The sequence below is a fragment of the Klenkia sesuvii genome (assembly GCF_037083825.1).
In the GTDB taxonomy this organism is placed as follows: Bacteria; Actinomycetota; Actinomycetes; order Mycobacteriales; family Geodermatophilaceae; genus Klenkia; species Klenkia sesuvii.
Map to the genome: position 1 here is coordinate 281807 of NZ_JBAPLU010000001.1, position 57492 is coordinate 339298.

Annotated in this window: 54 protein-coding genes (1 of these 54 running past the window's edge); 30 read left to right on the forward strand and 24 right to left on the reverse strand. The window is 74.2% G+C overall.

What is annotated here, in order from left to right:
• Positions 1–43 precede the first annotated feature (43 nt).
• Positions 44–1564, forward strand: coding sequence for an AI-2E family transporter (locus TEK04_RS01425; protein ID WP_336402512.1), 1521 nt, complete (start codon positions 44–46; stop codon positions 1562–1564).
• Between the two features lie 18 nt (positions 1565–1582).
• On the opposite strand, the gene purD is transcribed toward TEK04_RS01425, so the two are convergent.
• Positions 1583–2848, reverse strand: coding sequence for a phosphoribosylamine--glycine ligase (gene purD / locus TEK04_RS01430; protein WP_336402513.1), 1266 nt, complete (start codon positions 2846–2848; stop codon positions 1583–1585).
• Between the two features lie 149 nt (positions 2849–2997).
• Here purD and TEK04_RS01435 point away from each other — a divergent pair, with 149 nt between their 5' ends.
• Positions 2998–4011 (forward strand): glycerophosphodiester phosphodiesterase family protein, encoded by a 1014-nt coding sequence (locus tag TEK04_RS01435; RefSeq protein WP_336402514.1) that lies wholly within the window; start codon positions 2998–3000, stop codon positions 4009–4011.
• Positions 4012–4113: 102 nt separating this feature from the next.
• Here the strand turns inward: TEK04_RS01435 and TEK04_RS01440 are convergent, their stop codons facing one another.
• Positions 4114–4392, reverse strand: coding sequence for an endonuclease domain-containing protein (locus TEK04_RS01440; protein WP_336402515.1), 279 nt, complete (start codon positions 4390–4392; stop codon positions 4114–4116).
• Positions 4393–4590: 198 nt separating this feature from the next.
• On the reverse strand, positions 4591–5880 hold the full coding sequence (locus TEK04_RS01445; protein ID WP_336402516.1) for an adenylosuccinate synthase: 1290 nt from the start codon (positions 5878–5880) through the stop codon (positions 4591–4593).
• Positions 5881–5945: 65 nt separating this feature from the next.
• Between TEK04_RS01445 and TEK04_RS01450 the strand changes: the two genes are divergently transcribed.
• Positions 5946–6563: a hypothetical protein gene (locus TEK04_RS01450; RefSeq protein ID WP_336402517.1), complete on the forward strand. Its 618-nt coding sequence runs from the start codon at positions 5946–5948 to the stop codon at positions 6561–6563.
• 91 nt (positions 6564–6654) lie between these two features.
• Positions 6655–8754, forward strand: a complete 2100-nt coding sequence (locus TEK04_RS01455) for an EAL domain-containing protein (RefSeq protein WP_336402518.1) — start codon at positions 6655–6657, stop codon at positions 8752–8754.
• On the opposite strand, the gene TEK04_RS01460 is transcribed toward TEK04_RS01455, so the two are convergent.
• Positions 8751–10016: an MFS transporter gene (locus TEK04_RS01460; RefSeq protein ID WP_336402519.1), complete on the reverse strand. Its 1266-nt coding sequence runs from the start codon at positions 10014–10016 to the stop codon at positions 8751–8753. The two genes, TEK04_RS01455 and TEK04_RS01460, sit on opposite strands and share 4 nt — an antisense overlap.
• 103 nt (positions 10017–10119) lie before the next feature.
• Between TEK04_RS01460 and TEK04_RS01465 the strand changes: the two genes are divergently transcribed.
• Complete coding sequence (locus TEK04_RS01465; protein WP_336402520.1) at positions 10120–11139, forward strand: ABC transporter permease; 1020 nt, start codon at positions 10120–10122, stop codon at positions 11137–11139.
• The gene (locus tag TEK04_RS01470) at positions 11136–11984 is read left to right on the forward strand and encodes an ATP-binding cassette domain-containing protein (protein WP_336402521.1); all 849 of its coding nucleotides are present in this window, start codon (positions 11136–11138) and stop codon (positions 11982–11984) included. The genes TEK04_RS01465 and TEK04_RS01470 overlap by 4 nt, the downstream gene beginning before the upstream one ends.
• Here the strand turns inward: TEK04_RS01470 and ppsA are convergent.
• The 7 genes from ppsA to TEK04_RS01505 form a co-directional block, all read right to left on the reverse strand.
• Complete coding sequence (gene ppsA / locus TEK04_RS01475) at positions 11981–14350, reverse strand: phosphoenolpyruvate synthase (protein WP_336402522.1); 2370 nt, start codon at positions 14348–14350, stop codon at positions 11981–11983. The genes TEK04_RS01470 and ppsA overlap by 4 nt on opposite strands.
• The gene (locus TEK04_RS01480) at positions 14347–15219 is read right to left on the reverse strand and encodes a pyruvate, water dikinase regulatory protein (protein WP_336402523.1); all 873 of its coding nucleotides are present in this window, start codon (positions 15217–15219) and stop codon (positions 14347–14349) included. Before TEK04_RS01480 ends, ppsA begins: the two co-directional genes overlap by 4 nt.
• A gap of 179 nt (positions 15220–15398) precedes the next feature.
• Entirely contained in the window at positions 15399–16412 is a 1014-nt protein-coding gene (locus tag TEK04_RS01485) for a type IV toxin-antitoxin system AbiEi family antitoxin domain-containing protein (RefSeq protein ID WP_336402524.1), read from the reverse strand.
• A 169-nt stretch (positions 16413–16581) separates the two neighbouring features.
• Positions 16582–16989, reverse strand: a complete 408-nt coding sequence (locus TEK04_RS01490; protein WP_336402525.1) for a DUF3151 domain-containing protein — start codon at positions 16987–16989, stop codon at positions 16582–16584.
• Positions 16986–18014 (reverse strand): class II fructose-bisphosphate aldolase, encoded by a 1029-nt coding sequence (gene fbaA, locus TEK04_RS01495; RefSeq protein WP_336402526.1) that lies wholly within the window; start codon positions 18012–18014, stop codon positions 16986–16988. The genes TEK04_RS01490 and fbaA overlap by 4 nt, the downstream gene beginning before the upstream one ends.
• A 63-nt stretch (positions 18015–18077) precedes the next feature.
• Positions 18078–19442 carry an FAD-dependent oxidoreductase gene (locus TEK04_RS01500; RefSeq protein WP_336402527.1) on the reverse strand — a complete coding sequence of 455 codons (1365 nt, stop codon included), beginning with the start codon at positions 19440–19442 and terminating at the stop codon, positions 18078–18080.
• Between the two features lie 19 nt (positions 19443–19461).
• Positions 19462–20883 (reverse strand): FAD-binding oxidoreductase, encoded by a 1422-nt coding sequence (locus TEK04_RS01505; protein WP_336402528.1) that lies wholly within the window; start codon positions 20881–20883, stop codon positions 19462–19464.
• 80 nt (positions 20884–20963) lie between these two features.
• On the opposite strand from TEK04_RS01505, the gene TEK04_RS01510 reads away from it, so the two are divergent.
• Positions 20964–21569, forward strand: coding sequence for a DedA family protein (locus tag TEK04_RS01510; protein WP_336402529.1), 606 nt, complete (start codon positions 20964–20966; stop codon positions 21567–21569).
• A gap of 1 nt (position 21570) precedes the next feature.
• On the opposite strand, the gene pyrE is transcribed toward TEK04_RS01510, so the two are convergent.
• Positions 21571–22134, reverse strand: coding sequence for an orotate phosphoribosyltransferase (pyrE, locus tag TEK04_RS01515; protein WP_336402530.1), 564 nt, complete (start codon positions 22132–22134; stop codon positions 21571–21573).
• Positions 22135–22164: 30 nt separating this feature from the next.
• Positions 22165–22827 (reverse strand): fasciclin domain-containing protein, encoded by a 663-nt coding sequence (locus TEK04_RS01520; RefSeq protein WP_336402531.1) that lies wholly within the window; start codon positions 22825–22827, stop codon positions 22165–22167.
• Between the two features lie 110 nt (positions 22828–22937).
• Between TEK04_RS01520 and TEK04_RS01525 the strand changes: the two genes are divergently transcribed.
• Entirely contained in the window at positions 22938–23417 is a 480-nt protein-coding gene (locus TEK04_RS01525) for a hypothetical protein (protein ID WP_336402532.1), read from the forward strand.
• A 30-nt stretch (positions 23418–23447) separates the two neighbouring features.
• Here TEK04_RS01525 and TEK04_RS01530 read toward each other — a convergent pair whose 3' ends face one another.
• Together TEK04_RS01530 and clpB are read right to left on the reverse strand one after the other, a co-directional pair.
• Positions 23448–24098 carry a hypothetical protein gene (locus tag TEK04_RS01530; RefSeq protein ID WP_336402533.1) on the reverse strand — a complete coding sequence of 217 codons (651 nt, stop codon included), beginning with the start codon at positions 24096–24098 and terminating at the stop codon, positions 23448–23450.
• Positions 24099–24207: 109 nt separating this feature from the next.
• Positions 24208–26835, reverse strand: a complete 2628-nt coding sequence (clpB, locus tag TEK04_RS01535; RefSeq protein ID WP_336402534.1) for an ATP-dependent chaperone ClpB — start codon at positions 26833–26835, stop codon at positions 24208–24210.
• 138 nt (positions 26836–26973) lie between these two features.
• Between clpB and TEK04_RS01540 the strand changes: the two genes are divergently transcribed.
• Both TEK04_RS01540 and TEK04_RS01545 read left to right on the forward strand, forming a co-directional pair.
• The gene (locus TEK04_RS01540) at positions 26974–27435 is read left to right on the forward strand and encodes a MarR family winged helix-turn-helix transcriptional regulator (RefSeq protein WP_336402535.1); all 462 of its coding nucleotides are present in this window, start codon (positions 26974–26976) and stop codon (positions 27433–27435) included.
• Between the two features lie 62 nt (positions 27436–27497).
• Entirely contained in the window at positions 27498–27941 is a 444-nt protein-coding gene (locus tag TEK04_RS01545; protein ID WP_336402536.1) for an OsmC family protein, read from the forward strand.
• Positions 27942–27984: 43 nt separating this feature from the next.
• Here TEK04_RS01545 and TEK04_RS01550 read toward each other — a convergent pair whose 3' ends face one another.
• The 8 genes from TEK04_RS01550 to TEK04_RS01585 form a co-directional block, all read right to left on the reverse strand.
• Positions 27985–29649, reverse strand: coding sequence for an MFS transporter (locus tag TEK04_RS01550; protein WP_336402537.1), 1665 nt, complete (start codon positions 29647–29649; stop codon positions 27985–27987).
• Positions 29650–29702: 53 nt separating this feature from the next.
• Positions 29703–30185, reverse strand: coding sequence for a MarR family winged helix-turn-helix transcriptional regulator (locus tag TEK04_RS01555; protein ID WP_336402538.1), 483 nt, complete (start codon positions 30183–30185; stop codon positions 29703–29705).
• A gap of 145 nt (positions 30186–30330) precedes the next feature.
• Positions 30331–30864, reverse strand: a complete 534-nt coding sequence (locus TEK04_RS01560) for a MarR family winged helix-turn-helix transcriptional regulator (RefSeq protein ID WP_336402539.1) — start codon at positions 30862–30864, stop codon at positions 30331–30333.
• A gap of 41 nt (positions 30865–30905) precedes the next feature.
• Positions 30906–31331, reverse strand: coding sequence for a heat shock protein transcriptional repressor HspR (locus tag TEK04_RS01565; protein ID WP_336402540.1), 426 nt, complete (start codon positions 31329–31331; stop codon positions 30906–30908).
• 1 nt (position 31332) lies between these two features.
• Entirely contained in the window at positions 31333–32571 is a 1239-nt protein-coding gene (gene dnaJ, locus TEK04_RS01570; RefSeq protein ID WP_336402541.1) for a molecular chaperone DnaJ, read from the reverse strand.
• 94 nt (positions 32572–32665) lie between these two features.
• Positions 32666–33394, reverse strand: a complete 729-nt coding sequence (gene grpE / locus TEK04_RS01575; RefSeq protein WP_336402542.1) for a nucleotide exchange factor GrpE — start codon at positions 33392–33394, stop codon at positions 32666–32668.
• A complete protein-coding gene (gene dnaK / locus TEK04_RS01580) occupies positions 33391–35271 on the reverse strand; it encodes a molecular chaperone DnaK (RefSeq protein WP_336402543.1) in 1881 nt (626 codons plus the stop codon). The genes grpE and dnaK overlap by 4 nt, the downstream gene beginning before the upstream one ends.
• Positions 35272–35429: 158 nt before the next feature.
• A complete protein-coding gene (locus tag TEK04_RS01585; protein WP_336402544.1) occupies positions 35430–36476 on the reverse strand; it encodes a GGDEF domain-containing protein in 1047 nt (348 codons plus the stop codon).
• A 217-nt stretch (positions 36477–36693) separates the two neighbouring features.
• On the opposite strand from TEK04_RS01585, the gene TEK04_RS01590 reads away from it, so the two are divergent.
• The 9 genes from TEK04_RS01590 (at position 36694) to TEK04_RS01630 (ending at position 47379) form a co-directional block, all read left to right on the forward strand.
• Positions 36694–39048 carry a (Fe-S)-binding protein gene (locus tag TEK04_RS01590; RefSeq protein ID WP_336402545.1) on the forward strand — a complete coding sequence of 785 codons (2355 nt, stop codon included), beginning with the start codon at positions 36694–36696 and terminating at the stop codon, positions 39046–39048.
• A 45-nt stretch (positions 39049–39093) separates the two neighbouring features.
• Complete coding sequence (locus TEK04_RS01595; protein WP_336402546.1) at positions 39094–39897, forward strand: peptidoglycan DD-metalloendopeptidase family protein; 804 nt, start codon at positions 39094–39096, stop codon at positions 39895–39897.
• Positions 39898–39921: 24 nt separating this feature from the next.
• Entirely contained in the window at positions 39922–40482 is a 561-nt protein-coding gene (locus TEK04_RS01600) for a hypothetical protein (RefSeq protein ID WP_336402547.1), read from the forward strand.
• Between the two features lie 100 nt (positions 40483–40582).
• Positions 40583–41542: a DUF389 domain-containing protein gene (locus tag TEK04_RS01605; protein ID WP_336402548.1), complete on the forward strand. Its 960-nt coding sequence runs from the start codon at positions 40583–40585 to the stop codon at positions 41540–41542.
• 55 nt (positions 41543–41597) lie between these two features.
• Positions 41598–42764, forward strand: a complete 1167-nt coding sequence (locus tag TEK04_RS01610) for an ROK family protein (protein WP_336402549.1) — start codon at positions 41598–41600, stop codon at positions 42762–42764.
• A gap of 123 nt (positions 42765–42887) precedes the next feature.
• Positions 42888–44420 (forward strand): sugar ABC transporter ATP-binding protein, encoded by a 1533-nt coding sequence (locus tag TEK04_RS01615; protein ID WP_336402550.1) that lies wholly within the window; start codon positions 42888–42890, stop codon positions 44418–44420.
• Positions 44417–45517 carry an ABC transporter permease gene (locus tag TEK04_RS01620; protein ID WP_336402551.1) on the forward strand — a complete coding sequence of 367 codons (1101 nt, stop codon included), beginning with the start codon at positions 44417–44419 and terminating at the stop codon, positions 45515–45517. Before TEK04_RS01615 ends, TEK04_RS01620 begins: the two co-directional genes overlap by 4 nt.
• A gap of 69 nt (positions 45518–45586) precedes the next feature.
• Positions 45587–46606: a substrate-binding domain-containing protein gene (locus TEK04_RS01625; protein ID WP_336402552.1), complete on the forward strand. Its 1020-nt coding sequence runs from the start codon at positions 45587–45589 to the stop codon at positions 46604–46606.
• A 107-nt stretch (positions 46607–46713) separates the two neighbouring features.
• The gene (locus TEK04_RS01630; protein WP_336402553.1) at positions 46714–47379 is read left to right on the forward strand and encodes a hypothetical protein; all 666 of its coding nucleotides are present in this window, start codon (positions 46714–46716) and stop codon (positions 47377–47379) included.
• 57 nt (positions 47380–47436) lie between these two features.
• Here TEK04_RS01630 and TEK04_RS01635 read toward each other — a convergent pair whose 3' ends face one another.
• Positions 47437–48435 carry a 2-oxoglutarate and iron-dependent oxygenase domain-containing protein gene (locus TEK04_RS01635; RefSeq protein ID WP_336402554.1) on the reverse strand — a complete coding sequence of 333 codons (999 nt, stop codon included), beginning with the start codon at positions 48433–48435 and terminating at the stop codon, positions 47437–47439.
• Positions 48436–48669: 234 nt separating this feature from the next.
• Here TEK04_RS01635 and TEK04_RS01640 point away from each other — a divergent pair, with 234 nt between their 5' ends.
• From TEK04_RS01640 to TEK04_RS01690, 11 genes are all read left to right on the forward strand, one after another.
• The gene (locus tag TEK04_RS01640) at positions 48670–49047 is read left to right on the forward strand and encodes an FKBP-type peptidyl-prolyl cis-trans isomerase (protein WP_092801693.1); all 378 of its coding nucleotides are present in this window, start codon (positions 48670–48672) and stop codon (positions 49045–49047) included.
• 47 nt (positions 49048–49094) lie between these two features.
• Positions 49095–49616 carry a hypothetical protein gene (locus TEK04_RS01645; RefSeq protein ID WP_336402555.1) on the forward strand — a complete coding sequence of 174 codons (522 nt, stop codon included), beginning with the start codon at positions 49095–49097 and terminating at the stop codon, positions 49614–49616.
• Positions 49617–49728: 112 nt separating this feature from the next.
• Positions 49729–50421 (forward strand): DsbA family oxidoreductase, encoded by a 693-nt coding sequence (locus TEK04_RS01650; RefSeq protein ID WP_336402556.1) that lies wholly within the window; start codon positions 49729–49731, stop codon positions 50419–50421.
• Positions 50422–50436: 15 nt separating this feature from the next.
• On the forward strand, positions 50437–51075 hold the full coding sequence (locus TEK04_RS01655) for a DUF1707 SHOCT-like domain-containing protein (RefSeq protein ID WP_336402557.1): 639 nt from the start codon (positions 50437–50439) through the stop codon (positions 51073–51075).
• A gap of 20 nt (positions 51076–51095) precedes the next feature.
• Entirely contained in the window at positions 51096–51860 is a 765-nt protein-coding gene (locus tag TEK04_RS01660) for an alpha/beta fold hydrolase (protein ID WP_336402558.1), read from the forward strand.
• 163 nt (positions 51861–52023) lie between these two features.
• Complete coding sequence (locus TEK04_RS01665) at positions 52024–53838, forward strand: phosphoenolpyruvate carboxykinase (GTP) (protein ID WP_336402559.1); 1815 nt, start codon at positions 52024–52026, stop codon at positions 53836–53838.
• Positions 53839–53923: 85 nt separating this feature from the next.
• Positions 53924–54463, forward strand: a complete 540-nt coding sequence (locus TEK04_RS01670) for a hypothetical protein (RefSeq protein WP_336402560.1) — start codon at positions 53924–53926, stop codon at positions 54461–54463.
• 77 nt (positions 54464–54540) lie between these two features.
• Positions 54541–55755, forward strand: coding sequence for an MFS transporter (locus tag TEK04_RS01675; protein WP_336402561.1), 1215 nt, complete (start codon positions 54541–54543; stop codon positions 55753–55755).
• A gap of 223 nt (positions 55756–55978) precedes the next feature.
• The gene (locus TEK04_RS01680) at positions 55979–56512 is read left to right on the forward strand and encodes a cysteine dioxygenase (RefSeq protein ID WP_336402562.1); all 534 of its coding nucleotides are present in this window, start codon (positions 55979–55981) and stop codon (positions 56510–56512) included.
• The gene (locus tag TEK04_RS01685; RefSeq protein ID WP_336402563.1) at positions 56509–56958 is read left to right on the forward strand and encodes a rhodanese-like domain-containing protein; all 450 of its coding nucleotides are present in this window, start codon (positions 56509–56511) and stop codon (positions 56956–56958) included. The genes TEK04_RS01680 and TEK04_RS01685 overlap by 4 nt, the downstream gene beginning before the upstream one ends.
• Positions 56959–57073: 115 nt before the next feature.
• Positions 57074–57492: the 5' portion of an EAL domain-containing protein gene (locus TEK04_RS01690; protein ID WP_336402564.1), read on the forward strand. It continues 403 nt past the right edge of the window; only the first 419 of its 822 coding nucleotides appear in the window; it begins with the start codon at positions 57074–57076; the stop codon falls past the right edge of the window.

A 57492-nucleotide genomic window follows, 5' to 3' on the forward strand; every position in this document is an offset into this window, starting at 1 on the left:
ATGCTGGGCGCGCACCCGCCGTCCCGGCCACCAGGAGGTCTCCGTGCTCGACCGCACCACCTCGCGGGCGACGTCCCTCGTCCGCCGGGCCCGGGCCCGCATCCGGGCCGCCGCCGAGCACGACCCGCACGCCTGGCCCGACGGGACGGTGCTGGTGCTGGAGGACGGCTCGCGCGCCGTCGTCGAGCGGGTGGAGGACGGGCACGACGAGGCCCGCACCGCCGAACGCAGCACCGACGGACCCCGCACCGAGGGACGCAGCACCGACGGGCCCGGGCCCGACGGTGACCGCCCGGCCGACTCGCACCCCGCCGGGTCCCCCGACCCGGCGGCCCCCGACAGCGACGTCGCCGAGGGCGTGAGCGGCCCGCCGCAGCACGGCGGCCCGCCGCCGCTGCCCGAGAAGCGCGACCGCAGCACCGGCAGCCTGCTGGCCAGCGAGCACCCCCGCTCGGCCACCGACGACGTGCCCAACGGGCTGCGCATCGCTGCGGCCTGGTCGTGGCGGGCGGTCGCGGTCGGTGCCGCGCTGTACCTGGTGCTGCTCGGGCTGGCCTACGTCGCGGTGGTGGTCGTCCCGGTCATCGTCGCGCTGCTGCTGGCCGCGCTGCTGCAGCCGGGCGCCGCCTTCCTGATCCGGCACCGCTGGCCCCGCTCGCTGGCCGCGCTGGTCATGCTGCTGGTCGGGCTCGGGGTGGTCGCCGGCATCATCACGCTGGTCGTCGAGCAGTTCGCCGCCGGCTACGACGAACTCGCCAGCCAGGTCGGCGAGGGGCTGACCCAGATCCAGGACTTCGTCGTCCGCACCTTCCCCGTCACCCAGGGCGACCTCAACGACCTGCTGCAGAACGCCAGCACCAGCGTCCAGCAGGCGCTGACGGACAACCGCGAGACCCTCACCGCCGGCGCGCTGACCACCGCCGCCACCCTCGGCGAGGTGCTCACCGGCATCGTGCTGGCGCTGTTCACCCTGTTCTTCTTCCTCATGGACGGCCGCGAGATCTGGCTGTGGTTGGTCGGCCTCACCCCGCCGAACTCGCAGGCCTACGTCGACGAGGCCGCGCGCCGGTCGTGGCGCACGCTGATCTCCTACGTGCGGGCCACCGCGGTCGTCGCGGCCTTCGACGCCGTGTTCATCGGCATCGGGCTGACCGTCCTGGGCACCCCGCTGGTGGTGCCGCTGGCCGCCCTGGTGTTCCTCGGCGCGTTCATCCCGATCATCGGGTCGTTCCTGGCCGGCTCGGTCGCCGTGCTCGTCACGCTGGTGGCGGTCGGCCCGGTCAAGGCGCTCATCGCGCTGGGCATCATCGTGCTGATCATGCAGCTCGAGGGCCACGTGCTGCAGCCGCTGCTGCTGGGCCGGGCCGTCTCGGTGCACCCGCTCGCGGTGGTGCTGGCGATCGCCGCCGGGCTGCTGGTCGCCGGCATCTTCGGGGCGCTCATCGCCGTCCCGGTCATCGCCTGCGCCAACGTGGCCGGCACCTACCTGTCGCGCCGCCACCAGGGTCCGCGGCCGCCCACGCCGGACACCCGCCGCGCCCGCGCCGCCGTCCGGGCGCAGTAGAAGGACCTCGGTGCAGCATCAGGGAACGGTGATGGTGCCTTCCAGGGCGGCCAGGCCGATGTCGGTGCGCCAGTGCGCGTCGGCCAGCCCGATGCCGGCGACCCGGTCGTAGACCACCCGGCGGGCGTCGGCCAGGTCGGCACCCACCGCGGTCACCGCCAGCACCCGGCCGCCGGCGCTCAGCACCCGGCCGTCCGCGGCCAGCCGGGTGCCGGCGTGCAGCACGCCCTCGCCGTCGGCGCCCGTGACCGGCGACCCGGTGCGCGGGGCCTCGGGGTAGCCGGGCGCGGCCACCACGACCGTCACCGCGGCGCCGTCGCGCCACTCCAGGGGAGGGTGGTCGGCCAGGGTGCCGGTCGCCGCGGCGTGCAGCAGCCCCGCCAACGGGGTGCGCAGCAGCGGCAGGACCACCTGGGTCTCCGGGTCGCCGAAGCGGGCGTTGAACTCCACCACCCGCACACCGCGCGAGGTCAGCGCCAGCCCGGCGTAGAGCAGCCCGCTGAACGGCTCGCCGCGGCGGGCCAGCTCGTCGACGGTCGGCTGCAGCACGGTGGCCAGCACCTCGTCCACCAGCCCGGCCGGCGCCCAGGGCAGCGGGGCGTAGGCGCCCATGCCGCCGGTGTTGGGCCCGCCGTCGCCGTCGTCGCGGCGCTTGTGGTCCTGGGCCGGCACGAGCGGGCGCACCGTCGTCCCGTCGGTGACCGCGAACAGCGAGACCTCGGGGCCGTCGAGGTGCTCCTCGACCAGCACCGCGTGCCCGTCGCCGAGCACGGCCAGCCCGTGCGCGAGGGCCGCGTCGCGGTCGGGTGTGACCACGACGCCCTTGCCGGCGGCCAGGCCGTCGTCCTTCACCACGAAGGGCACGCCGGGGACGGCGACCTCGTCGAGCGCGGTGTGCAGCTCGGCCTCGGTGCCCACCGGCCAGGACCGGGCAGTCGGGACGCCGGCGGCGGTCATCACGTGCTTGGCGAAGGCCTTGGAGCCCTCGATCTGCGCGGCCTGGGCACTGGGCCCGAAGCAGGCGACCCCGGCGTCGCGCACCGCGTCGGCCACCCCGGCCACCAGCGGCACCTCGGGCCCGACGACGACCAGGTCGGCCCCCCACCCGGTGGCGAGCGCGGCGACCGCGGCCGGGTCCGCGGCGTCGACCGGGTGGGCCTCGGCGAGGGCGACCGTGCCCGCGTTGCCGGGGGCGCAGGCCAGCGCCTGCACCGCGGGGTCGGCGTGGAGGGCGACGCACAGGGCGTGCTCCCGGGCTCCGGATCCGATGACCAGCACGCGCATGGCGCAGACGCTACCGGGGCGGCCGGGGGCGTGAGGCTCGCCACAGGAGGGTTGCGAAGGCACTGCTCAGGCCGATGTACCTGACCATGGCAGGAGATTGTCAGCCGGTGTTCGCCGTCGCGACACCCGGCGGGGGTGTGCTCGGTCCCATGCACGAGACCGGTCTGCAGACCGTCCCCGGCTCCGGCCGGCGGGTCCCCCGCCGCCACCCCGTCGTCATCGGGCACCGCGGCGCCGCCGCGCACCGCCCCGAGCACACCCGCGCCGGCTACGAGCTGGCCGCCGACCTGGGTGCCGACCGCATCGAGCCCGACGTCGTGGTCACGCGCGACGGCGCCCTCGTCGTGCGGCACGAGGTCGAGCTCTCCCTGTCCACCGACGTCGCCACCCGGCCCGAGTTCGCCGGTCGCCGGCGCACGCAGGAGGTGGCCGGCGACGTGTGCACCGGGTGGTTCGTCCAGGACTTCACCCTCGCCGAGGTCCGCACGCTGCGGGCGGTCGAGCGCTGGCCGCACCTGCGCCCGGGGAACACGCTGCACACCGGCGAGGTGCTCACCCTCGCCGAGGTCGTCGAGATCGCCCGCGCCCGCGGCATCGGGGTGCAGGCCGAGCTCAAGGACCCCAGCTGGTCGGCCTCCGTCGGGCTGCCGATGACCGAGCTGGTGGCCGCCGAGGTGGGCACCGCACCCGACGTCGTGCTGCAGAGCTTCGACGCGGCCGGCGTCCGCGAGCTGCGCGACCGGCTCGGGGCCGCGGCCACCCTCGTGCAGCTCATCGGCGACGAGGACGCCGTCGACCCGATGGTCACCCCGGCCGGACTGCGGGAGATCAGCACCTACGCCGGGGGCATCGGGCCCTCCAAGCACCGCATCCTGCTGCGCGACGCGACGGGCACGATGGTGGGCGTCTCCGACCTGGTGGCGCAGGCCCACCGCGCCGGGCTCACGGTCGCCCCGTTCACCGTGCGGGCCGAGAACGCGTTCCTGCCCGCCCACCTGCGCCGGGGCACCGACCCGGCCGGTCTGGGCGACGCCGGGACCGAGACCCGCCTGCTGCTGGCCCTGGGGGTCGACGGCGTCATCACCGACAACCCGGAGATCGCCGTCCGCGAGCGCGCCGCCCTGGCCGCCCCCGCCCTGGCCCCCGTCCGCCCCCGGGAATAGCACCCGGGCATCGATGCCCCGCACGCCGACATCGGGGTTCGCGGGGTCATCCCGGGGCTGTGAAGGCCGCCAACCCCGTTCTCGGCGTGCGGGATCGTGGACTCAGACGTGGAGAAGGGCCCGGACGCGGGCGACCAGGGCCTCCGGGCGGTGCAGGTCGGCCGCCGTCACGTGCAGCACTCGCCACCCGGCGGCCTGGAGTGCGTTGAGGCGCCGACGATCCCGGGCGAACTGGCCGGGCTCGCCGTGCCACGCCCCGTCGTACTCGACCGCCACGCGCTGCCTCGGGAAGGCGAGGTCGACCCGGGCCACGAAGCCACCCCGCCCGTCGACGACGACGTGCTGGCTCTCCGGTCGCAGCCCGGCCCGCCACAGCACCACCCTGAGCCGGGACTCCTGCGGCGACTCCGCCCGGCGGTCGGCCCAGGTGACGGCCGTACGGGCGTCACGGCTCCCCCGCCCGGACGAGCTCAGCTACGGGTTGTCCACAGGGCAGAGACCATCGAGAACGGGGTCCGCGGGGTGATGGTCCGACCCGAGAGCCCTCGAACCCCGTTCTCGACGCGCAGCGGCCCCGGCTCAGTCCAGCAGGTCGTGGATGAGGACGTTCTCGTCGCGGCCGGGGCCGACGCCGATGACACTGATCCGGGCGCCCGAGAGCTCCTCCAGCCGCTTGACGTAGGCCTGGGCGGCGGCGGGCAGCTCGTCGAAGGTGCGGCAGTGCGTGATGTCCTCGAACCAGCCCGGCATCTCCTCGTACACCGGGGTGGCGTGGTGGAAGTCGGTCTGGGTCATGGGCATCTCGTCGTGCCGCACGCCGTCGACCTCGTAGGCGACGCAGATCGGCACCGTCTCCAGGCCCGAGAGCACGTCGAGCTTGGTGAGGAAGTAGTCGGTGATGCCGTTGACCCGGGAGGCGTAGCGGGCGATGACGGCGTCGAACCAGCCGCAGCGCCGGTCGCGGCCGGTGGTCACGCCGACCTCGCCGCCCTGCTTGCGCAGGTACTCGCCGTTGCTGTCGAACAGCTCCGTCGGGAACGGGCCCGAGCCCACGCGGGTGGTGTAGGCCTTGAGGATGCCGACCACCCGCTCGATGCGGGTGGGCCCGATGCCCGAGCCGGCCGAGGCACCACCGGCGGTCGGGTTGCTCGAGGTCACGAACGGGTACGTGCCGTGGTCGACGTCCAGCAGCGTGCCCTGGGAGCCCTCGAGCAGCACCCACTCGTCGCGGTCGAGGGCGTTGCCCAGCAGCAGCCGGGTGTCGGCGATGCGGTGCTTGAGCACCTCGGCGTACCCCGCGTACTCCTCGACGACCTCGTCGACGTCGATGGCCTTGCGGTTGTAGACCTTGACCAGGATCTGGTTCTTCTCCCGCAGCACCGCCTCGAGCTTCTGCCGCAGGATGCCGAGGTCGAGGAGGTCCTGCGCGCGGATGCCGACGCGGGCCACCTTGTCCCCGTACGCCGGCCCGATGCCGCGCCCCGTCGTCCCGATCTTGCTCTTGCCGAGGAACCGCTCGGTGACCCGGTCCAGGGCCCGGTGGTGCGGCATGATCAGGTGCGCGTCGCCGGAGATGACCAGGCGCGAGGTGTCGACGCCGCGCTCCTCGAGACCGGCGAGCTCGCCGATGAGCACCTGCGGGTCGACCACGACGCCGTTGCCGATCACTGGCGTGCAGCCCGGGGTGAGGATTCCCGACGGGATCAGGTGGAGGGCGTACTTCTCGCCGTCCGGCGTGATCACCGTGTGCCCGGCGTTGTTGCCGCCCTGGTAGCGGACGACGTAGGGCACCCGCCCGCCCAGGATGTCGGTGGCCTTCCCCTTGCCCTCGTCGCCCCACTGGGCGCCGATCAGCACGACTGCCGGCATCGGGTGGATCTCCTTGCTCGAGCGGGCCCCGGTGACTCCCGGCTGGCAGGTGGCAGGGTAGCGCTGTGGACGTCGTCCGGTTCGACCTGCGGGGGCTGGCCCCCGGTCAGGGCCCCTCGCGCCGGCACGTCGCGTCCGTCGTCGACGCCGTGGACGCGACCGTCGTGGTGCAGGGCCCGGTGCAGGCGCTGGCCGCCGTCCTGGCCCGGTTGTGGAAGAGCGACCGGCTGCCCGTGGTGACCGTCGGCTGGGAGCCGGTCGACGGCGATGCCGCCTGCCGCGGGCTGGCCCGCGACCTCGGTCTGGGCACCGGTTCGGTCCGCGAGCTGCCGCTGGTGCGCGACGACCACGGCGGGGTGCTCCTGCACCACGGCCGCATCGAGGCGGCCGGCGGCGGGGGGCTGCGCCGCCGGTTCGGCGCCCAGGCCCACCACGACAGCACGAAGGTCTGCGACGGCCCGGTCACCCGCATCGAGGTGCGCCCCCGGTGGGACGTCGTCGACCAGGTCTCGGTCACCGTCGTCACCGTGCCGCTGCGCCCGGCCCGGCGGACGACCGGCCGCGCGCTGCAGGTGGCCAGCGACCCGGTCCGGGTGCTGCGCGACGGGGTGCCGGTCGACCGCGACGTGCAGCGCTGGACCTGGTACGCCGACGACCGGGTGCGTTGGCGCCTGCAGCCCTGACCGGTCCCCCGGGCGGGTGAGGGCGGCTCCAGCCGCGGGCCCCGCCGACCGAAGGACCGGTGAAGCCCTCGTCCCGCCGGAAGGTCGTCCCGTGCCCCGCTGCGCCAGCTGTCTCTGCTCCACCCCGCCGACGGCGTGCGCCGCGCGGCGGGTGCTGCTGTCGTCGCGGGTGGCCCACAGCCTCGCCACGATCCGGTCGGTGGCCCGCCGGCGCGGGACCCCGATGACGTCGCCGGCCCCGGGACTGCTCGAGGCCGAGGGCCCCGACCTGGAGGTCCTGGTCACCGAGGCCGCCGGCGCGCTCTCCTCCGTCGAGGCCGCCGAGGTGCGCTGCCTGCTCACCGGCGCCACCGGGACCGGCCCGGACCTGCTGGCGCAGGCGCTGGGCGCCCCGAGCCTGGCCGCCGCGGCCGCCCGGCTCCGGCACGCCGACCTGGTGCCCCTGTTCGCCGACGAGACCGCCCGCTTCCACGCCGAGTACCAGCGCATCGTGCGGCTGGACGACGGCGGCACCGTGGGCCACGAGGCACTGCTGCGGGCGACCACCGTCGACGGCGACCGGGTCATGCCCGACCAGCTGTTCCCCGCCGCCGACGAGGCCGGGTGGACGCACGTGCTGGACCGGGTCGGGCGCACCACCGCGATCCGGGACGCCGGCCCCTGGCTGGCCGACGACCTGCTGTTCATCAACTTCGTGCCCACCTCGATCTACCGCCCCGAGGTGTGCCTGCAGACCACCGAGCGCGCGGCCACCGAGGCCGGGCTGCGCATGGACCAGCTGGTCTTCGAGGTCACCGAGGGCCACGTGATCGAGGACGTCGACCACCTCGACCGCGTCTTCGCCCACTACCGCGGACGCGGGTGCCGGGTGGCGCTGGACGACCTGGGTTCCGGGTGGTCGTCGCTGGCGCTCCTGGTGCGCCTGCAGCCCGACATCGTCAAGCTGGAGCGGGCCATCGTGCAGGCCCTGCCCGCCCCGGCGGCCGTCGCCGTGGTCACCGCCGTCGTGGACATCACCCACTCCTACGGCGGGCTGGTGCTCGCCGAGGGCGTGGAGACCGAGACCCAGGCGCAGGTGGCCCGGGAGCTGGGCGCCGACCTCGGTCAGGGCTGGCTGTGGGGCCGCCCCGAGCGCCGCACCACGGCCCCGTCCGCGGATGCCGGGCGCGCGCTGCCCGGCGCCGTCCCTGACCCGTCGTGGCCCGACGCCGCCGTGGCGCTGGACCCCCGCGAGGGTGCCGTCGGGGCCGTCGTCCCCCCGGCCGAGCCGGAGCTGCTCGCCCGCGCGGTCGACCTGACCGGCAGCTCGGTCGTCGTCGTGGACGCCCTCGCCCCCGACATGCCGATCGTCTACGTCAACGGCTCGTTCACCAGCACGACCGGCTACCCGGCGGCCGAGGCCGTGGGCCGCAACTGCCGCTTCCTGCAGGGCCCGGGCACCGACCGCGCCGCGCTGTCCGACCTCGCCGAGGCGCTGCGCCGCGGCCAGCCGCACCACACCACGCTGCTGAACGTCCGCCGGGACGGCACCACCTGGTGGAACGAGCTGCACCTCTCGCCGCTCCGCAACGCCGAGGGCGTGGTCACCCACTACGTGGGCTTCCAGCACGACGTCACCGAGCGGGTCACCGCCGAGCTGGCGCTGCGGGAGCGCGTCGGCACCGACGTGCTCACCGGGGCGCTGAACCGGGACGCCCTGCTGACCGAGCTCGACCGGCAGGTGCGGGCCCCCGGCCCCGGACCGGTGGTGCTCTTCGTCGACCTCGACGGCTTCAAGCGGGTGAACGACCGCTTCGGGCACACCGTGGGCGACACCGCGCTGCGCGTCGTCGCCGACCGGCTGCACACGGTGGTGCGTGCCGGGGACCTGCTCGCCCGGCTGGGCGGCGACGAGTTCGTGCTGGTGCTCACCGACCTGGAGACGGGCCCGGACGACGGGCCCGCGTCCGCGCTGGCCGGCGCCCTGGCCGCCGCGCACCGGGTGGCCGCCGACGTCGAGCGCGTCCTGGCCGCGCCGGTCGAGCTGCCCGGTGGTCCGGTGCTGGTCGGCGCCTCGGTGGGGGTCGCCGTCCACCCGGCCGACGGGGAGACGCCCGCCGAGCTGCTGCGCGCCGCCGACGTCGCGATGTACCGGGCGAAGGCCCGCCGGGCCCGGACCGCGGCCGCGGCGGCAGCTGCGGCAGCGGACTAGCGGGGCGGGGGCCGGACGGCGCCCTCGGCCGCCTCGGTGACCAGCAGCGGGACCGGTGGTGCGGCCGTGGCCGCCCCGGCGGCCCGCAGCGCGGCCCGCCCCGGGCCGACCAGCACCACGCCGAGCAGGAGGCCGACGCCGCCCAGCACCAGGATGGGCACCCCGCCGCGCAGGGCGTCCCCGCTGACCAGCGCGAGCACGGTCGGGACGACGAACCCGGCGTACACCGGCAGGTAGAAGGCGCTGAGCAGGGCCCCGCGGCGGTCCGGCGGGGCGACCCGGTCGCAGACGGCCACGCCGGAGGTCATGCCCAACCCCTCCCCCAGCCCGATGAGCAGGCAGGCCGGCAGCACCCACGGCCACCCGCCCGGCTGCACCGCGAGGTAGCCCAGCCCGCAGCCCGCCGCGGCCAGCGCCGCCGCCAGCGGACCGGCCCGCACCGGCCCGAGCCGCGTGGCCAGCGGGGTGACCAGCGCCGCGCTCCCCTGCACGAGCAGCGCCGAGACGCCGACGAGGGCGAACACCGCACCGAACCCGGCCCCCGCCACCAGCAGCGGGAACACCGTCAGGGACAGCACCGCGTAGGTGTAGACGGTGAGCCCCACCGGCAGCAGGTAGGCCCAGAAGGCCCGGCGGGCGACCCGCGGCACCCCCAGCGCCAACCGGCCCGGGCGTCGTCCGGTGACGGTCTCGGGCACGCCGCGCAGCCCGACCAGGCCGGCGAGCAGCAGCGCCGCCGCCGGCAGCAGGGACACCAACTGGGGGTCCGGTCCCCACTGCACCAGCACCCCGGCCACCAGCGGCCCGGCCGCGAACCCGGCGGCCATGGCGGCGCTGGCCACCGCCGCGGCGCGGCGCACCCGCCCCGGGGCGGCGGCGTCGTCCCCGCCCGAGAGCTCGCGCAGCCAGACGGTGCCGACGGTGAAGACGGCCCCGCTGGCCAGGCCCTGGGCGATGCGCCCGACCACCAGGAACCCGACGCCGCCGACGTCGGCGGCGACCAGCACCAGGGTGCAGGCGAGGGCGGCCAGCACGCCGCCGACGACGACCCGTCGTCGCCCGTCGCGGTCCGACAACGGGCCGGCCAGCAGCAGGGAGGGCACCAGGCCCACGGCGTAGGCGGCGAAGAAGAGGGTGAGGGTCAGCGCGCCGAGGTCGAGGGTGTCGGTGTAGCGCAGCAGGAGCGGGGACGGCGCCTGCGTGCTGACCGCCGTGGCGAACAGCGCGAGCAGCAGCCGGCGACGCTGCCGGGTGGGGTGCACGGGGGAACCGTAGGCCGCCGGCCGGCCCGCGTGGGGGACACTGGAGGTCCGCGCACCCGAGGAGGCCTCCCTGCCGAGCTCCGCCGCCCCACCGGTCTTCGGGGTGCCCGCACGCCGCCCGCCCTCCCGCGGGCGCCGCCTGCTGACCCGGCCCAGCACCCCCGCCCTGGCCGGGGTGCTCGTGGCCCTGGTGGTGTTCGGCGCACAGGCCCCCCGGTTGCTGGGTGCCGCCGGGTGGGCGTCGCTGCTCGACGCCGCCGCACTGGTGGGCATCGGGGCCGTGGCCGTCACGCTGCTGCTGGTGGCCGGCCAGTTCGACGTGTCCATCGGGGTGCTCTCGGTCGCCAGCAGCGTCACCGCGGCCCTGCTGGTGACCGAGGCCGGCTGGGGGGTGTGGCCGGCCCTGGCCGCCTCCCTCGTCGGCGCACTGCTGGTGGGTGCGGTCAACGGCGCGCTGGTGGTGCTCACGGGGCTGCCCAGCTTCCTGGTCACCCTGGGCACGTTCCTCGTGCTGCAGGGCGGCACGCTGGTCGTGGCGCAGACGGTGGCCGGCCGCTCCCTGGTCGACGGGCTCGAGGCGGCCACCGGCTGGTCGTCGGCCGAGGCGGTCTTCGGGTCGGTCCTGGTGCTCGGCGACGGCCGGTTCCGGGTCGCCGTCGTGTGGTGGGTGGCCGCGGTCGTGCTGGCCGGGTGGCTGCTGCGCCGCACCCGCTTCGGCAACGCCGTCTACGCCCTGGGCGGCTCGCGCCGGGCCGCCCGCGAGCTGGGTGTGCCCACCGCCTGGACGACGGTGGCGCTGTACCTGGTCACCGCCACGGCGGCCTGGCTGCTGGGCACGCTGGCCCTGGTGCGCCAGGGCGGGGTACCGGTGGCCCCGGGCTTCGGCGACGAGATCGAGTACCTGGTGGTGGCCCTCATCGGCGGCTGCCTGCTCGGCGGCGGGTACGGCTCGGCGGTGGGCGCCGCGGCCGGCGCGCTGCTCTACGGCGTGGTGCGCACCGGCATCGGCCTCGCCGGCTGGTCGCCGGCCACGTTCCAGGTGGTGCTGGGCGTGCTGCTGGTGGTGGCCCTGCTCGCCAACGGCATCGCCCGCCGCCGGCTGATCGCGGTGCCGCGGTCGTGAGCGAGCAGCCGGCACTGCCGTTCCCCGAGCCCGCGGGCGGGCCGGTCCTGCCCCCGGTGGCCGCTGAGCCCGTGCTGGAGCTGCGCGGGGTGACCGTGCGCCACGGCAGCGTGCCGGCGCTCGACCGGGTCTCGCTGCGGCTGCGGCCGGGGACGGTCACCTGCGTGCTCGGGGAGAACGGCGCGGGCAAGTCGACGCTGGTGCAGGTGGTGTCCGGTGTGCGCCGGCACGACGAGGGCGAGCTGCTGGTGGAGGGGCGGCCGGTGCGGTTCCGGCGCCCCCGGCAGGCGCGGTCGCGCGGCATCGCCACCATCTGGCAGGACCTGGCCGTCATCCCGCTCATGACGGTGTGGCGCAACTTCTGGCTCGGCGACGAGCCGACCCGCGGGGTGTGGCCGGTGCGGCGCATCGACCTCGACGTCGCCCGCGAGGGTGCGGCGCGGGCGCTGGCCCGGGTGGGCCTGCCCGGGATCAACGTCAACCAGCCCGCCGCCGCCCTCCCCCCGGGCCAGCGGCACAGCCTCGCGGTGGCCCGCGCGCTGCACTTCGGCGCCCGGGTGCTGGTGGTCGACGAACCGGCCGCCCCGCTCACCGTCGCCCAGCACGCCCTCGTGCTGCGCACGGTGGTCGCCGCCCGCGACGCCGGGCTCGGGGTGCTCTACGTGACCTCGCTCCCCGGCTACGCGCACCTGGTCGGCGACCGGTTCCTGCTGCTGGCCGGCGGCCGGGTGGCCGCCGACCTGACCCGCGACGACGTCGACGTCGACGGGCTCACCCGGCTGATGAGCGGTGGCGAGGCCCTCGCCACCCTCACCGCCGAGCTGCGCCGCCCCCCGCCGTCCTAGCTCCCGTTCGTGGCGATCGCCAGCCAGGTGTCGACGACGGTGTCGGGGTTGAGCGACATCGACTCGATGCCCTGCTCGACCAGCCACTGGGCGAGCTCGGGGTGGTCGGAGGGGCCCTGGCCGCAGATGCCGACGTACTTGCCGCGCTCGGTGCACGCCCGGATGGCCATCTCGAGGACCTTGAGGACGGCGGGGTTGCGCTCGTCGAAGGTGGCCGCGACCAGGGCCGAGTCGCGGTCCAGGCCGAGCACCAGCTGGGTCATGTCGTTGGAGCCGATGGAGAAGCCGTCGACGTGGTCGAGGAACTGGTCGGCCAGCAGGGCGTTGGAGGGCAGCTCGCACATCATGACCACCGACAGGTCGTCCTTGCCCCGCTCCAGCCCGTGGGAGGCCAGCAGGTCCACCACGCCCTCGATCTCGGCGACGGTCCGCACGAACGGGATCATGATCTTGACGTTGGTGAGGCCCATCTCCTCGCGCACGTACCGCAGCGCCTCGCACTCCATGGCGAAGCACTCCGCGAAGTCCGCCGACAGGTACCGGGAGGCGCCCCGGTAGCCGATCATCGGGTTCTCCTCGTCGGGCTCGTAGGCCTCCCCGCCGAGCAGGTTGGCGTACTCGTTGGACTTGAAGTCGCTCATCCGCACGATGACCGGCTCGGGCGCGAACGCCGCGGCGATCATCGAGATCCCCTCGGCGACCCGCTGCACGAAGTAGTCCCGCGGGCTGGGGTAGGCCGCGATCTGCTCGGCGACCTGCTCCTTCAGCCGGCCCTCGAGGGTGTCGAAGTCCAGCAGCGCGCGGGGGTGGATGCCGATCTGGCGGTTGATGATGAACTCCAGCCGCGCCAGCCCGACGCCCTTGTGCGGCAGCCGGGAGAAGGCGAAGGCCTGCTCCGGCGTCCCCACGTTCATCATGATCTTGGTGGGGATGTCGGGCATCTCGTCGAGCTTGGTCTCGCTGACGTCGAAGTCGACCAGGCCCTCGTACACGTTGCCGACGTCCCCCTCGGCGCAGGAGACGGTGACCTCCTGCCCGTCGCGGAGGGTGCGGGTCGCGTCGCCGGTGCCCACGACGGCGGGGATGCCCAGCTCGCGGGCGATGATCGCGGCGTGGCAGGTGCGGCCGCCGCGGTTGGTGACGATGGCCGAGGCGCGCTTCATGATCGGCTCCCAGTCGGGGTCGGTCATGTCGGCGACCAGCACGTCACCGCGGGAGAAGTCGGCCATCTGGTCGATGTCGGAGAGCACCTTGACCGCGCCGGCGCCGATCTTCTGCCCGATCGCCCGGCCCTCCACGACCACCGTCCCGCTGCCGGTCAGCCGGTAGCGCTCCAGCGTCGAGCCGGCCCGGGACACCACGGTCTCCGGGCGGGCCTGCAGCACGTACAGCCCGCCGTCGCGGCCGTCCTTGCCCCACTCGATGTCCATCGGGCGGCCGTAGTGCTCCTCGATGGTCACCGCGTACCGGGCCAGGGTGAGCACGTCGTCGTCGGTGAGGGACAGCAGCCGGCGGTCGGCGTCCTCGACGTCGACGAACTCCGTCGTCCGGCCGACGGTGGCGTCGTCGGTGTAGACCATCTTGGTCGCCTTCGCACCGACCCCGCGCTTGAGGATCGCGGCCTTCCCGGCCGCCAGCGCGGGCTTGTAGACGTAGAACTCATCGGGGTTCACCGCGCCCTGCACCACGCCCTCGCCCAGGCCGAACGCGCTGGTGATGAAGACGGCGTCGGGGAAGCCGGACTCGGTGTCCATGGTGAACATGACGCCGCTGGAGCCGATGTCCGAGCGGACCATCCGCTGCACACCGGCGCTCAGCGCCACCGCGTCGTGGGCGAAGCCGTGGTGCACCCGGTAGGCGATCGCCCGGTCGTTGTACAGGCTGGCGTACACCTCGCGGATCGCGGTCAGCACCGCGTCGATGCCGCGCACGTTGAGGAACGTCTCCTGCTGACCGGCGAAGCTCGCGTCGGGCAGGTCCTCGGCGGTGGCGCTGGAGCGCACGGCGAAGCTCAGCTCGTCGTCGGAACCCACGAGCTTCTCGTAGGCGCTGCGGATGTCGGCCTCCAGCGCCTGCGGGAAGGGCTGCGCGACGACCCAGCCGCGGATCTCCCGACCCGCCGCCGACAGCGCCCGCACGTCGTCGACGTCGAGGGAGGCCAACTCGGCGCTGATCCGCTCCGCCAACCCGGTGTCCCCCAGGAACGACCGGTACGCCGACGACGTCGTCGCGAACCCGTCGGGCACCTTGACCCCGGCCTCGGCCAGGTGGGAGATCATCTCCCCCAACGAGGAGTTCTTGCCCCCCACCTCCTCCAGGTCACCCATGCCCAGATCGGCGAACCAGCGGACGTTCTCGGTGCTCATCGGGTTCCTCTCCTCGGGCTGGCCGAGCGGCGCAGCCGGGTCAGTGTCTGCAGGACGACCGCGGCGATCTCCTCGACCGACGCCGCCGAGGTGTCCACGGTCGGGAGGCGGTGCCGGTCGTACATCGCGGTGGCCTGGCGCAGCTCGTAGCGGCACTGCTCCTCCGAGGCGTAGCGGGAGTTCGCCCGCCGCTCCTGCCGCACCCGGCTGAGCCGGGTCACGGTGGTGGTGAGGCCGAAGCACTTGTCGGCGTGGTCGCGCACCGGCCGGGGCAGGTCGGTGGTCTCCAGGTCCTCGTCCACCAGCGGGTAGTTCGCCACGAACAGCCCGTGCTGCAGCGCCAGGTACATCGCCGTGGGGGTCTTCCCGCAGCGGGAGGGCGCCAGCAGGATCACGTCGGCCCGCTCGATGGCCCGGAAGGTCTGCCCGTCGTCGTGCTCGATGGCGAACTCCACGGCGGCCATGCGGTCGTTGTACCGCCGGACGTCACCGACCCCGTGCAGCCGCCGCGCCTGGCGGACGCCGGGGGCGCCGAGCAGCTCCTCGACCCGGTCCATGTGCATGCCGAAGAAGTCGATGATCGGGACCTTGCTGGTCAGCAGCACCTCGCGCACCTCGGTGGAGGCGGCCGTGGTGAACGCCAGCGGCATCACCGGTCCCTGCGCGGCCTCGTCGAGCTTGGCCACCACCTCGCGCGCGGTCTCCACGCTGGCGATGAACGGGATGAGCTCGGTCTCGAAGGTCCGGTCGGGGAACTGCAGCAGCAGCGCCCGGCCCATCAGCTCGGCGCTGATCCCCGTGCTGTCGGACAGGAAGAAGACGGGCACGACGGGGTGCTCGTCGCCGGGAGGTGGAGCCGCGCTGCTCACCTCGCGGATCGTGCCATGCGCCCCGCACGCCCGCGGCGTGACCCCGCCCACCCCCTGCCCGGCCCCGCGCCCCGCCGCCCCGCCCCTCCGACTCGCAGAGTCACGCGCTCCAGGGATCCTGTGCGGCTGCAGCGGCACAGGATCCCTGGACGGCGAGGGTCTGCGCGCGGGGGCCGCGCTCAGGCGGTACGGCGGGTGCGGCGGGGCTCGTGGGTGACCGTGAAGCGGCGGGGGCCGGGCAGCGGGTGCGCCAGCATCGCCCGGAGCCGGCCCAGGGCAGCGGCCCATGCGGCGTCGCTGCGCAGGTCCTCGTCGGCCACCCGCCAGAACCGCACGCCGGCGGCCGTGGCGACCTCGGCCCGGCGCTTCTCGTCCCAGTGCTTCTGCTCGGTGGTCGACCCGCCCCACGGGTCGCGGTACTTCACCCGCCCGTCGCACTCCATGACCACCCCGGCCGCGTCCCACCAGCCGTCGGCCTCGATCACCCGGCCGTCGGCCCGGATGGTGACCAGCAGCTCCGGCTCGGCGATGCCCGCCTCGACCAACCGCAGGCGCACCCGGGTCTCCAGGGGCGACTCGACACCGGCCCGGCACAGGTCGGCCACGCACCGCGCGGCGGCCGCTCCGCGCCAGCCCCGCATGCCCTCGACCACGGCGTCGAGCTCGGCCCGGGTGAGGCGGTCGTCCCACCGCGCGGCATCAGCGACGCAGAGCGCGAGCTCGAGGCTCTCCAGCCGGGCGCAGTCGGCCACCGTCCTGGCCATGGTGGTGACCGGCAAGTCCAGGTGGGTGGTCACCGAGCCCGGCGGCAACGGTGCCGTCAGCACCCGCAGACCGGTGCTGCGCAGGCTCTGCTCGGGGTCGAGCACGGTCACGGCGTGGTCGGCCGCGGGGATCGGCAACCCCCAGACGGCGGCCGCGCTCAGCCCGCCGAGCGCCACACCGGGGCGGCCGAGGGTGAGCAGTGCCGCGCTGCAGGCGATGACGTGCCGGCGGCGCCGGGTGCTCGCCGCGGCCAGCACGTCGGCCGCGACGTAGACACCTCGACGCAGGCGCACCCACTCCCCGCGGGCCACCCGGGTACGGATCTCCTGGTCACCGACGCCGGCGCGCACCAGGTCGCGGCGGGTGACGACACCGTGCTGGCGTGCGGCGGCGGCGCGGACGAGGGGGTGCACACTGAGGATGCTCACCCGCCCGCGCACCCGCGCCCAACCCCGTCGTCGCACCTGTGGACAACCGCCGCCGGACCCCCGCCGTCCAGGGATCCTGTGCCCCTGCAGGGCCGGAGAATCCCTCGACGGCCACAGTCTGGCGGCCGGCAGCCCGGCGGCCGGCGGCCGGCGGCCGGCGCGGCGGCGGCTACGGGGCGAGGGTGGGGTCGCAGTCCCTCAGCAGCTCCGTCAGGCGCTGGGTCTCGGCGGTCTCGCCGATGGCCTCGCTCGCCTTGGCCAGCTCGGTCACGCAGCGCAGGAAGCCCCGGTTGGGCTCGTGGCGCCACGGCACCGGGCCGTAGCCCTTCCAGCCGTTGCGGCGCAGCGCGTCCAGGCCTCGGTGGTAGCCCGTGCGGCCGTAGGCGTAGGCCTCGATGACCCGCCCGCCGGCCAGGGCGTCCTCGGCCAGCGCGGCCCACGCGGCGCTGACGGTCGGGTGCGCCGCGGCCACCTCGGCCGGCGGCGTGCCCCCGGCCAGGGCGGCGTCGGCCTCGGGGTTGGCCGGCAGCAGGGTCTCCGGCGGCGGGCCCAGCAGGTCGCGGTGGGCGTGCGTCACTTCGCGGTCCCCGCCGACAGCAGGTCCTCGCAGGCCTGGGTGACGCGGGCGGCCATGTTCGTCTCGGCCAGCTTCATGTAGGTGCGCGGGTCGTAGGTCTTCTTGTTGCCGACCTCGCCGTCGACCTTCAGGACGCCGTCGTAGTTGCTGAACATGTGGCCGGCGATGGGCCGGGTGAAGGCGTACTGGGTGTCGGTGTCGACGTTCATCTTCACCGTGCCGTAGGACAGCGCCTCGCGGATCTCCTCCTGCGAGGAGCCCGAGCCGCCGTGGAACACGAAGTTGAACGGCTTGGACCCGGCGTCCAGGCCCAGCTCGGAGACGACGACCTCCTGGCCCTCCTTGAGCACCTCGGGGCGCAGCTTGACGTTGCCGGGCTTGTAGACGCCGTGCACGTTGCCGAAGGTCGCGGCCAGCAGGTAGATGCCCTTCTCGCCCAGGCCCAGGGTCTTCGCGGTCTGCACGAAGTCGCCGGGGGCGGTGTAGAGCTTGTCGTTGATGTCGTGGGAGACGCCGTCCTCCTCGCCGCCGACGACGCCGATCTCCAGCTCCAGCACGATCTTGGCCGCGGCGGTCTTCTCGATCAGCTCCGCGGCGATCGACAGGTTCTCGTCCAGGTCGATGGCCGACCCGTCCCACATGTGCGACTGGAACAGCGGGTTGCCGCCCTTGTCCACCCGCTCCTGCGAGAGCGCGATCAGCGGGCGGACGTAGCTGTCCAGCTTGTCCTTGGGGCAGTGGTCGGTGTGCAGCGCGACGTTGACCGGGTAGTGCTGCGCGGCCACGTGGGTGTACTCGGCCAGCGCGGTGGCGCCGACGACCATGTCCTTGACCCGGGTGCCGGAGATGAACTCCGCGCCGCCGGTGGAGAACTGGATGATGCCGTCGGACCCGGCGTCGGCGAACCCGCGCAGCGCGGCGTTGACCGTCTCCGACGAGGTGCAGTTGATGGCCGGGTAGGCGAAGCCGTTCTCCTTCGCCCGGCTGATCATGTCGGCGTAGACCTCGGGGGTCGCGATGGGCACGGTGACGCTCCGATCGAAGAGAGGACGAACTGCTCGGACGCCAGTATCGCGCTCCCGGCGGGGTCAGCCCCGCTCGGCCCGGCTGACCACCCGCGCGGCCACCGCGACGACGTCGTAGGTCGGGGAGAACGGCGGGGCGTAGGACAGGTCGGACTCCGACAGCTCCTCGGCGGTCATCCGCGCCCAGATCGCGGTCGCCAGCACGTCGACGCGCTTGCCCGCCCCCTGCCCGCCGACGACCTGGCCGCCCAGCAGCCGGCCCGACCCGGCCTCGGTGATGAGCTTGACCGCGACGTCCTCCGCGCCCGGGTAGTAGCCCGCGCGCGTGGTGCCCTCCACGACGTCGGTGCGGAAGTCGAAGCCGGCCGCCTCGGCCTGGGTGGTGCACAGCCCGGTGCGGCCGATCTCCAGGTCGCCCACCTTCGTCAGCGCCGTCCCCAGGACACCGGCGAACCGGGCCGGGCGACCGGCGATCACCGACCCGGCGACCCGGCCCTGCTTGTTCGCGTGGGTGCCCAGCGCGACGTGTGCCGGCTCCCCGGTCAGGTGGTGGTAGGTCTGCACGCAGTCGCCGGCGGCGAAGACGTTGTGGTGCGTGCGGCTGCGCATGGTGGCGTCGACGTCGATGCCGCCGGTCACCCCGATGCCGAGCCCGGCCGCCTCGGCCAGCCGGGCCTCGGGGCCCATGCCCAGCCCGAGGACGACGAGGTCGGCGTCGTAGCTGCCCTGGTCGGTGCGCACCCCGCACGCCCGCCCGTCGCCGTCGAGGAGCACTTCCCGCACGGCCTGGTCGGTGTGCACCCCCATGCTCATGGCGCGCATCGCGTCGCAGACCCGCTCAGCCATGTCGGCGTCGAGCAGGCCCATCGGCAGCGGGTCGGCGAGGACGACGTCGACGGTCAGCCCGCGGCGCTGCAGCACCTCGGCCATCTCCAGGCCGATGTAGCCCCCGCCGAGGACGACCGCCCGACCCGGCCGGTCGCGCGGCAGCCCGTCGACCGCGGCCCGGATGCGGGCCCCGTCGTCCAGCCGGTGGACCCCGAAGACGCCCGGTGCACCCAGGCCCTCGATCGGCGGACGGCTGGGCCGACCACCGGTGGCCAGCAGCAGGGTGTCGTAGTCGAAGGTGCGCCCGTCGGCGGCGGTCACCCGGCACGCATCGAGGTCGACGGCCTCCACGCGGGTGCCGGTGTGCACCGTCAGCCCCCGGCTGCGGTGCTCCTCCGGCGTGCGGGCGACCAGGTCGTCGCGGTCGTGCACGAGGTCCCCGACCCAGTACGGGATGCCGCAGGCGGAGAACGAGGTGTCCTCGCCCTGCTCCAGGACGACGACCTCCAGCTCGTCCTCGCCGCGGATCCGGCGCGCCTGCGCCGCCGCCGACATGCCCCCCGCGTCGCCCCCGATGACCAGCAGCCGTCGCCTCGACATGCCGGGACAGGTGCCCCGCTCAGCCCGCGCTGAACATCTTCCCGGGGTTCAGCAGCCCGGCCGGGTCGAGCGCGCGCTTGATCGACCGGTGCACGTCGAGCGACACCGGCCCGATCTCGCGCTCGAGCCACTCGGACTTGAGGTTGCCCACGCCGTGCTCACCGGTGATGGTGCCGCCCATCGACAACCCCAGCTCGAGGATGTCGTCGAAGGCCCGGTGGGCGCGCTCGGCCTGCTCGGCGTCGGTGGGGTCGAAGCAGACGGTCGGGTGCATGTTGCCGTCGCCGGCGTGGCCCACGACCCCGATGACCAGGCCGCGCTCGCCGGCGATGGCGTCGCACCCGTCGAGGAAGGCCGCGATGCGCGACCGGGGGACGGCGACGTCGTCGATGAGCGTGGTGCCCAGCTGCTCGAGCGCGGGCAAGGCCATGCGGCGGGCGGCCAGCAGCAGGTCGCCCTCGGCCGCGTCGTCGGTGACGTGCACGAGGTCGCAGCCGGCGTCGCGGCACAGCTGCGCGAGCACCTCCATCTCGGCCACCGCGGCCTCGCCGCCGGCGTCGGACTGGGCGACCAGCAGCGCGTGCGCGTCGCGGTCGAGGTCGGCCTTGAGCAGGTCGTCGACGGCCCGGATGCACGTGCGGTCCATCACCTCCAGGAGGCTGGGGACGACGCCGCAGCTGACCGCGGCCTCGACCACCTGGCCGGTCTGGGCGGTGCTGGAGAACGTGGCGACCAGGGTGACCGGCGTGCGCGGGGCCGGGCGCAGCGAGAGCGTGGCCTCGGTGATCACCCCGAGGGTGCCCTCGGAGCCGACGAAGAGCTTGGGCAGGTCGTAGCCGGCCACGCCCTTGACGGTGCGCCGGCCGGTGCGCAGCACCCGCCCGTCGGCCAGCACGACCTCCAACCCGAGCACGTAGTCGGTGGTGACGCCGTACTTCACGCAGCACAGGCCGCCGGAGTTGTTGGCCAGGTTGCCGCCGATCGTGCACCAGTCGTAGGACGACGGGTCGGGCGGGTAGAACAGCCCGTGCTTCGCGACCTCGTCGCGCAGCTCCTTGTTGACCACGCCGGGCTGGACGACGGCCAGCCGGTCGGCGGTGGAGACCTCCAGGACGGCGTCCATGCGGGTCATCACCAGCGTGATCGCGCCGTCGACGGCGTTCGCGGCGCCGGCCAGGCCCGACCCGGCCCCGCGCGGGACGACGGGCACCCCGTGCGCGTGCGCGATCCGCAGGGCGGCCGAGACGTCGGCGGTGGTGCGGGGCAGCACGACCGCGGCCGGCAGCCCGGCCGGGGCCAGCATGGCCTGGTCGCGGGCGTAGGCGGCGGTGACGTCGGGGTCGGTGAGCACGCTGTCGCGGCCGAGCGCGGCGACGAGCTCGTCGACCCACGCGGCGACGGCGGCACCTGCGGACGACGGTGTCGTTGTGGTGGCGGTCACGTCGCCACGGTACGGCGTCCCACCGACACGCCCCAGGTCGTCCAGGCAACCCACAGCCGGCGCACGTACGGTCCCGCGGCGTGAGCTCCTTCCTGGACCCCGAGCACCTGGTCAACACCTTCGGCCTGGTCGGTCTCGTGGTCGTCCTGTTCGCCGAGTGCGGGCTGCTCGTCGGGTTCTTCCTCCCCGGCGACTCGCTGCTGTTCACCGCCGGGCTGCTGGTGGCCAGCCAGGTGTTCACGGTGCCGCTGTGGGTGCTGCTGGTGGCCCTGCCGTTGGCTGCCATCACCGGCAACCTGGTCGGGTACTGGATCGGCCGGCGGGTCGGGCCGGCGGTGTTCAACCGGCCCGACAGCCGGCTGTTCAAGGCCGAGTACGTGCAGAAGTCGCAGGCCTTCTTCGACCGCAACGGCAACCGCACGATCCTGCTGGCCCGCTTCGTGCCGATCGTGCGGACGTTCGCCACGGTCATGGCCGGCGCCTCGCTCATGGACCCCCGCCGCTACGCGGTGTGGTCGGTGATCGGCGGCGTGCTCTGGGCCGGTGGGGTGACGCTGCTGGGCTACTGGCTGGGCCAGGTCGCCGTCGTGCGCGACCACGTCGAGCTGTTCATCCTCGGCATCGTCGCGCTCTCCCTCGTCCCCGTGGCGATCGAGGTCGTGCGCAGCCGCCGCTCCCCCGCGTGAGCTACGCCAGCCCGAGGTCGTCGAGGGAGAAGGCGGCGCGGTACTCGTACCCTGCGGCCTCGACGGCGGCGCGGGCGCCCCGGTCGACGACGACGGCCACGCCCACCGCCTCGGCACCGGCCTCCACCAGCGCCTCGGCGGCGGTGAGCGGGCTGCCGCCGGTGGTGGAGACGTCCTCGACCACGAGCACCCGTCGTCCGGCGACGTCCGGGCCCTCGATGCGGCGCTGCAGGCCGTGCGCCTTGCCCTGCTTGCGCACCACGCAGGCGTCCAGGAAGCCCGCGCCGTCCCCGGCTGCGTGCAGCATGGCGGCGGCGACCGGGTCGGCCCCCAGCGTCAGGCCGCCGACCACGTCGTAGTCCAGGTCGGCGGTCAGCTGCCGCATCACCCGGCCCACCAGCGGGGCACCCTCGTGGTGCAGGGTCAGCCGGCGCAGGTCGATGTACCAGTCGGCCTCGCGGCCCGAGGACAGCGTGACCGTGCCGTGCACCACGGCGAGGTCGGTGATGAGCTGGAGCAGGCGGGTCCGGTCGGGGTGGTGCTGGGGGTCAGGCGCAGCCGTCATGGGCCGACCGTAGGCGAGGGCGGGCGCAGCTCAGGCCTCGGGGGCGAGCACCTGGTCGATGACGTAGACGGTGGCGTTGGCCGTCGGCAGGTTCCCGCACACCACGGTGGCGTCACCGGCGCCGAGCAGCGTCTGGTCCGCCGAGATGGTCGGCGCGTCGGCGGTGCCGCCCACGGTCAGGGTGTCGCCGAGCAGGGTGGTGTGCTCGCCGAGCAGGTCCTCGGGGGCGAGGCGGCCGGGCAACGCATGGTGCTGCAGCAGCGAGGTCAGCCGCGGCAGGTCGGCCAGCAGGGCGTTGAGCTGGTCGGCCGGGACGGCGTCGAAGGCGCTGTTGGCCGGGGCGAGCACGGTGACGGCCGACTGGGCGTCCAGGGCCGCGGTCAGGTTCGCCTGCGCGACCACCGACGCCAGCGTCGACAGCGGCGGCAGGGTGGCCGCAGCGGTGCCCACCGGCTGGGTGGCGGCCGCCTCGAGCGCGGCGAGGACGGTCGGGTCGGCGGTCAGCTGTGCGCACCCGGCACCCACGGGCTCGCTCGAGGCCGCCGTGGCCTCGGCGGAGGTGGTCGCCGGGGCAGTGGTGGCCGGCGCGTCGGCGACGTCGTCGTCGGACGAGCAGCCGGTGAGCGACCCGCCGGTCACGAGGGCCACGGTGGCCGCGATCAGGGCGCCGCGGACGAGGCGGGTGCCGGTCATGGTCGAGCTCCTAGCGCTGGGGACGGGCCACCAGTGTCGGGCATGCGGCCCGTCCCGCGGTGGCGGGTCGGGCCGGGGGCGTCGCGCGGCGGCCGTGCCACGCTGACGGGGTGAGCGCACCGCAGACCCCGTCGGACCCGCGGCCCACCCCGCCCTCGGTCCGGGTCGCGGTGGCCGCGCTGCTCGCGCTCGGCGTGCTGCTGGTGCTGAGCGCCGGTCTGACGCTGGTGGGCCACCAGGCCGTGGTCGACCGGTTCGTCGCCGCCCAACCCGACCTCGACCGCGCGGCGACAACCCGCGCCCTCCTGCTGGGTCAGGCGCTGTACCTGGCGCTGGGGTCGGCCGCCGCGGTCGGCGGGGTCGCGCTGCTGCGCGGGCGGCCCTGGGGGCGGTGGCTGGGGGTGGGTGCCGTCCTCTTCCTGGGGCTGCGGACGGCGCTGTCGACCGTGACCACCGGCGGCACGACGGTGTTCTCGCTCCTGGTGCTGGTGCTGTGCATCGCGGCGGTCACCAGCCTGCTGGCCCGCAGCACCCGCGACTGGCTGCCGGCCCCGGCGTCCCGGCGGCGCGGGGGCCCGGCCACCGGGTGACGGTCCGCAGGCCGGACGGCGGACGGCGGGTCAGCGCCCCTTCATGGCCGCGTACCACTGGCTGGAGGCCTTCTGGGCGAGGAAGAAGATGCCCGCGGCGATGAGCACCAGCTGCACGATGTTGATGATGGTGAGGATGGCGATGCCGTTGCCGCCGATGCCGACCAGGCCGGAGAGCAGACCCAGGCCACCGAGGACGAACAGCACGATGCGGGCCCAGTTCTTGCCCTGCCAGGCGAACCACATGACCGCCAGGTACGCCGCGACGATGATGAGCCCGAAGACGGCCCCGGCGGTCGCGGCGCCGTTGCTGATGGCCGAGGCGCCCACCGAGTCGGGGTCGAGGCCGGCGTCCCGGTAGGCGTTGTCGAGGATCGTGTCGAGGTTGACGAAGGTCACGATGGACCCCAGCAGGCCCAGCACGGTCGAGGCGACGAAGGCGTAGATCCCGTTGACCACGGTGCTCGGCCGCGGCGGCGCCGACCCGACCGGCCCGCCGAAGCCGGCCTGCGGCGCCGACGGGTAGCCCCCCTGGCCATAGCCATGCTGGCCCTGACCCTGCTGGCCATAGCCCGGCTGGCCCTGACCCTGCGGAAGCTGCTGGCCGTAGCCCTGCTGCCCATAGCCCTGCGGGGGCTGCTGGCCCCACTCGCCGCCGGGCTGTCCCTGTCCTGAGGTCATGCGTCCTCCTCGATCCGGTCCGGCGCACGCCGGGCGGGAAGATCATGACGGTCATCCGGCCCCGTGGCGAGCTGACACCGGGCGGGTCGGCCCGCCCGGTGCCGCGGACTCAGGCGGTGAGCTCGGCCACCGGCCCCGAGCCGTGGTCGGGAGCCGCCTGCCCGGCCCGGCGCACGGTGAGCCCCGCGTCGAGGTCGCCGGCCACGTCCACCGCCACGGCGTCGCCGTCCCGCACCTCGCCGGACAGCAGCGCCCGGGCCAGCTGGTCGCCGATGGCCGACTGCACGAGCCGGCGCAGCGGCCGGGCCCCGTAGACCGGGTCGAACCCGTTGATCGCCAGCCACTCGCGCGCGGCGTCGGAGACCTCGAGCTCCAGCCGCCGGGCGGCCAGCCGCCGGGCCAGCACCCCGACCTGGATGTCGACGATGCCGGCCAGCTCGTCGGTGCCCAGGGGCCGGAAGACCACGACGTCGTCCAGGCGGTTGAGGAACTCGGGCTTGAAGTGCGCCCGCACCACCTCGTCGACCGCGCGGCGCTTGGCGTCGGCGGCGATCGACTGGTCGGCGATGACCTGGGAGCCCAGGTTCGACGTCAGCACCAGGATCGTGTTGCGGAAGTCGACCGTGCGGCCCTGGCCGTCGGTGAGCCGGCCGTCGTCGAGCACCTGCAGGAGCACGTCGAAGACGTCGGGGTGGGCCTTCTCGACCTCGTCGAGCAGCACGATCGTGTACGGACGACGCCGCACGGCCTCGGTGAGCTGGCCCCCGGCCTCGTAGCCGACGTAGCCGGGGGGCGCCCCGACCAGCCGGGAGACCGAGTGCTTCTCGGAGTACTCGCTCATGTCGATGCGGACCATGGCCCGCTCGTCGTCGAACAGGAACTCGGCCAGCGCCTTGGCCAGCTCGGTCTTGCCGACGCCGGTGGGCCCCAGGAACAGGAACGAGCCGGTGGGCCGGTCGGGGTCGGCGACGCCGGACCGGGCCCGGCGCACCGCGTCGGACACCGCACGGACGGCCTCGGGCTGGCCGACGACCCGGTCGGCGAGCACGTCCTCCATCCGCAGCAGCTTGGCGGTCTCGCCCTCGAGCAGCCGGCCGGCGGGGATGCCGGTCCAGGACTGCACGACCTCGGCGATGTCGTCGGGGCCGACCTCCTCCTTGAGCATCGAGGCCTCGGCCGTGGCACCCGACGCGTCGGCCAGCGCCTTCTCCAGCGCCGGGAGCCGGCCGTAGCGCAGCTCGGCGACACGGGCGAGGTCGCCGTCGCGCTCGGCGCGCTCGGCCTCCTGGCGCACGGCCTCGAGCTGCTCCTTGGTCTCCCGGATGCGGTCGATGGCGCCCTTGTCCTGCTGCCAGCGCGCGGTCAGCTCGTCGAGCCGCTCGCGGCGGTCGGCCAGGTCCTCGCGGAGGGCGACGAGCCGGGCCTGCGACCCCTCGTCGTCCTCCTTGGCCAGTGCCATCTCCTCGATCTCGAGCCGGCGGACGACGCGCTCGACCTCGTCGACCTCGACCGGCCGGCTGTCGATCTCCATGCGCAGCCGGCTGGCTGCCTCGTCGACCAGGTCGATGGCCTTGTCGGGGAGGAAGCGGGCGGTGACGTACCGGTCGGACAGCGTGGCGGCCGAGACGATCGCGGCGTCGGTGATGCGCACGCCGTGGTGCACCTCGTACCGCTCCTTGAGCCCGCGCAGGATGCCGATGGTGTCCTCGACGGTGGGCTCGCCCACGAAGACCTGCTGGAAGCGGCGCTCCAGCGCCGGGTCGGACTCGATGTGCTCGCGGAACTCGTCGAGGGTGGTGGCGCCGACCATGCGCAGCTCGCCGCGGGCCAGCATGGGCTTGATCATGTTGCCGGCGTCCATGGCGGAGTCGCCGCTCGCGCCGGCGCCGACGATGGTGTGCAGCTCGTCGATGAACGTCACGATCTCGCCGTCGCTGTCGGTGATCTCCTGCAGGACGGCCTTGAGCCGCTCCTCGAACTCACCGCGGAACTTGGCCCCGGCCACCATGGCCGACAGGTCGAGCGACATCAGCCGCTTGCCCTTGAGGCTCTCGGGGACGTCGCCGGCGACCATGCGCTGTGCCAGGCCCTCGACGATGGCGGTCTTGCCGACGCCGGGCTCCCCGATGAGCACCGGGTTGTTCTTGGTGCGGCGGGAGAGCACCTGCACGACCCGGCGGATCTCGGTGTCGCGACCGATGACGGGGTCCATCTTGCCGTCGCGGGCGCGCTCGGTGAGGTCGACGGCGTACTTCTCCAGGGCCTGGTAGGTGCCCTCCGGGTCCTCCGACGTGACCTTGCGGTTGCCGCGCACCGTGCGGAACGCGGCCAGCAGGGCGTCGTCGGTGGCCCCGGCACCGGTCAGCACGGCGCCGGCCTCGCCCCCGACGGCGGCCAGGCCGACCAGCAGGTGCTCGGTCGAGACGAACTCGTCGCCGAGCGCGGTCGCCTGCTCGCCCGCGGCGTTGACCACGCGCAGGAAGTCGCGGGAGGGCGCGGGCGCGGCCACCGTCGAGCCGGACACGCTGGGCATGCGGCGCAGGGCGGCCTCGGCGGCCGCCCGCACCTGGGCGGGCTGCGCGCCGGCGGCCTGCAGCAGCGGACCGGTGATGCCGTCGGTCTGGTCGAGGAGCGCGAGGAGGAGGTGCAGCGGCTCGAGGGCCGCCTGCCCGCGGTCGACCGCCAGCCGCTGGGCGGCGGCGATGGCCTCCTGCGAACGGGTGGTCAGCTTGTCCATGGTCGAGTGGTGCCTCTCTGCTCGGGTGTCACCGGGGGCAACGATCGCAGGGTTGAGCCTGTTCCGCTCAACCCTCGCACAGGGGTTGCGATACCACCGCCACCCACATGGTCGACGGGCGCCCCCTAGGCTGGGCGGATGCCGGACACGCCCCCGCCCAGCGTCGAGCTCGACGACCAGTTGTGCTTCGCGTTGTACGCCGCCTCCCGCGCCGTCACGGCCCGCTACCGCCCCATGCTGGACCGGATGGGCCTGACCTATCCGCAGTACCTGGTGATGATGCTGCTGTGGGAGACCGACGGCCAGACCGTGGGTCAGCTGGGCAGCAGGTTGGCCCTGGACTCGGGCACGCTCTCCCCGCTGCTCAAGCGGTTGACCACCGCCGGCCTGGTGACCCGGCACCGGCGGGTGGACGACGAGCGCTCGGTCTCCATCCAGCTCACCGAGGCCGGCCGGGCGCTGCAGTCGCAGGCGCTGGATGTGTCGGCCGAGATGATCGGGGCACTGGGGCTGACGATCGCGGAGTTCGACCACCTCAAGGCCGAGCTGCGGGCCCTCACCGACAAGGTCTCCTCGGACGGGAACAAGCCCGCCACCTGATTGGTTGTGCGCGATCGAAAAGGCCGTCGAGGGTCGGCGGCACGGACGACGAAGGAGCACACATGCCCACCCGCACCGCTCGCACCGCCTGGAACGGCACCCTCGAGGAGGGCTCCGGCCAGGTCGAGCTGACCAGCTCCAAGGTCGGCACCTACGACGTGTCCTTCCCCAAGCGCGCAGCCGACGACGCCGGCGGCACCACCTCCCCCGAGGAGCTCATCGCCGCCGCCCACTCGGCCTGCTACGCCATGCAGTTCTCCGCGCTGATCGCGCAGGCCGGCGGCACCCCGCAGGGCCTCGAGGTCTCCGCCGACGTCTCGCTCGGCCCCGACTCGGCCAACGGCGGGTTCAAGCTGACCGGCATCACGCTGACCGTGCGCGGTGAGGTCGAGGGCCTCGACGAGGCCGGCTTCCGCAAGGCGGCCGAGGACGCCAAGGCCGGGTGCCCGGTGAGCAAGGCCCTGACCGGCGTGGACATCACCCTGGACGCCGCGCTCGTCTCCTGAGCCCCCCGAACCGCAGCAGGGACCGACCGTCACGGACCCGCCGTCACGGGCGGGCCGACACCGGTTCCGGCGCGGCGTGCCGGCCGGCGAGCAGCTGGTCGACGTCGGCGGTGGCACCCGTGGTCGCCGGGGCCGCCGGGCTGCCGCCGGCCCGCTCCTGCCGGGCCCGCTCGTCGCCGCTCTCGGTGCGCAGCGCGACCTCGTGGATCAGCACGACGGCCACCACCGTGACCACCGAGAGCAGCGCCGCGACCAGGAAGATGCGCCCCGTCGCGTCGCCGTAGGAGACCCGGATGAGGTCCTGGATCGCCGGCGGGGCGTCGGCCAGCGAGGCCAACCCGACCTCGCCCCCGCCCGACTGCGCCGCGGCACCGGCGGGCAGCCCGTCGGTGATCAGCGTCGTGACGCGGGCGCTGAGCACGGCGCCGAGCACCGAGACCCCGATCGTCCCGCCGAGGCTGCGGAAGAAGGCGACCGCCGAGCTGGCCGCGCCGAGGTCGGTGGCCGCGACCGTGTTCTGCACCGCCAGCACCAGGTTCTGCATGGTCATGCCGATGCCCAGGCCGAGGACGGCGAGGAAGACCCCGAGCAGCACCATGTTGGTCGTGTGGTCGATGGTCGAGAGCAGGCCGAACCCGGTGGCGACCAGCACCGACCCGGTGACCAGGTAGGCCTTCCACCGCCCGTAGCGGGAGATGAGGATGCCCGAGACGGTGGAGGAGACCAGCAGCCCACCCACCATCGGGATGGTCAGCAGCCCGGCCGCGGTCGGCGAGTAGCCGCGCGAGATCTGCAGGTACTGGCCGAGGAAGACCGTCGAGCCGAACAGCGCGACGCCGACGGCCACCGACGCGATGATGGCCAGCGTCGTCGTCCGGTCGCGGAACAGCCGGAGCGGGACGATCGGCTCCTTCGCGCGCATCTCGGTGACCACGAAGGCCACGACGGCCAGCAGCCCGCCGCCGACCATCAGCAGGGTCTCCACCGACGCCCAGGCGAAGGTGTCCCCGGCCAGGGTGACCCAGATGAGCAGCGCGGAGACCCCGGCGGTCAGGAAGGCCGCACCGAGGTAGTCGATGGAGACGTCGCGCTTGGTGACCGGCAGGTGCAGGGTGCGCTGCAGCAGCACCAGCGCGACGACGGCGAACGGGACGCCGACGAAGAAGCACCACCGCCAGCCCAGCCAGCTGGTGTCGACCAGCAGACCGCCGATGAGGGGCCCGCCGACCGTGGCCACGGCCATGACGCCGCCCAGCAGCCCGGAGTACCGCCCGCGCTCGCGCGGGCTGATCATCGCGGCCATCGCGATCTGCACCAGTGCCTGCAGACCGCCCAGGCCCAGACCCTGCAGCACGCGCCACCCGATGAGCTGGGGCACCGACTGGGCCAGGCCGGCCAGCATCGAGCCGACGACGAAGACGACGATGGCGATCTGCACGAGCAGCTTCTTGCTCATCAGGTCGGCGAGCTTGCCCCAGATCGGGGTCGAGGCCGTGCTGGCCAGCAGGGTGGCGGTGACCACCCAGGTGTACTGGCTCTGGCTGCCCCGGAGGTCGGTGATGATCGTGGGCAGCGCGTTGGACACGACCGTGGAGGACAGGAAGGCGACGAAGAGCGCCAGCAGGAGGCCGGAGAGCGCCTCCAGCACCTCCCGGTGGGTCATCCGGCCCTGTTGCTGCGCGGGCGGCAGCTCGGCGGTGGTGGTCATGCGGGGATCTCCTGCAGGTGGGGTGGTGGGGACGGGTCCGGGGCGCGGGCCGCTCACGCGGCGGACACCGGCGGGCGGGGCCGGTCGGGGGCCGACTCGGGGAGCAGGTCGGCGACGAGACGCTCGAGGAGGCGGCAGAGCGTCTCGGCCTCCTCCTCGGTCCAGTCGGCGAGGGCAGCCTGCGCCCACGCCGACCGGGCCTCCCGGGTGCGGTCGAGCGCGGCCGTGCCGGCGGCGCTGAGGCCGATGAGGCTGGCGCGGCCGTCGTGGGGGTCGGCCCGCCGGACGACGTAGCCGTCGCGTTCGAGGGCGGCCACCTGGCGACTGACGACCGAGCCGTCGACGCCCACCGCGGCAGCCAGCGCACTGCAGCGCTGCTCCCCGTCGCGCTCGAGCGGGGCCAGCAGTGCCCAGCCGAAACCGGGCAGGTCCCCGTAGAGCTCGTGGGCCGCGCGGTGGGACAGCTGCCGACCGGCGCGCACCAGCTGACCCAGACCGGCACTCAGTCGACCGGCGGTGTGCATGGCGACCTGCACGGGACCTCCCTGTGTGCTTGTAGACCTCAACCATCTTCACACAGATGGTTGAGGTCTACAACCTCCTCTCGGGAGAGCTCCCCCACACGCACGACGGCCGCGCCCCGTCGCGGGGCGCGGCCGTCGGTGGACCGGTGCGGTGCGGTCAGGCGTCGCCGGGGGTGGCGCCGGGTGTGGCGCCGGCCTGGGCCTCGCGAGCCTCACCCAGCCGGTTGAGCCGCCCGAGCAGGGTGCCCAGCGCGGCGACGTCCTCGGTGGACCAGTCCGCCAGGTCGGCCTCCCAGCGGGTGCGCCGCGCGTCGCGGATCTCGGACAGGCGGCGGTGGCCCTCCTCCGACGTGCTCAGCACCTGCGCGCGGCCGTCGTCGGGGTCGGCGACCCGGTCGACCAACCCGGCCTCCACCAGCGAGGCGACCTGCCGGCTCACCGTGGACTTGTCCAGGCCGAGCCGGACCACGACGTCGCTGGCCCGCAGCGGCCCCGCGTCGTCCAGGAGCACGAGCAGCCCGTAGGCGGCCCCGTCGAGGCCGCGGTGCAGCTCCCCGGCCAGCCGGCCCTGGATCGCCCGGCCACGCCGCAGCAGCAGCGCGATCTCGCGCTCGAGCGTGACGTGCGCCTCGTGGGCGGCCGGGTCGACGGCGCTCGGGCTGGCGGACGGGCTGATCACCGTGGTGCTCACACCATCCTCGACGAGCGCGGGCCGCCGCGGGTTCCCGCTGGTCACCGGCTGCTCCGCGGCCCCCGCGGGCGCCACACGACGAGCGCCGTGCCCGGGGCCGGGTGCCCGAAGTCGGTGCGGAACCCGGCCGCGGACTCCGCCGCGGCGGCGCGGCGCCGGGTGTCGTCGAGCTCGGCCAGCAGCTCGCGCACCCGCTCCTGCAGGGCGTCGACCTGTGACTCGAGCTCGATGATGCGCTTGATGCCGGCCAGGTTGACGCCGTCCTCCTGGCTGAGCCGCTGCACCTCGCGCAGCAGGGCCACGTCGCGCGGGCTGTACCGGCGGCCACCCCCGGCGGTGCGCCCGGGGCTGACCAGCCCCAGGCGGTCGTACTGGCGCAGCGTCTGCGCGTGCATCCCGGCCAGCTGCGCGGCCACCGAGATCACGAAGACCGGGGCGTCGTCGGCCACCGACCTGGGCTCGCTCACCTCATGCACCCCCTCCGGCCCGGACCGCGGCGGTCACCTCGGGCCGCGGGTCCCCCTGCAGCTGACCGGCCAGGGCCTCGACGGCGGCCCGCGCCTCGGGGGTCAGCGACCCGGGCACGGCGATGCTGACGGTGACCAGCAGGTCACCGGTGCGCGACTTGCCCGGCACGCCGCGACCGCGCACCCGGAAGGTGCGCCCACCGGCGGTGCCGGGGGGCACCCGCAACGACACGGTGCCCTCGAGGGTGGGCACCGTCAGGGTGGTGCCGAGGGCGGCCTCGGCGAAGGAGAGCGGGACCTCGAGGGTCAGGTCGTCACCGCTGCGGCCGAACAGCTCGCTGCCGGTCACGTGCACGACCACGAACAGGTCACCCGCCGGTCCGCCGCGGCGCCCGGGCGCTCCCTTGCCGGCCAACCGGATGCGCTGGCCGTCCTTGACCCCGGCCGGGATCCGCACGGTGATGGTGCGCACCTGGTCGGTGATGCCGCTGCCCTTGCAGGTCGCGCAGGGGTCGTCCACGACCGAGCCACTGCCCCGGCACTCGCGGCAGGGTTCGGAGAAGGCGAAGGCGCCCTGGCTGCGGCTGGTGACCCCCGCGCCGCTGCAGACCGGGCACGTGTGCGGAGCGGTGCCGGGCTTGGCCCCGCTGCCGTGGCAGGTGGGGCAGGAGCCCGGGCTCTGCATGCGCAGCGGCACCGTGACACCGAGGACCGCCTCGTCGAAGGCCAGCGTGGCCTCGGTCTCGACGTCCTGGCCGCGGGCCGGACCCGAGGCAGCCTGCTGCCGGCTGCGGGTCCCACCGGGCGCTCCCCCGCCGCCGAACAGACCGCCGAACAGGTCACCCAGCCCGCCACCCCGTGTGCCGGCACCCGGCCCGGCCGCGCCGCCGAAGAGGTCGCCGAGGTCGAAGGGCTGCCCGGCGCCGCTGCCGGGGCCGCTGCCGGGGCCGTAGCCCCCGGCGGAGGGGAAGCCGCCCCCGCCTCCGGGCCGGAAGCCACCCCCGGCGAACAGCCGGCGGGCGTCGTCGTACTCCTTGCGCTTCTGGGTGTCCGACAGGACGCCGTAGGCCTCGGAGGCCTCCTTGAACTTGGCCTCGGCCTGCGCGTTCCCGGGGTTCTTGTCCGGGTGCAGGTCGCGGGCCAGCGCCCGGTACGCCTTCTTGATGGTGGCCGCGTCGGCGTCCTTGGTGACGCCCAGCGCGGCGTAGTAGTCCTTCTCGATGAAGTCCCGGGTGCTCATCGGGCGCCCCCCTCCTGCTCGGTGTGCGTCCGGTGGCCGGACGGGATGGTCGGGTGCGGGCGGGGTGGGCGCACCCACCCCGCCCGCGTCGCGCTCAACCGGCCGGGGTCTCGCCCTCGGCGGGCTCGGCCGCCGGTGCCGGGTTCTCCGGGTCGCTGACCCCGACCATGGCGGTGCGCAGCACGCGCTCGCCGCGACGGAAGCCCGGACGCAGCACGGTGGTGGCCGTGGGCACCTGCACCTCGGCCGAGGTGTCGTGCAGCACCGCCTCGTGCAGGGCCGGGTCGAACGGGTCGCCCGGCTCGCCGAACGTGGTCACGCCCAGGCCGTCGAGCAGGCCCAGCACGCGGTCGGCCACGACCTTGAAGGCACCGGTGAGGTCGCCGTGCTCGCGGGCACGCTCGATGTCGTCGACGACCGGGATCAGCTGGAGGGCGAAGCGCTCGGCGGCCTGGTCGACCACGGTGACCCGGTCGCGGTCGACGCGGCGCCGGTAGTTGGCGTACTCCGCGGTGACCCGCTGCAGGTCCTCGGTGCGCTCGGCCAGCTGCCGGGCGGTGTCGTCACCGGCCAGGTCGGCCGGCGGGGCGTCGGCGACCTCGGGGGTCACCGCATCGGGCTGGTCGACCTCGGGGGCCGGACCGGTGTGCTCGCTCATCTTCTCCCCTGGGGTGGCTGTCGACCCTGCCTGACCGGTGGTGCCGCCCGGGGGGACGCTGGTCTCCCCGGGCGGCACCCGGACCTGGCCGCTGGTCGGGTCGATCCGGCGCTTGTCACGGATGACGACGCGCGGGGTCTCCTCGTCCTGCGGGCGGTCGGTCACTTCTTGTCGGTGTCCTCGTCCACGATCTCGGCGTCGACGACGTCGTCGTCACCCGAGGTCGCACCCGCGGCACCCGCGTCACCGGCACCGGCACCGGCCGCACCGGGCTGACCCTCGGCGCCGGCGGCGTTCTCGGCCTGCTGGGCGTAGAGCGCACCGCCGACCTCCTGGGAGATCCGGGCGACGTTCTCCTGCGCGGTCTTGATCGCCGCGACGTCGGAGCCGCCGAGGGCCGAGCGGAGGTCGGTCAGCGCCGCACCCAGCTCGTCCTTCTTGTCCTCGGGGATCTTGTCGCCGTTCTCGGCCAGGAACTTCTCGGTCTGGTACTGGAGCGACTCGGCCAGATTGCGGGTCTCGGCCTCGTCGCGGCGCTTCTTGTCCTCCTCGGCGTGGGCCTCGGCGTCCTTCATCATCCGCTCGATGTCGTCCTTGGGCAGCGCCGAGCCACCGGTGATCGTCATCGACTGCTCCTTGCCCGTGCCGAGGTCCTTGGCGTGGACGTGCACGATGCCGTTGGCGTCGATGTCGAAGGCGACCTCGATCTGGGGCACCCCGCGCGGGGCCGGCGGCAGGCCGGTCAGCTCGAACATGCCGAGCTTCTTGTTGTAGGCGGCCATCTCGCGCTCGCCCTGGAACACCTGGATCTGCACGCTCGGCTGGTTGTCGTCGGCCGTCGTGAAGATCTCCGAGCGCTTGGTCGGGATCGTGGTGTTGCGCTCGATGAGCTTGGTCATGATCCCGCCCTTGGTCTCGATGCCCAGGGACAGCGGGGTGACGTCGAGCAGCAGGACGTCCTTGACCTCGCCGCGCAGCACACCGGCCTGCAGGGCGGCACCGATGGCGACGACCTCGTCGGGGTTGACGCCCTTGTTGGGCTCCTTGCCCCCGGTCAGCTCCCGCACCAGGTCCGACACGGCGGGCATGCGGGTGGAACCACCCACGAGGACGACGTGGTCGATCTGGCCGACGGAGATGCCGGCGTCGCGCACGGCCTGGTTGAACGGCGCCTTGGTGCGGTCGAGCAGCGGCTGCGTCATCCGCTGGAACTCCGCGCGGGTGATGGTGACGTCGAGGTGCAGCGGACCCTCGGCGCCGGCGGTGATGTAGGGCAGGTTGACGTTCGTCGACTGCGCACCCGACAGCTCGATCTTGGCCTTCTCGGCGGCCTCGCGCAGGCGCTGCATGGCCAGCTTGTCCTTGGACAGGTCGATGCCGTTGGCCGAGTTGAACTGCTTGACCAGGTGGTCCATGACGGCCTGGTCCCAGTCGTCGCCGCCGAGCTGGTTGTCACCGGCGGTGGCCTTGACCTCGATGACGCCGTCGCCGATCTCCAGCAGGCTGACGTCGAAGGTGCCACCACCGAGGTCGAACACCAGGATGGTCTGCTCGGTCTCGCCCTTGTCCAGGCCGTAGGCCAGCGCGGCCGCGGTCGGCTCGTTGACGATGCGCAGCACGTTCAGGCCCGCGATCTCGCCGGCCTCCTTGGTGGCCTGGCGCTGGGCGTCCTCGAAGTACGCCGGGACGGTGATGACGGCCTCGGTGACCGGCTCGCCCAGGTAGGTCTCGGCGTCGCGCTTGAGCTTCTGCAGCACGCGGGCGCTGATCTCCTGCGGGGTGTACTGCTTGCCGTCGATGTCGGCGGTCTTCCAGTCGGTGCCCATGTGGCGCTTCACCGAGCGGATGGTGCGGTCGACGTTGGTGACCGCCTGGTTCTTCGCCGACTGGCCGACCAGGACCTCGCCGTTCTTGGCGAAGGCGACGACCGACGGGGTGGTGCGGGAGCCCTCGGAGTTGGCGATGACGGTGGGTTCGCCACCCTCCAGGACGGTGACGACGGAGTTCGTGGTGCCGAGGTCGATGCCGACAGCTCGTGCCATGGGGAGTTGGCCCTTCTCGTGCGGTGATGGGGTCCGTGCTGGTCCGGTGGGTCTCGCGACCGGCGGCGGCTCTGCTGCCTTGCGCGCCCATCGCTCAACTTTCCTGCCCACCGTAACGGCAAACCCTCGACCGGTGTTCCCGGGGTCCGACGACGGGGTCAGGGGCGGGGCAGCCGGGTGACGACGAGGTCGCGACCGCTGTCCTTGGCGACGTAGAGCAGCCGGTCGGCCCGCAGCAGCACGGCGTCGACCGAGTCGGCGTCGCTCACCACGCTCACCCCGAAGCTGGCCGTCATCGACAGCCCGCCGGAGAACGGGTGGTCCGAGATCGCCTGCCGCAGCCGCTCGGCGACGGCCGCCCCCTCGTCGACCCCGGCCTGCGGGACGACGACCAGGAACTCCTCGCCGCCCCACCGGCCGAACACCGCGTCGGGACGCAGCGTGGCCAGCACGACGTCGGTCACCTCCTGCAGCACGAGGTCGCCGATGTCGTGGCCGTAGCGGTCGTTGACGCCCTTGAAGTGGTCGAGGTCGAACAGCACCACCGCGGTGCGGCCGTCGGCCCGCCGGTCCTGCACCGCCGCGTGCAGGGCGTCCATGAGCCGGCGCCGGTTGGGCAGCCCGGTCAGGACATCGGTGTGCGCCAGCTCACGGAGCCGCGAGGCCTCGGCCCGGCTGCGGGCCAGCGCCTCCTTGCTGCGCGCCATGAGGTAGGCCAGCATCGCCAGCACGAGGACGTAGCCGATGGCGCCGACCAGGTCGAGGGCATAGCCGACGTCGTCGGGCAGGAACCGGGCGAGACCGATCGTCAGCGCCAGCGTCGGGGCCAGCAGCGAGGCGACCAGGGCCCACCGACCGTCGAACCACAGGTGGGCCAGCACCACCATCAGGCACAGGTTGGCGAAGGGGCCGGGGAACAGCGACAGCCACGCCTCCGCCGCGTCGGCGGTGCCGGCGAGCTGGACCGCGGCGGTGGTCATCCACACGGTGCCGAGGACGGCGAAACCCCCGACCTCGACCCAGCGGATGCGCGCCGGGGCCCACACCAGCACGACGACCGCACCCAGCAGGAACGCGGCCAGCAGGGGGAAGGTGAACACCCGCTCGACGTCGGGGGTGCGACCGCGCCAGATCTGCCAGGCGCAGCCGGCCAGGCCGAGGGCGGCGATGGCCAGGTACACGTGGCGTCGCACCTGCCCGCGCACGCGATCTCCCCCCGGCCCGACGACGCGGCGACCGGCCGCTGGTGGTGGACGAGCGGCGCCCCGCGGCGCCGGAGCCAGAGGGTGTCACGGGTCCACGACCTCGGCAACGCAGGCGGTCGCGCACCGCCGCCGGTTACTGGTCAGTAGCCTGTCGGTGCCCTCGACTATCGTCCGGGCAGTCACCCCGGTCGTCGTCGACCGGCGGGGAGGGAGATCCGTGGGCCCGTTGCAGGTCGTCCTGGGCACGCTGTGCGTGCTGCTGCTGGTCGTCGCCGTCGTGCTGGCGACCCAGGCGGTGCGCAAGATGCTCGCCGTCATCAAGACCGGTCAGCCCGACGGCTCCCGGTTCGGCCCCGTGGGGCCGCGGTTGAAGAACCTGGCGGTGGAGTCCCTCGGGCACACCAAGATGCTCAAGTGGTCGACCATCGGCGCCGCCCACTGGTTCGTCATGGTCGGCTTCTACGGCCTGTTCCTCACCCTGGTCGAGGCCTTCGGCGAGGTGTTCTCCCCCTCGTTCCACCTCCCGCTCATCGGGAACTGGGGCGTGTGGAACCTCTTCGTCGACGTCATCGGCCTGGGCACCGTGGTCGGCATCCTGGTGCTGATCGTCATCCGGCAGAAGGACCACCCCCGGCGCACCGGCCGCGACGGCCGGTTCACCGGCTCCAACGAGGGCCGGGGCTACTTCGTCGAGGCCGTCGTCCTGGTCATCGGCATCTGCATCCTGTCCATCCGGGCGGCCAAGATCGCCTCGGGTCTGGACGACGCCCCCGGCTGGTCGCACCCGGTGTCCTCGGCGCTGTCGACGGTCTTCCCCGACAACCCCGACCTGGTCAGCGTCATCGCGTTCGTGAAGATCGTGGTCAGCCTGGTGTGGCTGATCGTCATCTCCCGCACCCTGACCATGGGTGTGGCCTGGCACCGGTTCAGCGCCTTCCCCAACATCTACTTCAAGCGCGAGGACGACGGCTCGGCCGCCCTCGGCCCGATGCAGCCGATGATGTCCGGCGGCGTGCCGATCGACTTCGAGGACCCCGACGAGGACGCGGTCTTCGGGCGCGGCAAGATCGAGGACTTCACCTGGAAGGGGATGCTGGACTTCACCACCTGCACCGAGTGCGGGCGGTGCCAGAGCCAGTGCCCGGCGTGGAACACCGGCAAGCCCCTGTCGCCCAAGATGGTGATCATGGACCTGCGGGACCACCTGTACGCCAAGGCGCCCTACCTGGTGGGGGCCCGCGAGGTCGGCGACGGCAAGGGCGACAGCGCGGGCGGGGAGTCCACCATGACGCCCGAGGCCCCCTCGATGGAGCAGACCTGGTACTCCGGGTTCGCCCGCATCCAGGGCACCACCGACGAGCAGGCCGAGCGGCCGCTGGTCGGCACCCTGGAGGAGGGCGGGGTCATCGACCCCGACGTGCTGTGGAGCTGCACCAACTGCGGCGCCTGCGTCGAGCAGTGCCCGGTGGACATCGAGCACGTCGACCACATCAACGACATGCGCCGCTACCAGACGCTCATCGAGTCCAGCTTCCCGTCCGAGGCCGGCGTGATGCTGCGCAACCTGGAGAACCGCGGCAACCCGTGGGGCGTGGGTGCGGCCACCCGGGACGAGTGGATGAAGGACATGCCCTTCCCGGTCCGCCAGGTCGAGGGCGCCATCGACGACGAGGTCGAGTACCTGTTCTGGGTCGGCTGCGCCGGGGCGATCGACGACCGCGCGAAGAAGGTCACCAAGGCCGTCGCCGAGCTGCTGCACACCGCGGGTGTGGAGTTCGCCGTGCTCGGCTCGGGCGAGACCTGCACCGGTGACCCGGCCCGGCGGATGGGCAACGAGTTCGTCTTCCAGCAGCTGGCCGCCGAGAACGTCGAGACCCTCAACACCGTCTTCGAGGGCCGCGAAGCCGGCCGGCGCAAGATCGTGGCCACCTGCCCGCACTGCTTCAACTCGATCAACCGCGAGTACCCGCAGCTGGGCGGCGACTACGACGTCGTGCACCACACCCAGCTGCTGGGCCAGCTCGTGGAGGAGGGTCGGCTCACGCCGGTCACGCCGATCGACCGCAAGGTGACCTACCACGACCCGTGCTTCCTGGGCCGGCACAACAAGGTCTACACCCCGCCGCGGGAGATCCTGGACAGCGTGCAGGGCCTGCGCACCCAGGAGATGCACCGCTGCAAGGACCGCGGCTTCTGCTGCGGCGCCGGCGGTGCGCGCATGTGGATGGAGGAGAAGATCGGGTCGCGGATCAACGTGAACCGCACCGAGGAGGCCCTTGAGCTCGAGCCCGACGTCATCTCCACCGCCTGCCCGTTCTGCATCACGATGCTCTCCGACGCGGTGAACTCGAAGAAGGAGAAGGGCGAGGCCGCCGAGCACGTCGAGGTGCTCGACGTCAGCCAGATCCTGCTCCGCTCGATGGCGCCGGTGGGCGCTGCCGCAGCGGGGACGGAATCCGGCCCGACACCGGGCTCGGAGGGCGCCACCGACCGGGGCACCGCGCCGCAGGGCACCGAGCACGGCCAGACCCAGCAGGGCCAGTCGGGCCCCGGCGCCGCCCCCGCCGAGTAGCAGAAGGACCCCCTCGCAGGGTCCGGCGCGGCAAGATCGACCGGCATGGACCGCAGGACGGCGCTCGGGGTGGTGCTCCTCGTGGCCGGCGTCGCGCTGGCGCTGCTGACCGGCGAGGGCGCCTGGCGGGTGCCGGTGGTGGCGGCGCTGACCGTCCCCGGCGCCTACCTGGCACTGGGCCGGCACCTGGGCGGCAACTCGGCACCCCACCCACCGGCCGACCCGCCGGTCGTCGTGCTGGACCCGGTGGTGACCGGGTGCTGGACGGCGGTCAACAGCCCGACCACCCGGGTGCCCAGCCACGGCACGCACGGCTACGCCCAGACCTGGGCGGTGGACCTGCTGGTCGACGGCGACCTCACCGCCCCGGGTGGCGCCTTCGGCCGGCCGGACGGGTTCGCCTCCTTCGGCGCGCCGGTGCGCAGCGCGGTCGACGGGGTCGTGGTCACCGCCGCGGACGGCCAGCGCGACCACCGCACCCGGCGCGGGGTGCTGGGCACGGGCTACCTGGTCGCCGAGTCCCTGGTGCGGGTGCTCGGCGGGATGACCCGGGTGACCGGCAACCACGTCGTCGTGCGGGCCGAGCCCTCCCCCGCGCCGGGCACCGACGTGCACGTGGCGGTCTGCCACCTGCGCCGCGGCAGCGTCGCCGTCGAGCCCGGCCAGCGGGTGCGCGCCGGTGACGAGCTGGGCCGGTGCGGCAACAGCGGCAACACCACGCAGCCGCACGTGCACCTGCAGGCCATGACCGGCCCCGACCCGCGCCGGTCGACCGGCCTGCCGTTCCGGGTCCGCACCGCCCACGGGGACGTCGACCTGCCCCCGACCGGGGAGAGCCTCACCTTCTGAGCCCGGGCCGGGGACACTGGCGGGGTGAGCTTCATCTTCGGCGGGGTGCGCGGGCGGGAGGACCCCGAGCTCGCGGCCGGCAACCGGCGCACCAGGGCGCACTTCGCGCGCGACGTCGGCGACGAGCGGGCCCTGGCCGACGACCGGCCCACCATCCGGCGCGGCAACCACTGGGTGTGGCTGGCCGTCGCGGTCGTCGTCCTGGCCGTGCTGGGCTTCACCTCCTCGCGCGGGGCCGACGAGGTCCCGCTGGCCGCGAACTGCACGACGCCGGCGATCGGGGTCTCCTCCAGCCAGGTGACGGCCGGCACGACGATGCACGTGCGGCTGGCCGGGCCCGACGGCACGCCCTACGTCGTTACCGTCGACGGCGAGCCGGTGCGCGGTGACGCCGGGTCGACGGTGGAGTACGTGCAGACACCGGCCGGGCCCGCGCTGCAGCTCACCCAGTGCCTGTCCCCCGGCCTGGCCCTGGCCGCTCCGGCCGGCGACGGGGCGCACGAGGTCGCCGTCCTGGCCGTCTCCCCCGACGGCACCGCCCGCCAGGTGGCCACCACGACCATCCAGGTGTCGGGCACGCCCTGACCGCGCCCGGGCTGCCCCGCCGCGGTGCCCGGACCCGGACCCGACGAGTCCCCACGTCCAGCCGCCCGGCCGGCCCGGACCGGACGGGTAGAAAGCCCTCGTGCTGCTGCATCTGCGGGTCACCTGCCCGACCGACCGCACCGCCGCCGTGCGCGAGCTGTTCACCGGCGACGCGGGCACCGCGCACCTCGCGGTGCTCCCCGGCGGGTCGCTGGTCCCACCCGGCGACGTGTTCCTGGCCGACGTCGCCCGGGAGTCCGCCGACGGGCTGGTCCGCGGGCTGCGGGAGCTCGGGGTTGACCGGGACGGCGGCATCGCGCTGGAGAGCGTGGACACCGCGGTCTCGCGCAGCGCCGAGCTCGCCGAGGAACGCGCCCCCGGCGACGGCGCCGACGCCGTGGTGTGGGAGCAGGTCGTGCGCACCACCGACGCCGACAGCTCGCTGTCGGTCGCCTACGTCGCCTTCCTGACCATCGCCACCCTGCTGGCGTCCGTGGCCATCGTGAACGACTCGGCCATCCTGGTCATCGGCGCGATGGTGCTGGGCCCCGAGTTCGCGCCGATCGCCGCGCTCGCGGTCGCCGTCGTCCACGGCCGCCGGTCAGTCGCCCGCCGCGCCGCAGTGGCCCTGGCGGTCGGCTTCGCGATCGCCGTCGCGGTCACCACGCTGGCCGCGCTCGCCGGCCGCGCGGCCGGGTGGTACGGCACCGAGCTGCTGTCGGCCGACCGCCCGGCCACCGGGTTCATCACCCAGCCCGACCGCTGGTCGCTGGTGGTGGCCGTCCTGGCCGGCATCGCCGGCGTGCTCTCACTGACCTCGGCCAAGTCCGGCGCCCTGGTGGGCGTGTTCATCTCGGTGACCACGGTGCCGGCGGCCGGGGACATGGCACTGTCCCTGGCGCTGGGCGGCGGGGCCGAGCTCGGCGAGGCGGCCACCCAGCTGGGCATCAACCTGGCGGGCATCCTGCTCGCCGCGCTGGCCACCCTCGCCGTCCAGCGGGCCGTGTGGCGGCGGGTGCCCGGCTCGCTGCCCCGGGCGGTCGGCGGCGCGCGCCGCTGACCGGGTTCCTGCGTCCACGGCCCCGGACGCGACGTCGCGTGCCACCATGTCGCCCGTGGTCGTCCCGGCGCAGGTCTCCGCCTCGCCCGGCGACCTGCTCCAGCACGTCCGCACCGGCCGGGCCCGCAGCCGGGCCGAGCTGGTCGCGCTGACCGGCGCCTCGCGCAACACCATCAGCAGCCGGGTCGACCAGCTGATCGCGGCCAACCTGCTGGCCGAGGGCGGTCGCGGGTGGAGCACCGGCGGGCGTCCGCCCACCCTCCTGCAGTTCAACGCCGGGGCCGGGTGCGTGCTGGCCGTCGACCTGGGTGTCACCAGCGTCGACGTCGCGGTCACCGACCTCTCGGCGCGGGTGCTGGCCACCGCCGGGCACCCGATCGACATCGCCGAGGGCCCGGACGCCGTGCTCGCCGAGGCGGTGCGGCTGTGCGGCGAGGTGCTGGCCACCGCCGGGCTGGCCGACGCCGACGTGCGCGCGGTGGGGGTGGGCGTGCCCGGGCCGGTGGAGTTCTCGACCGGGCGGCCCTCGCACCCGCCGATCATGCCCGGGTGGCACGACCACCCCATCCCCGAGGCGTTCGGCCGGTGGCCGGTACCGGTGGTCGTGGACAACGACGTGAACGTGATGGCCCTGGGCGAGATGGGCGTCGGCGGGGGCGACCAGGACGTGCTGGTGGTCAAGGTCGGCACCGGCGTGGGCTGCGGGGTCGTCGTCGAGGGCCGGGTCTACCGCGGGGCGCAGGGCTCGGCCGGCGACATCGGGCACATCCACGTGCCGCTGGCCGACGGCCGCAGCGTGCTGTGCCGGTGCGGCAACACCAACTGCCTGGAGGCGCTGGCCAGCGGCGCGTCGCTGCTGCGCGACGCCGTGGCCGCCGGCCTGCCGGTGAGCAGCACGCGCGACGTCGTCGGGCTGGCCGCGCACGGGGACGGACCGGCCCTGGAACTCGTGCGCGAGGCCGGGCGGACCATCGGCACCGTGCTGGCCGCCCTGGTCAACTTCTTCAACCCGCACCGCATCGTGGTCACGGGGGGGATCGCCCAGGCCGGCCTCCCCCTGCTGTCGGGCATCCGCGAGTCGGTGTACGCCCGGGCGATGCCGCTGGCCGCCCGCACCCTGGACATCTCGATCAGCGAGGCGCCGGAGCTCTCCGGGCGGGTGGGTGCCGCGCTCATGGCCATCGAGGGCTACCTGGCACGGGTGCGCGAGACGTTCCGCTAGAGCGGCCCATCTCGTTTCGGTAACGCTTGGCGGCGAGCTGGGTCACAGCAGGGCATCACGCCATATGTTCCCACCGCAACGCACTAATGCTCAGTGGTGAGCATAAGTGGGAGAGGCGGTGGGATGAACGGCGCTCTGCTGGAGATGCGGGGGATCGTCAAGACCTTCCCCGGGGTGCGCGCCCTGGGCGGGGTGGACCTCGACGTCCGGGCCGGCGAGGTGCACTGCCTGCTCGGCCAGAACGGGGCCGGCAAGTCGACCCTCATCAAGGTCCTGGCCGGGGCGCACCAGCCCGACGAGGGCGAGATCCGCTGGCAGGGCGAGCGCGTGCGGCTCACCGACCCCCAGGCCGCCATGCGGCTGGGCATCGCCACGATCTACCAGGAGCTCGACCTGGTCGACGGCCTCTCGGTCGCCGACAACGTGTTCCTCGGCCGCGAGCGCTCGCGGTTCGGCCTCAGCCGGCCGGCCGCCGCCCAGCGGGCGACCGGCGCGCTGCTCGAGCGGCTCGGCCACCCCGAGATCCGCCCCGGCACCGAGGTCGGCGCGCTGTCGGCGGCCAGCCAGCAGATGGTCAGCATGGCCCGCGCCCTCTCCCAGGACGCACGGCTCATCGTCATGGACGAGCCCTCCGCGGTGCTGGACAACGAGGAGGTCGAGCGGCTGTTCGCCGTCGTCCGCGACCTGACCGCCGACGGCGTCGCCGTCGTCTACATCTCCCACCGGCTCGAGGAGATCCGCCAGGTCGGCGACCGGATCACCGTCATCAAGGACGGCGCCACGGTGGCCACCGGGCTGCCCGCCCAGGAGACCCCCACCCGCGAGGTCATCTCGCTGATGACCGGCCGCGCCATCGAGTACGTCTTCCCGCAGCGCGCCGGGCGCTCGGCGACCACCGCGCCGCCGCTGCTGGAGGTCGACCACGTCACCGTCCCCGGCCACGTCGAGGACGTCTCCTTCACCGTGGCGCCCGGGGAGATCCTGGGCCTGGCCGGGCTCGTCGGCTCCGGCCGCTCGGAGGTGCTGGAGGCCGTCTACGGCGCCCGCCGACCCGCCACCGGCCAGGTGCGGGTGGACGGCGCGCGGCTGCGCCCCGGTGACGTCGCCTCCGCGGTCGCCGCCGGCGTCGGGCTGGCCCCCGAGGAGCGCAAGAGCCAGGCCCTGCTGCTCGGCGACCCGATCTACCGCAACATCACGCTCTCGAGCCTGGCCCGCTTCGCCCGCGGCGGCTTCCTCTCCGTGCGCGGGGAGAAGCAGGCGGCACGCGAGCAGACCGAGGCGCTGGACCTGCGCCCGGTCGACGTCGACCGCGAGGTGCGCACGCTCTCGGGCGGCAACCAGCAGAAGGTCGTGCTGGCCCGCTGGCTGCTGCGCGACTGCCGGGTGCTGCTGCTCGACGAGCCCACCCGCGGCGTGGACGTCGGGGCCCGGTCGGAGATCTACGCGCTCATCCGGGCGCTGGCCGACCGCGGCGTCGCCGTCGTCGTCGTCAGCAGCGAGATCCCCGAGGTGCTGGGCCTGGCCGACCGGGTCCTCGTGCTGGCGGAGGGCCGCGTGCTGGCCGACCGGCCGGCCGACGCGCTGGACGAGCACCAGGTCCTCGACCTGGTCATGCAGGGCACCCCCACCCACACCACCGAGGACGACGCGGCATGAGCACCCCGACCACCAAGGCCCCCCCGGCCACCGACGCACGCCCCCGGCGGACCACCGCGGGCGGTCTCCTGTCCGGCCCGGCCGGCCGCAACATGGGCCTGGTCATCGCCCTGGTCATCCTGTGCGTCGTCGGCATCGTCACTGCGGGTGACCGGTTCGCCAGCACCGACAACCTGCTCACCATCCTGCGGCTGGCCGCCGTCACCGGCGTCGTCAGCGTCGGCATGACCTTCGTGATCATCGGCGGGGGCATCGACCTGTCGGTCGGCGCCCTGGTCGCCCTCTCGTCGGTCTGGGCCACCACGCTGGCCACCCAGGCGCTGGCCCAGGACACCCACTGGGTCCTCATGGTCGGCACCGCCCTGCTGGTCGGCGGCGTGGCCGGGCTGGTCAACGGCGTCGTGATCGCCTACGGCAAGCTCGTCGCCTTCATCGCCACCCTGGCGATGCTCGCCGCCGCCCGCGGCCTGGCCGAGATCATCGCCAACCGGCGCACCCAGATCGTGCAGGACCAGGACTTCCTGCGGTTCTTCGCCGGCTCCCCGCTCGGCGTCCCGACGCTGGTCTGGATCTTCGCGCTCGTCGCCGTCCTCGGGTGGGTGCTGCTCAACCGGACGACGTTCGGCCGGCGCACCTTCGCCGTCGGCGGCAACGCCGAGGCCGCCCGCCTGGCCGGCATCCGGGTGCAGCGGCACACCGTCGCCCTATACGTGCTGTCGGGCATCACCTGCGGCATCGCCGCCGTCATGCTCATGGCCCGCACCACGACCGGCAGCTCCACCCACGGCACGCTGCTCGAGCTCGACGCGATCGCCGCGGTGGTCATCGGCGGCACCCTGCTCGTCGGGGGGCGCGGCACGATCGTCGGCACCGTCCTCGGCGTCCTCATCTTCACGGCGCTGAGCAACGTGTTCACGCTGAACAACCTCTCCAGCTCCGCCCAGGCCGTCGCCAAGGGCGTGATCATCGTCGCCGCCGTCCTGCTCCAGCAGCGGGTCGCCGCCGGCCGCCGGCAGCGCCGCTCCCCGAAGGCCGTGCCGCCCACCGCCGCCGAGGGCGGCCCCGCCGGGGCCAGCCCCGGCGTCCCCGCTCCCTGATCCCCCTCCCCACCGCTCCACCCACCCCCCACGAGGAGAACCCGCATGTCCGCACGGCACCGTCGCCTGTTGACCACCTCCGTCGCCGTCGTCGGCGCCGCTGCCCTGGTCACCGGCTGCACCGGCAACACCCCCGAGGCGAGCTCCGGCAGCGGAGGCGGCAACAACGCCGCCAGCTCGAACGACGAGACCGGGGAGACCGTCGTCATCGGCTTCTCGGCCCCCGCCGCCGACCACGGCTGGATGGCCCAGATCACCGCAGCCGCCCAGGCCGAGGCCGACCGCTACGAGGACGTCGAGCTGCGCGTCGCCGAGGGCACCAACGACGTCAGCGCGCAGATCAGCCAGGTCGAGACCTTCATCAACGACGGGGTCGACGCGATCGTGCTGCTGCCCTTCGACGGCGCGGCCATGACCCCGATCGCGCTGGAGGCCATGCAGGCCGGCATCCCGGTCATCAACGTCGACCGCGAGTTCAGCGACCCGAACGCCGCCCGGGTGACCGTGCTGGGGGACAACTACGGCATGGGCATCTCGGCCGGGCAGTACGTCTGCTCGCAGCTGGGCGACCAGCCCGACGCCGTCGTGGCCGAGGTGGCCGGCATCGACTCCCTGCCGCTGACCCAGGACCGCAGCCAGGGCTTCGCCGACGCGCTCGCCGAGTGCGGCCTGGACGTCGACAACCGGGTCGCCGCGGAGTTCACCGTGGAGTCCGGCGAGGAGGTCACGGCCAACCTGCTGCAGGCCGCCCCGCAGATCGACGCCATCTGGAACCACGACGACGACCAGGGCATCGGCGTGCTGGCCGCGATCACCAACGCCGGCCGCGACGAGTTCTTCATGGTCGGCGGCGCCGGCTCGGCCAACGCCATGCGCAGCATCCAGGCCGGCGACTCGGTGCTGCAGGCCACCGTCATCTACCCGGCCAGCCAGGCCGCCGACGGCGTCCGGCTGGCCCGCCTGCTCGCCCAGGACAAGGGCCTGTCCGACCTGACCGACGTCGAGGTGCCGCGCCAGATCACCCTGTCGGCCCCGGTCGTGACCGCCGACAACGTCGACCAGTACATCGACGCGGCGTTCGAGTCCTGAGCCCCTGCCGGGGGGGGGGGGGCCCCCCCCCCCCCCCCCCCCCCGACCGCACCGCACCCCACCTGACCCTCCCCCGCCGTGCGCGGGCCATCACCGAGGAGAACCCCGTGTCGATCGACCCCGACGCCCGGCCCGCCACCAGCACCCCTCTCACCAGCACCCCCGCCGCCGGTGCGCACAGCGCGCCGTCCGCCACCCCCGCGACCGCGAACCGCCGCGACGTCGTCGCCGCCGAGAAGGAGCGCGCCGGCGGGGTCAAGATCGGTTCGGCCTTCTTCGGCTGGCTCACCGCCACCGGCATGTCCGTGCTGCTCATCGCCCTGGTCGCCGCTGCCGGCGCCGCCGTCGGGCTGGCCACCGACACCTCGCTGGCCGAGGCCGCCGACCGCGCCGCCACCGACCCCTCGACCGTCGGCTGGGCGGGCGGCATCGCGCTGCTGGTCATCCTGTTCCTCGCCTACTACAGCGGCGGCTACGTGGCCGGGCGCATGGCCCGCTTCCACGGCGTGCGCCAGGGCATCGCCGTCTGGGGCATCGCGGTCGTCGTCGCCGTCGTCGTGGCGGTGCTGGCCGCGGTCGCCGGTGACCAGTACGACGTGCTCGGCCAGCTCAACGCCTTCCCCCGCCTGCCGCTCAACGAGGGCGACCTGACCACCACCTCGGTCGTCGTGGCCGTGGTCGTCGCCGGCGTGGCCCTCGTCGGGGCGATGCTGGGCGGCCTGGCCGGCATGCGCTTCCACCGCAAGGTCGACCGCGCCGGGCTCGGCGACTGACCTCCGCACCGCTCCACCGGCCCGACCCGTCACCCGACGGGTCGGGCCGGTGGCGTCTCAGGACCGGAAGTTGGCCCGGATGCGCCGCAGCAGGAACTCCCCGGCGGTGATCGGCTCGTGGCTGCCGCCCGGCGGCGTGATGACGGCGTCCTTGTCGGCCTGGGCGAAGAACGCGATCGAGTACCGCGGCGCCAGGGAGTCCCCCCGGGCCGGGGCGGCCACCCGGTGGAAGTTCGACGGCAGCCTGCCGTCGGACCACCGCTCCAGCATGTCGCCCACGTTGCAGGTGATCGCGTCGTCGGTGGCCGGCACCGGCGTCCAGGCGTACCCGGCGGCCGAGGGCGTCGCCGCCTCCGAGCCGGGGAGCACCTGCAGTCCGTCCTGCCCGGTCCGCTGGAACAGCAGGGTCAGGCAGTCGACGTCGGTGAGGGCACCGGCTCGCCAGGTCCCGGGGGAGTCCAGCAGCTCCTCGGGGTAGGCCATGTAGTGGATCAGCCGCAGGGTCGACTGGTACTGCGGGCTGGTCGGGTCGTGCACCGTGGCGAAGAAGTCGCGCGGGAACCCGAGCACGTCGGCGAAGCACGAGAGCACGAGCACCGCGACCTCCCGGCACCGGGCCTCGAGGGCCAGCACCGTGTCGCGGAACCCGGCCACCTCGTCCTCGTCGGGCCACAGCCCGGCCATGTGCGGGCGGGTGAGCTGCCAGGACTCCTTCTGGTCGGGCGTGCCCACCGACGGCCGGGTCTGCGACGCGAACTCGTAGCCGGCGTTGAGCCCCTTCTTCAACGGGTACCGCGCCTTGACCTCCGCCGGCAGGGCGAAGAACGCCTCGGAGGCCGCGAAGGCCGCGTCGACCTCCGCCGCGGTGAGGCCGTGGTCGACCAGCTGGAAGAAGCCGATGTCGGTGGCCGCGGCCCACAGCTGCTCGGTGATCGCGCCCCGGCGGGCGCCCGGGTCGGCGAGCGAGATGCGCCGGATCTCCCGGTCGGTGCTCAGGGTGCCCGGCGCGCCCATGCGGGCCTCGCGGTCGAGCTCGGTCAGGGTCGGTGCGCTCATCGTGGTGTCCCCCGAGGGGTGGCCGCACGGCAGCTGCCGCGGCTCTGCGACGAGCAGACCCGGCCGCGCGCCCCGGGGCAAGGTCGGTGCGCAGGACGTAACGCACCTTCCACACGGCGCCGAGGGCACCCGCGCCCGGACGCCGACCGTCGCCGCCGACCGCACGGACCGGTCTGGTTGGGTGGACGACGAGCGCCGGGGAACCCCCGGCCCGTGACGCGAGAAGGAGCCCCCGTGGCCGAGCTGACCCGCCCCGACGTCGAGCCCCCCACCGGCCCGGCCCCCGACGACCTGGTGATCGAGGACCTCGTGGTCGGCGACGGCGACGAGGCCACGGTCGGCAAGCGGGTGTCCGCGCACTACGTCGGGGTCACCCACGACACCGGCGAGCAGTTCGACGCGTCGTGGGACCGCGGCGACGCGCTGGAGTTCCAGCTCGGCGTCGGCATGGTCATCGCCGGCTGGGACGAGGGCATCGCCGGCATGAAGGTGGGTGGCCGCCGCCGGCTGACCATCCCGCCGCACAAGGCCTACGGCGACCGCGGCGCCGGCGGCGTCATCAAGCCCGGTGCGACCCTGGTCTTCGTCGTCGACCTGGTCGGCGTCCGCTGACCCAGCACCCCCCGCTCGGCCCGGCCGGCCACGCGTTCGCCTCGCGGGTGCACCAGCTGGCCGGGTCCAGCCCGTACACCGTCGTCCCCGCCGAGGGCGGGTTCGACGTCGTGCTCGACGCCGTCGACGCGCAGTGGACGACCCTGGCGATGCGCCGCGGTCTGCGGCGGACCGTCACCCACCAGGTGCGCCTCGACGAGACCGCGCGGACGTGCACGATCAACGACCGCACGATGAGGATCGAGTGGGCGGTCGGGGCGCAGCTCGGCACGCGGCCCAGGTTCGTGCTGCGGGGTTCGGCGGAGATGACCTCCGGGCGGGCCATCGGCTTCGCGAAGGGGCGGGAGTACGGGCTGCGCGACGACGGCACCCTCGGTGTGGCGGCCGGCTGGGACTTCTCCCTCGGCGAGGGCCGGGAGCTGGTCCGCTGGGCTGCCCGCGAGCAGGGCTGGTCGGAGTCGCTGCCCCGCAACGCCACCATCGGCCTCTGGGTCGCCGGGGTGACGGTCGGGCTGCTGCTGGTCGCCGGCCTCGTGGTCGGCCTGCTGGCCCTGCTCGAGCGGCTCTAGCCGAACGTGTGGTGCATGGCCTCGGGGTCGGCGCAGGGGATGCCCAGGTGGTCCAGCATGCCGGGCATCCTGGCCCGGGAACACCGGCGGGTCCAGGGCTGTTGGGCCGCTCGTGAAGGTGGAGATCTGGTCCGACGTCGTCTGTCCGTGGTGCTACATCGGCAAGCGCCGGTTCGAGACCGCACTGTCGAGGTTCGCGCACGCCGACCAGGTCGAGGTCGTCTGGCGCAGCTTCCAGCTCGACCCCTCCGTCCCCGAGGGCGACGTGCACCCCACGCTGCCCGCGCTGGCCCGCACGTACGGTCGCAGCGAGGCCGAGATGCGCGAGCAGATGACCTCGCTCGACGCGCTCGCCCTGCGGGAGGGCCTGCACTACGACCTCGCGAACGGCGTCAGCGGCAACACCCTGCTCGCGCACCAGCTCCTCCACCTCGCCGCCGAGCAGGGGAAGCAGGACGCGATGAAGGAGCGCCTCCTGCACGCCCACTTCGAGGAGCACGCGTCGGTGTTCGACGTCGACGCCCTGGTGCCGCTGGCCGTCGAGGTCGGGCTGGACGCCGACGAGGTGCGCGCCGCGCTGGCCGACCGGCGCTTCCTGCCCGCCGTGCACGACGACATCGCCACGGCACGGGCGCTCGGGGCGACCGGCGTGCCCTTCTTCGTCGTCGACCGCACCTACGGCGCCGCCGGCGCGCAGGACCCCGACGTCCTGCTCCAGCTGCTCGAGCGCGCCTGGGCCGCCAACCACCCGCTGACCACCGTCGCCCCGGCGGCCGGCTGCGAGGGTGACAGCTGCACCGTGTGACCTAGGGTCGGCGGCATGGAGGGTTCGCGTGGGTTCCGCATCTCCGACGCCGACCGGGAGCGGGCCGCGCAGCGGCTGCACACCGCGATGGCCGAGGGGCGGATCAGCTTCGCCGAGCTCGACGAGCGGCTGGCCGTGGTCTACGCCGCCCGCTACGCCGAGGAGCTCGAGCCCCCGCTGGCGGACCTGCCGCCCGAGCACCCGGCCGCGTCCGGCCTGGCGGTCCGGCCCCCGTCCACCCCGGCACCGGCCGCGGCGCCGACTGCGTGGCAGCCCGCGCCGCCGACCGGGCCGGCGCCGGTCGTGCTGAAGTCGGGCATGGGCGACGTCAAGCGCAACGGCGCCTGGCAGGTGCCGCCCGTGCTCGAGGTGCAGAGCACCATGGGCAACGCCGTCCTGGACTTCACCCGGGCCCTGCTGCCCCAGCAGGTGGTCGAGCTCCGGCTCAAGCTCGGCGCCGGCACGGCCAAGCTGCTCCTCCCCGACGGTGCCACCGCCGACGTCGACGGCGTGGCGGCCGGCATGGGCAGCGTGAAGTGCAAGGTGCCCGCCGGTCCGCAGCCCGGCCAGCTGCACCTTGTGGTGCGCGGCAAGGTGTCGATGGGCGACGTCGTCGTCCGCTACCCCTACGAGATCGGCCGCTTCCGCTTCTGAGCTGCGGGTAGGGCACGGCCGTGCTGAACCACGCCGACCCCTTCCCCGACCGGCCCGGCCCGGTCGTCGTCCTGCTGCCGGCCTTCCCGCTCGACCACCGCCTGTGGGACGACGTCGCCGCCCTGCTGCCCGCCCCGCTGCGGCCGGTCGCGGTCGACCTCCCCGGCCTGGGCTCCCCGGTCCGCGGCGAACCGTCGCTGCAGCTCGCGGCCGACGGGGTGGTCGAGCTGCTGGACCACCTCGGGGTCGAGCGCGCCGTCGTCGCCGGGTTGTCCACCGGCGGCTACGTGGCGGCGCTGCTGGCCGGCCGCGCCCCGCACCGGGTGGCGGGGCTGGCGCTGTGCGACACCACCACCGAGGTCGGCCCGCCCGACGTCCCGGCCGACCGGCTGACCGCGGCCGACGACCTCCAGCAGCACGGCATCGAGGTCGTGCTCGACTCCGTCGCCGAGGGCCTGGGCCCGCACGCCGGGCCCGACCTGGCCGCCCGGGTGGAGGCGATGGTCCGGTCGCAGGACCCGGACGCCGTCGCCTGGGTCTGCCGGGCGCTGGCGGCCCGGTCCGACACCTCCGAGGGCGTGGCCGCGTTCCCCGGGCCGGTCCTGCTGCTGTTCGGGGAGCACGACACCCCCACCCCGCCCGCGCAGCGGCTGGCCGAGCTGCAGCGGCTGCGCTCCGACGCCGCGGCCGTCGTCGTCCCGGGGTCGGGGCACCTGACCGCGCTGGAGGCCCCGGCCGCCGTCGCCGACGCCCTGACCGGCCTGGCTCGGCGGGCAGTGGCATAAGACGTCCCATACGTCTTGCCCAGTGGTAGACGTCATGTACGTCTCGGCTGTTCTGGACCGCGCGCCGGCGCTAGCCTCCATGGATCGCACCCGCCGGGCGGGTGCCGAGCACCACCGCCGGTGCGAGCTCCGCAGCGGCGGGATCAGAGGATGGAGACACCCTGTGACGTCCGTGGCCACCCCCGGTCTGGAGAACGCCCCCACCACCCACGCGCGCCTGCTGGCCTGGGTGGCCGAGATGGTGGAGCTGACGACCCCGGACCGCGTGGTGTGGGTGGACGGCAGCGACGAGGAGTACACCCGCCTCACCGACCAGCTGGTGGAGGCCGGCACCTTCACCCGCCTCGAGGCCAAGCCGCACTCGTTCCTGGCCCAGTCCGACCCCAGCGACGTCGCCCGGGTCGAGGACCGCACCTTCATCTGCTCGGTCGACGAGGCCGACGCCGGTCCCACCAACAACTGGATGGAACCGGCCGAGATGAAGGCCGTCATGACCGAGCTGTACCGCGGGTGCATGCGCGGTCGCACGATGTACGTCATCCCGTTCTGCATGGGTCCCATCGAGGCCGAGTCGCCCATGTTCGGCGTCGAGATCACCGACTCCGAGTACGTCGTGGTCTCCATGCGGGTCATGGCCCGCATCGGCACCAAGGCCCTGGAGGCCATGGGCACCGACCGCCCGTTCGTGCCGGCCATGCACTCCCTGGGTGCCCCGTTGGAGCCTGGCCAGGCCGACGTCCCGTGGCCGTGCAGCTCGACCAAGTACATCGTCCAGTTCCCCGAGGAGCGGATGATCTGGTCCTACGGCTCGGGCTACGGCGGCAACGCGCTGCTGGGCAAGAAGTGCTACTCGCTGCGCATCGCCTCGGTCATGGCCCGTGACGAGGGCTGGCTCGCCGAGCACATGCTGATCCTCAAGCTGACCAACCCCGAGGGGAAGGTGCACTACATCGCCGCAGCCTTCCCCAGCGCCTGCGGCAAGACGAACCTGGCGATGCTCGAGCCCACCATCCCGGGCTGGAAGGTCGAGACCCTCGGCGACGACATCGCCTGGATGCGGTTCGGCGAGGACGGCCGGCTCTACGCGCTCAACCCCGAGTTCGGCCTGTTCGGCGTCGCGCCGGGCACCGGGTGGGACACCAACCCCAACGCGATGCGCGCCATCGACCAGGGCAACTCGGTGTTCACCAACGTCGCGCTCACCGACGACGGCGACGTCTGGTGGGAGGGCATGACCGAGCAGCCGCCGGCCCACCTCACCGACTGGAAGGGCCGCGACTGGACGCCGGACTCCGACGAGCCCTCCAGCCACCCGAACAGCCGGTTCTGCACCCCGATCACGCAGTGCCCGATCCTGGCGCCGGAGTACGACGACCCGAAGGGCGTGCCGATCTCGGCCATCCTGTTCGGCGGGCGCCGCAAGACCACCATCCCGCTGGTCACCCAGGCCCGGGACTGGAACCACGGCGTGTTCATGGGGGCGACCCTGTCCTCCGAGACGACCGCGGCGGCCACCGGCGCGGTCGGCGTGGTGCGGCGGGACCCCTTCGCGATGCTCCCGTTCATCGGCTACAACGCCGGTGACTACTTCAACCACTGGGTCGAGACCGGCAAGTCGGCCGACGCCACCAAGCTCCCGTCGATCTTCTACGTGAACTGGTTCCGCCGCGACGCCGACGGCGGCTTCCTGTGGCCGGGCTTCGGGGAGAACTCCCGCGTGCTCAAGTGGGTCGTCGAGCGGCTCGAGGGCACCGCGGCCGCCGTCGAGACCCCGGTCGGGCACGTGCCCACCGTCGACGCCCTCGACGTCGAGGGCCTGGGCATGACCCGCGAGCAGGTCGAGGCCGCGCTCGCGGTGCAGCCCGAGGAGTGGCGCGCGGAGGTCCCGCAGATCACCGAGTGGTTCGACAAGTTCGGCGACAAGCTGCCCACGACGATGTGGGACGAGCTGGAGATCCTCAAGAGCCGACTGGCCTGACGGCACCCCGCCGCGGGGTGCGCAGGGCGACGACACCTCGCTCTCCGCACTCCGCGCCGGCGGGTGTCCGGTTACGTTGGGCAGCATGAGGCACCTGTTCGGTCTCGTGCTGGGCGTCGTCCTGGCCGCGGTCGCGTCCGCGGTCCTGCTCTTCGGCATCGGGGAGACGGTCGCGGACGTGGGCTTCCAGGCCCGGGTGAGCACCACCGGGTTCACGCTGCTCTGCGCCGCCGGCGTGCTGTTCGGCCTGCTGGCCGCGCTGCGCCGGCTCTCGCCGCTCGCCCCGCTGGGAGGCGGCCTGCTGCTGCTCGCCGCGGGCATCGGCGCGTGGGTGCGCCCCTCCTACTACCTCGACGTGCGCACCGGGGTCGACCAGCTGCAGGCCGGGCTGCCCGTCGTGCTCGAGCTGGGCATCGCCCTGCTGCTGGGCTCGCTGCTGGTGGTGGTCGGTCTGCTGCCCGGCGGGCGACGCCGGGCGCGCCGGGAGGACCGCGACGACCGGGAGGACGACGGCTTCACCGCCGTCCCCACCAGCCAGCCGCAGGCCTGGCGGTCGCCGGAGCCCACCACCAACGCCTACCCGGCGGCCGAGACGTACCAGCGGCCACCCCTGCCGCCGTCCTGACCCCGCCGTCCTGACCCAGCCGCCCTGGTCCGGCTGGTCGGCGTCGCTCCCGTCCCCCCGCCGGAGGCCATCCCCTCGTGCCCAACCCGTACCTGCAGGTGTTGCGGACGCCGCACGCCCTGCCGATGGTGGCGTCGGCCTTCATCGGGCGGTTGCCGCTGTCGATGATCGGGCTGGGCAGCGTGCTGCTGGTGCAGGACTACACCGGTTCCTACGCCCTCGGCGGGGGCGTCGCCGCGGCCGGGGCGGTGGCCACCGCGATCAGCGGACCGGTGCTGGGCCGGCTGGCCGACACGGTGGGCCAGCGGCGGGTGCTGCTGCCCCTGCTGGTGGTGTTCGTGCTCGCCGGGTTCGGCTTCCTCTTCTCGGTGCGCGAGAGCTGGCCGCTGTGGGTCGTGTTCACCACCGCCGCGGTCGCCGGGGCCTGCATCCCGCCGGTCGGCTCGATGATCCGGGTGCGCTGGACCTACCTGCTGCGCGGCACCCCCCGCCTGCCCACGGCGCTGGCCATGGAGTCGGTGGTCGACGAGTTCGTCTTCATCGTCGGCCCGGTGCTGGTCACCTTCCTGTCCACCACGGGGCACACCACCTCGGGCGTGGTCACCGCGTTCGCGCTCGCGGTCGTGGGCAGCCTGGCCTTCGCCGCCCAGGGCCGCACCGAGCCCCCCGCGCACGGGCACGAGAGCCGGCAGGGGCCCTCGGCCATGCGGACGGCGGGTCTGCGGGTGCTGTTCGTCGTGGGCCTGGCGGTGGGCACGGTGCTCGGCACGCTGGAGATCGCGCTGGTCGCCTTCGCCGACGAGGTGGGTGCCAAGTCCTACTCCGGGGTGCTCATCGCCGCGCTCGCGATCGGCTCGATGGTGTCGGGCATCGGCTGGGGCACCGTGCACTTCTCCTCGCCGGTGCGCCGACGGCTGGCCGTCGTGCTGCCGGCCTTCGTCGTCCTCAGCCTGCCGCTGGTGCTGGTGGACGACCTCTGGCTGATGATCCCGTTCACCGTCCTCGCCGGGCTGGCCGTCTCCCCCTCCCTGATCAGCGCCTTCACCCTGGCGGAGGTGCTCGTGCCGCGTGCGGTGGTCACCGAGGCCTTCACCTGGATCGGCACCGCCCTGGCCATCGGCGTGGCGCTCGGCGCCTCGGTGGCCGGCAAGGTCGTCGACGCCGCCGGCGCCAACCGCGCGTTCCTGGTGGCCACCACGGCCGCCCTCCTGGCCGGGGTGGTCGTGGCGGCGTTCCAGCGGCTGCTGGTGGTGCCCGCCGAGCACGCCGGGGACCCCGCCCTGGCCCGCTGAGGCGGACATCTGCACCATTCCGGTGCGGTTGCTTGCGCCCGGGGGCTCCCTGTGGTTCCTTCTCCGGCGTGACGTACTTGCTCGAGCTGCACCGGAGGTCCGCCGTGGATCTGCTGCGTGTCGCCAGCGCGCTCTGTCCGGGCTGCTGACCCCCCGCGCCCCGACCGTCACCCCGCCGCGAGGACGCCTCGTCCCGCCGCGCCCGCACTCCCGGAGACACCGCATGACCACCGTGCTGCCCCCTGCCCCGACCACGGCGCCCGCCGGTGCGGCCGCCCTGGCGGTGGCCCTCGCCGTCCGCACCGACCTGTGGGCCCACCGCGTCGAGTACCGCGAGGAGTCCCGCTGGACCTCGCTGCTCGACCCCGCCGACGTCGCCGACGCCCTCGACCCGTCGCTGCACGCCGAGCTGCACGCCGCCCAGGTGTGGCTGCTCTCCTGGCTGCCCGGTCAGGGCACCCCCCTGCACGACCACGGCGCCTCGGCCGGTGCCTTCGCGGTGGCCCGGGGTGGGCTCACCGAGCGCGTCGTGGCCCGCGGCGCCGGGCGCGCCCCGCACCAGAGCACCACCGACCTCGCGGCCGGGCGGGTGCGCTACTTCGGCGCCCACTACGTGCACCAGGTGGTCAACACGCTGCACGAGCCGGCGGTGAGCCTGCACGTCTACGCACCGCGCCTGACGCTCATGAACACCTACCGCATCGACGACGGCGGCCTGGTCCGCACCGGCACCGAGCGGGCCGGGGTGGACTGGTGACCGCCGTCCTCGAGCCGGTCACCCGGCCGGTGCCCGTGCGCCCGCCCGGTGCGGTCTCGGTCGACGAGCTGCTGGCCGGTGCCCGGTCCCGCATCGAGCGGGTCACCCCGCAGCAGGCCGCGGCCCGCGTCGCCGGCGGCGCCGTCCTGGTCGACATCCGACCGGCGGCCCAGCGCAACCGGGAGGGCTGGGTGGCCGGCGCCACCGTCGTGGAGCGCAACGTGCTCGAGTGGCGGTTCGACCCGGCCAGCGACGCCCGGCTGCCCGAGGCCACGGGTTACGACGTCGACGTCGTCGTCCTCTGCTCGGAGGGGTACACCTCCAGCCTCGCCGCCGACGCGCTGCGCTCGCTGGGGCTGGCCACCGCCACCGACGTGGTGGGCGGCTTCCACGCCTGGGTCGCGGCGGGCCTGCCGCACATCCCGGGCCACGGCACCCGGGCATGAGACCCGCCCGGTCCGCGGGCCCGACGGAGGGGTGCGCGGGCCGGGCGCCGTCCCGGGCGGGGGTGGTCGCCGGCTCGACCTGCAGCCGCCCGGGGTGTGCCTCGACAATGCATCCGTGACGACACCCGACCTGGTCACCGCCCTGCGTGCGGTGCTGGCCGGGGACCCCGGGCACGGTGCCCTCGAGGTGGTGCACCAGCCGGTCGTCGGGGTGGCCGCCGGGACCCCGCTGGGTGCCGAGGCGCTGGTGCGCTGGCACCACCCGCGGTGGGGCACGCTGCCGCCGGAGTCGTTCGTGCCGGTCGCCGAGCGGGCCGGCCTGGGCCTGCAGCTGGACACCCACGTGCTCCGCGGGGCGCTGGGCCAGGTGGCGGCCTGGGACGCCGACGGGGTGCGCGTGCACCGGGTCGGGGTCAACCTGGGCCGCACGAGCCTGCACTCCCCGGCGCTGGTCGACCTCGTCCGGCAGGCCTGCGACCTCGCGGGCGCCCTGCCCGACCGGCTGGTGGTGGAGGTGGTCGAGCAGCACGAGCT

Bases quoted from the DNA above. Each gene is read 5' to 3' on its own strand.
- purD (WP_336402513.1), bottom strand. From the start codon at position 2,848: ATGCGCGTGCTGGTCATCGGATCCGGAGCCCGGGAGCACGCCCTGTGC.
- TEK04_RS01435 (WP_336402514.1), top strand. From the start codon at position 2,998: ATGCACGAGACCGGTCTGCAGACCGTCCCCGGCTCCGGCCGGCGGGTC.
- TEK04_RS01445 (WP_336402516.1), bottom strand. From the start codon at position 5,880: ATGCCGGCAGTCGTGCTGATCGGCGCCCAGTGGGGCGACGAGGGCAAG.
- ppsA (WP_336402522.1), bottom strand. From the start codon at position 14,350: ATGAGCACCGAGAACGTCCGCTGGTTCGCCGATCTGGGCATGGGTGAC.
- TEK04_RS01500 (WP_336402527.1), bottom strand. From the start codon at position 19,442: ATGTCGAGGCGACGGCTGCTGGTCATCGGGGGCGACGCGGGGGGCATG.
- pyrE (WP_336402530.1), bottom strand. From the start codon at position 22,134: ATGACGGCTGCGCCTGACCCCCAGCACCACCCCGACCGGACCCGCCTG.
- TEK04_RS01520 (WP_336402531.1), bottom strand. From the start codon at position 22,827: ATGACCGGCACCCGCCTCGTCCGCGGCGCCCTGATCGCGGCCACCGTG.
- TEK04_RS01530 (WP_336402533.1), bottom strand. From the start codon at position 24,098: ATGACCTCAGGACAGGGACAGCCCGGCGGCGAGTGGGGCCAGCAGCCC.
- clpB (WP_336402534.1), bottom strand. From the start codon at position 26,835: ATGGACAAGCTGACCACCCGTTCGCAGGAGGCCATCGCCGCCGCCCAG.
- TEK04_RS01540 (WP_336402535.1), top strand. From the start codon at position 26,974: ATGCCGGACACGCCCCCGCCCAGCGTCGAGCTCGACGACCAGTTGTGC.
- TEK04_RS01545 (WP_336402536.1), top strand. From the start codon at position 27,498: ATGCCCACCCGCACCGCTCGCACCGCCTGGAACGGCACCCTCGAGGAG.
- TEK04_RS01550 (WP_336402537.1), bottom strand. From the start codon at position 29,649: ATGACCACCACCGCCGAGCTGCCGCCCGCGCAGCAACAGGGCCGGATG.
- dnaJ (WP_336402541.1), bottom strand. From the start codon at position 32,571: ATGAGCACCCGGGACTTCATCGAGAAGGACTACTACGCCGCGCTGGGC.
- dnaK (WP_336402543.1), bottom strand. From the start codon at position 35,271: ATGGCACGAGCTGTCGGCATCGACCTCGGCACCACGAACTCCGTCGTC.
- TEK04_RS01595 (WP_336402546.1), top strand. From the start codon at position 39,094: ATGGACCGCAGGACGGCGCTCGGGGTGGTGCTCCTCGTGGCCGGCGTC.
- TEK04_RS01615 (WP_336402550.1), top strand. From the start codon at position 42,888: ATGAACGGCGCTCTGCTGGAGATGCGGGGGATCGTCAAGACCTTCCCC.
- TEK04_RS01620 (WP_336402551.1), top strand. From the start codon at position 44,417: ATGAGCACCCCGACCACCAAGGCCCCCCCGGCCACCGACGCACGCCCC.
- TEK04_RS01635 (WP_336402554.1), bottom strand. From the start codon at position 48,435: ATGAGCGCACCGACCCTGACCGAGCTCGACCGCGAGGCCCGCATGGGC.
- TEK04_RS01655 (WP_336402557.1), top strand. From the start codon at position 50,437: ATGGAGGGTTCGCGTGGGTTCCGCATCTCCGACGCCGACCGGGAGCGG.
- TEK04_RS01670 (WP_336402560.1), top strand. From the start codon at position 53,924: ATGAGGCACCTGTTCGGTCTCGTGCTGGGCGTCGTCCTGGCCGCGGTC.
- TEK04_RS01680 (WP_336402562.1), top strand. From the start codon at position 55,979: ATGACCACCGTGCTGCCCCCTGCCCCGACCACGGCGCCCGCCGGTGCG.